Source organism: Spirillospora sp. NPDC000708 (genome assembly GCF_040299565.1).
In the GTDB taxonomy this organism is placed as follows: domain Bacteria; phylum Actinomycetota; class Actinomycetes; order Streptosporangiales; family Streptosporangiaceae; genus Spirillospora.
In genome coordinates this window covers 1-57554 of the sequence record NZ_JBEPCJ010000065.1, presented here as the reverse complement: position 1 = coordinate 57554, position 57554 = coordinate 1, and the positions used below count along the sequence as shown (strand labels likewise).

The window sequence follows — 57554 nt, the reverse complement described above, 5'->3', positions numbered from 1 at the left end:
TCCAGTGACGCGGGCACGATGTAGCCGCTGACCAGGAAGAACACGAGGACCCCGTAGGTGCCGGGATCGAACCAGTCCTGCAGCGCGATCCGCACGTCGGGCAGGTACACGTAGCTCGCGTGGTGCAGGGCCACCGCCAGTGCCGCCCACCCCCGCAGCACGTCCAGCCACCCGAGGCGCGTGGGGGTGGAAACACCTAAAGGCGGGATCATCCCGACAGGCTAGACCGATTAGGAAGAAACCCCGCCAATTTCGTCAACTTCTCCAGGAAATCCCAAGGTTCGGCGCCCCGCCCGCCGAAGTTCCCTGAGCGGAGACGCCGCCGGCCCGGCGCGAGGCGCGGCCCGTCTCGCGCCGGGCGTCCCGGCCACCTGCGCCCTCAGATCGCGAAGAGGAGGGCGGCGCTGACGAGGACGGTGGCGGCGGTGGCGAAGTGGATGCCGAACGCGGCCGCCTTCGTCCCGCCGAAGCGCAGGACGATGAGCGTGTCGCCGAGCGGGGCGAGGGCGACGACGAGCATGTACCAGCCGGCGGCGTGCGCCGTGGAGAAGGCGAGCAGGGCCAGGCCGAGGACGCCGAAGGTCGCGTCGCGCACCCCCTTGATGGCCAGGTAGGCGGCATCGCCGCCGTCCTTCGCGGGCACGCCGTAGCCGGCCGCCGCCGGGCGCGGGGAGACGAGGAAACGGACGCCGATGAACAGGACCAGGAGGCTGAGGACGGTGGCGAGCCCGTAGGCGATGGGGGTCAGCATGGCGAGGCTCCAACTTCTAGCGTTGCTAGGAACAGGGTCGACACTAACAGAGCAGAATTAGAAGTTCTAGCGCTGCTAGAAGAATTGCCGCCGCAATCGCCCGGAAACAAGGGAGATACGTTCCATATCGCCAGTGGAGACCGGTCATTTGGTCTCCCTGGGATGACCTGCATAGATTTGGATGAGCAGCATCATTGACGTGCGCTGCGCCATACTGCTAGAAACAGGGCGCGGCAACATAGGTTACGTATCCATGGACGGGAGAGGGTCGTGAGCGAGGAGTCCCCCCGGCCTCCGGCAGCGGACCGCCAGGCCGAGGCGGCCGCCGAGAACCGCCGGCTGAGCAGCCCGGACGCCCGCTACGGCGCCCGCCTGCGGCGGCAGTCCTCGGCCTCGGTGCTGCTGAACGCGGTGGTCGAGGCCGACCGCGCCAACCTGGAGCGCACCATGGCCGCGCTGCAGGCCGACGGGACGCTGGAGCAGGCCGCCGGACGGGTCGTCGCGGCCCGGCGCCGGTTCGTCCTCGGCAGCGCCAAGAGCCGCGCGCACGCGACCCTCCTGCACCTGGAGCTGTCGGCCAGCCTCGCCGGCGTCAGCCTGATCGACGAGGGCGCCGTCCGGGCCATCGACGTGCTCAGCGACGTGCGGCCCACCGACGTGCTCATCGCGTTCTCGTTCCGCCGCTACGCCCGTCCCACCATCGTCGTGGCGCGCGAGTTCGCCGCGGCAGGCGGGCACGTCGTGGCCATCACCGACGACGCGGGCAGCCCGCTCGCCGCCGCGGCGCACACCACCGTGGTGGTCGGCACCGGAAGCGCGTCGTTCGCCGACTCCCCGACCGCGATCTCCGCCGTCGTGCACGCGCTGGCCACGCTCACCGCGGCCAGCGCGAAGGGCGCGCGCCGGCGGCTGGCCAGGCGCGAGGGGCTCGCCCACGCCCTGGCCATCTACTCCGACGAATGAGGGGCGCGCACCCATGAGACACACGACGGGCGAGACGGACGATGTCGTCATCACCGGCGGCGAGGTGCTGGACGGCACCGGCACGCCGGCGCGGCGCGCCGACGTGGTGGTGCGCGAGGGCCGCGTCCAGGACGTCGTCCCGCCCGGCAAGACGCACGAGGGCCCGGAGCTGGACGCCACGGGCCTGGTGGTCGCGCCCGGCTTCATCGACCTGCACTCGCACGCCGACTTCACCCTCCAGGAGCACCCGGCCGCCGACACGGCCGTGTACCAGGGCGTGACGACGCTGCTCGGCGGCAACTGCGGGTTCTCGCCGTTCCCGGTCGCCGCGGCGGAGGAGCTGCGCGGCGCCGCCGGGTTCCTCGCGTCCGGCGTCGACTTCCAGTGGACGGACCTGGACGGCTACGCCCGCGCCGTCGACCTGGAGCGGCCCGCGATCAACCTGGCGACGCAGGTCGGGCACCAGGCGCTGCGGACGCTCGTGATGGGCCCGGACGAGCGGTCCGCCACCGATGACGAGCTGGCGGCGATGCGGTCGCTGCTGGCGGCCGCCGCCGAGCAGGGCGCGTTCGGCTTCTCCACCGGGCTGATCTACGCGCCCGGGTCGTACGCGTCGTCCGGCGAGGTCGCCGCGCTCGCCGCCGAGGCCGCGCGGCACGGGCTCCTCTACTCCACGCACATGCGCAACGAGAGCGACGAGCTGCTCGCCGCGGTCGACGAGGCGCTGGACACGGCCCGCCGGTCGGGCGTGCGGCTGGAGATCTCGCACCTGAAGGCGATGGGGCCGGCCAACCACGGGACGGTCCGCGAGGCGCTCGCGAAGATCGAGGCGGCCCGCGCCGCAGGCGTGGACGTCACCGCCGACGTGTACCCCTACACGGCGTCGTCCACGACGCTGACGTCCCGGCTGCCGGGCTGGGCGATGGACGGCGGCGCGGCCCGGCTGCTCGAACGGCTGATGGAACGCTCCACCCGGGACCGGATCGCGGCGGAGCTGCGCGCCCGCTTCGGCCGCGACATCGACCCCGCCGGCGTCGTCGTCGCGGAGCTGCCGGACGGCCCGTACTCCCGGTTCACCGGCCGCAGCCTCACCGAGATCGGCGACGAGACCGGCCTGGACCCGGCGGAGGCGGCGCTCGAACTGCTCGCCGCGCACAACGCGACCGTCTCGATCGTCAACCACGCGATGTCCGCCGCCGACGTGGCGGCCGTCCTCGCGCACCCGCTGGTCAGCGTCGCCAGCGACGGCTGGACCCTCGCCCCGTCCGGCGAGGGCCGCCCGCACCCGCGCAGCTTCGGCACGTTCGCCCGCGTCCTCGGCCGCTACGTGCGGGAGGACCGGCTGCTCACGCTGCCCGAGGCCGTCCGGAAGATGACCTCCCTCCCCGCCGCGCGGCTCGGGCTGGCCGACCGCGGCGAGCTCCGCGCGGGCCGCGTCGCCGACATCGCCGTGTTCGACCCGGCCGCGGTGGCCGACACCTCCGACTTCGCAGACCCCTGGCGGCTCGCCACGGGTGTGCGGCACGTGCTCGTGCGCGGCGTCCCCGTGCTGCGCGACGGCACGGCCACCGGCGCGCGTCCCGGACGCGTGCTGCGCCGTGCCGGCTGAGCACGTCGTTTACCGGATCCCCCCGGATCCCCGTTGAACAGGAGCGCTTTTGAGCAGCGCCATCTCGCCCCCCGGACGCTTGGACCGCAGGCAGCTCACCTCGGTGGCCTGCTTCGCGGTCTGCGTCGTCGCGGGCATCGCCCTCGCCGTCGCAGGCGGCAAGGCCGGCCTCTGGGGCCTCGTCCCCATCATCATGTACGCGGTGCTGGCCCTGCTCGGCGTGGACGTCGTGCTGGCCACCATCGGCGCCGTCATCGTCGCGGCGATCATGACCAGGACCGGGCCGGTCCCGCTCGGCACGCAGCTCGCCACCTCCATGGGGTCGCTGGTCGCGGTGATCGGCCTGATCATCCTGCTCGGCGCGGGCCTCGGCCACGTCGCGCAGGAGACCGGCGCCGCGCAGACCCTCGTCCGGACGGTGATGGGCCGCATCGGGCTCAGCACCCCCACCCGCGTCCAGCTCGGCGTCATGGTGTCGTCGCTGGTCATCGTGGGCGCCCTCGGCACCCTCGCGGGCGGCAACGCGATCATCGCGCCGATCGTCATCCCGATCGCGGCGCGGATGGGCTGGCGGCCCCCGGCCGTCGCGGCGATGTTCCACGCGTCGGGCGCGGCCGGGCTGATGCTCGGCCCGTTCACCCCGCCGGTCGTGACGATCACCGCCGCGGCGAAGCTGTCGTACGGCGACTACCTGCTGCACGCGGGCCTGCCGGTCGGCGCGATCACCATCGTGACCGGGTTCTTCATGGCCCGCTGGATCCAGAAGCACACCGACCAGGAGTACGCGCCGGAGGACGCCGCGCGCGACGACGACGCGGACGCCGCGCCGAACAGGCGGGGGCAGTGGGCCGCGCTCGCCTTCATCGGCGTGCTGGTCGCGCTGGCCGTGTACGGCGTGTGGGTCAAGGCGGGCTACTCCTACGCGCTGGTCGTCATGGTGGTCACCGCCGCCGCGACCGGCCTGGCCGGCGGGCTCGGCGCGAAGGGGACGGCGGAGGCCGTCTACGCGGGCGCGGCCCGGCTGATCTGGCTGTTCATGCTGTTCTGGCTGCTGGACCCGCTGCTGACCCTGGTGCAGAAGACCGGCGCGTTCGACACGATCTTCGAGCACCTCAAGGGCGTCATGCCCGACGTCGGCCCGTACGTGTTCCTGCTGCTGGTGGTCCTGCTCGGGTACGTGCACGCGGTGCCGGGCGCCGCGGTCGCCCAGGTCGTGCTGATCAACAAGCTGTTCGGGCCGCTGGTGACGTCGCTGGGCGTGCCGCCCGCGGCGTGGGCGGTGTCGCTGCTCGGGACGGCGCAGATCGACCAGCTCGGCCCGTACCCCACCGCGGACATGATGGGGCAGATGGGTCTCGCCCGGTCCAGCGATCTGCGGATGATGCTGTTCAACGGCTGGGCCATCATGGTCGCGAACACGGCGGGATTCCTGGTCCTGTTCGCGATCCTGCTCTAGTCCCGACGAAGCCGCCCCGGGGCCGTCCCGGGGCGGCCCTGCCCCCGGAGGTCTGACGTGCGCGACGAACTGGACGAACTGGTGCGGCGGGCGTCCCGCCTGGGCGGGACGCTCGGCGTCGTCGCGCACGACCTCGGCTCCGGCGAGCGCGCGGAGGTGAACGCGGACCACCGCTTCACCTCCGCGTCGGTGATCAAGATCGCGGTCATGGCGGCGGTGCTGGCGGAGGCCGAGTCCGGCGGCCGGTCGCTCGGCGACCGGCTGCCGGCGCCGCCGGACGCCCGCGTCCCGGGCAGCGGCGTCATCAAAGACCTCGCGGACGCGGCGGAGTTCAGCGTCCGCGACCTGCTCACGCTGATGATCATCGTCAGCGACAACACCGCGACGAACCTGCTGATCGACCTGGTCGGGATGGACGCGGTGAACGCCTGGTGCGCCCGGCACGGGCTGCGCTCCACCGTGCTGGCCCGGGTGATGATGGACGCGGCGGCCCGCGCGCGCGGCGACGAGAACGTCACGACCCCGGCGGACGTGGCGGCGCTGCTGACCGGACTGGTCAGGGGCGAGTTCCTCGGCGAGGAGGGCACCGCGTTCGCGCTCGACGCGCTGGCCCGCCAGCAGCTCAACGACCGCCTGCCCCGGCACCTCCCGCCGGGCGTGACGCTGGCCCACAAGACGGGCGAGCTGGCGTCCGTCTGCCACGACGCCGGGATCGTCCTGGCGGAGGACCGCGACCCGATCGTCCTCGTCGCCATGACGGAGGGCATCGCGTCCGAGGCCGACGCCGCCACCCTGATCGCGGACACGGGCCGAGCCGTCTACAGCGCCACCGGCCTCCTCTGAACTCCTTGAGTCGCGGCGAGGCGTCGCCATGAAGCACTGCTCATGGCGACGCCTCGCCTCGCCGCGACTCGACGGAGGTCAGGTGCGGAAGGTGTCGCTCGCCTGGGCGCGGATCAGGGACTCGTCCACCTCGTGACCCAGGCCGGGGGAGGTGGGGACGGGGACCATGCCGTCGGTCGCGCGGATGGGCGGGGCCACGATGTCGTGCGCGTAGTACTTGTCCGAGCCGGACACGTCGCTGGGCAGGTCGAAGCCGGGCAGGGACGCGATCGCGACGTTCGCGGCGCGGCCGACGCCGAACTCGTGCATGCCGCCGCACCACACCTGCCAGCCGGCCGCCACGGCCCGGTCGTGCGCCGTGCGCGCCGCCGTGAGGCCGCCCATCCGCGACACCTTGACGTTCAGGATGCTCCCGGCGCCGAGGGCGATCGCGGTGTCGAGCTGGTCCAGGTCGTCGACGGACTCGTCCAGGCAGACGGGCGTGCCGATCGTGGCGGCGAGGCGGGCGTGCGCGGCGAGCGCGCCCGGCGCGAACGGCTGCTCGATGAGCAGCAGGCCGAGGACGTCCAGCTCGCGCATGGTGGCGAGCGCCTCCAGCGTCTCGGGGTAGACGCCGTTGGCGTCGACCTGGACGGCGAGGTCCGGGTACGCCTCCCGGACGGCGCGGGTCGGCGCGACGTCCCAGCCGGGCGCGATCTTCAGCTTGATGCGCCGGTAGCCGTCCGCGACGTGCCGCTCCACCTGCGCGAGCAGGTCGTCGACGGTCGGTTCGATGCCGAGGCTGACGCCGGCGGCGATGCTCCGCCGGGTGCCGCCGAGCGCGGCGGCGAGCGAGGTGCCGGACGCGCGCGCCCACAGGTCCCAGCAGGCGATGTCGAACCCGGCCTTGGCGAAGTGGTGGCCGCGGATCCGCGCCCACGCACGCCCCGCCTCGGACGGGTGGTCCCACTCGGTGCCGACGAGCGCGGGCGCGAGGTAGCGGCGCAGCATCATCCAGCAGGTGTCGACGGTCTCGGGGCAGTAGTACGGGTCGCTCGGCGAGGCGATCTCCCCCCAGCCGGACGCGCCGGCGTCGTCCGTCACCCGGACGACGATGTGCTCCAGGTGCGACTTGCGGTGCGAGCTGGTCTGGAAGGTGTGGACGAGCGGCAGGCTCAGCCGGAACGCCTCGACGGCGGCGACGGCGGGCATCAGTGCTTCTCCTGCGGGTCGGGGACGAACCGGTAGACGGCGGTGTCGCGGCCGGCGACCTCGCACGAGACGGCGGCGCGGCCGCCTTCGATGAGGCGGCCCATGACGTCGGCGACCCGCTCGCGGAGCGCGACGGAGGCGTCCCGGTCGGCGGCGACGTGCGCCTCCCAGTCGCTGGGCAGGCCGAACAGGACGGCGTCGCCGTCGCGGGCGGTCTCGCCCCAGCCGACGGGCGGCGGCTTCGGCGCCCGGTCCCGCGCGGCGGGGAGGTCGGCGGTCAGGTCCCATTCGACGATGAGCCGGTCGGTGCGCATGCCGCGGTCGCGGCCGACGTCCTCGACGCCGAGCAGGTTCGGCTCGAACCAGCGCGCGACCGCGCCGAGGACGTCGAGGTTGAAGTGCGCGTTGCGGGTGCGGACCGGGTCGAACGACCAGCGCATCGCGGTGACGCCGGTGGCGAGCACCTGCTCGCGCTGCCCGAGTTTGAGGGCGCGGCCGACGCCGCGGCCCTGCTGGTCGTCGCGGACGGCGGCCATCTGCGAGTAGTGGTAGACGCGGCCGGCCGGGTCGACGCCGCCGAAGCCGTAGGCGAACCCGACGAGGTCGTCGCCGTCGAACGCGCCGACGACCGAGCCGCCGTTGTGCGCGAGGGAGATGAGCAGGCGGGGGCTGACCGCGGGGTCGGTCGCGCCGAGCCGGAAGACCTCGCGGTAGAGGGCCACCGCGGCGCGCATCTCCGCGGGTCCGGACAGGGGCCGCACGTGCACGGCCGGGGATCTCACAGGCATCGCATCGCTTACTGTCAGCACATGTCCTGACCTAGATATGTTGTAGATCTATGTCCTCGTTGTAGCATCACGCCTTGTCAGCGTCAAATATCGCCGCGATCATGACGGCTATACGATCCGTATGTTCGTCAATGATCTTCCAGGCCCTGGAGGGACATGACCCCGCCCGACCCCACCCCGTCCGACCCCACCCCGTCCGACCCCACCCCGTCCGACGCCACCCCGTCCGACCCCGCCGTGCTCGACCCCGACGACGCGGCCCGCATCACCGGGGCCGCCGCCGACCTGCTGGACGCCGCGCGCGCCCGCCTGCGCGAGTACGCGCTGGCCGAATCGCCCAGCGGCGACGCCGACGCGCTGGCCCGCTGCGCCGACCTGGTCGAGGCCGGGCAGGCCGCCGCCGGCGGGCGGGTGCGGCGGGTGCCGTCCCCGAGCGGCGACCACCTGGTCACCTCCTGGGGGCCGGAGGGGCCCGGGCACCTCCTCGTCGTCGGCCACTACGACACCGTCTGGCCGGTCGGGCGCTTGGCCGACATGCCCTACACCGACGACGGCACGACCATCACCGGTCCCGGCGTCTTCGACATGAAGGGCGGCCTCGTCGCGCTGGAGACGGCGTTCCAGGCGCTCGACGCCGCCGGGATCGCCGTGCCCGCGCCCGTCCGCGCGGTCGTCGTCGCCGACGAGGAGGTCGGCAGCCCCACCGGCCGCGACCTCGTCGAGGCCGAGATGGACGGCGCGGCGGCGGTCATCGGCCTGGAGTCGCCGCATCCCGACGGCGCGCTGAAGTCCGCGCGGCGCGGCAGCACCCGCGTCGCGCTGCGCGTCCGGGGCCGCGAGGCGCACGCCGCCCTGGACCCCTGGCGCGGCGTGTCCGCGATCGACGAGCTGCTCGACCAGCTCGCCGCCGTCCGCGCCGCCGTGCCGGACGACGGCACCACCCTGCTCAACATCGGCCGGATCGAGGGCGGCCGCCGCGCCAACGTGGTCGCCGGGGACGCTTGGGCGGAGATCGGCCTCCGCTTTACCGACGCCGGATCCGAGCGCCGGATGCTGGACGCGCTGCGCGGCGCCCGCCCGGTCCGGGACGGCGCGCAGGTGGAGGCCGAGGTGCTGACGTCCCGGCCGACCTGGCCCGACGACCCCGCCAACCCGCTGCTGGCGCACCTCGCGGCGGTGGGCGCCGCGCTCGGCCAGACCGTCCAGGGCCGTCCGGCGGCCGGCGCGGGCGACGCGAACCTGCCCGGCTCGCGCGGCCTGCCCACGCTCGACGGGCTCGGCCCGCGCGGGCGCGGCGCGCACGCCGCCGACGAGCACATCCAGGCCGCCGACCTGGCCCGCTGCGCCGCGCTCCTCGCCGCCCTCTTCGCCGTCCCGTACCGGCCCTGACCCGGAACCGGCGAACCGGCGGAAATCGGGTCGACGGGCCGGGGCGGGGCGAGCAGAATCACCGGCGTGAAGGTTCGGCTCGCGGGCGGCGTGGTGGCCTCGGACCTGGCCGCGTGGACGGCCGGTCCGTCCGGTCCGGAGCGCGTCACCGGCGGCCCGTCCGAGCGGCCCGGCGCGGCCGTCGCGCTGGGCCCCGCCGACGCCGCCGTCGAGGACGTCCGGCGCGCGCTCGCGGCGCTGTCCGCGCTGGTGGAGGCGGGCGGGGCGACGGCCGCCGGCGCGGGCGTCGACCTCGGCGCCGGGTTCCGGTCGGCCCGGCTGGACGGGGCGCGCGGCGACCAGCGCGACGCGGTCCTCGCCGCGCTGCGGGCGCTCGGGCCGGAGAACGCGGGACGGCTGGGGGACCGGGCCGGGTTCCTCGTCGCGCTGTTCGGCCCCTCGGTCACCCGGCGGGTGGGCGCGGCGGCGGCGAAGGCGGCCGCGGACGGGCGCTGGGCCGCGCTGCACCTGGCGTCCGCCGCGAGCGACGTCCTAGGGCCCGAGCAGCTGGAGCGCGTCCTCGGCCTGGACGGCCCCGACACCGCCGTGCCGGGCCCGCCGTCCGTGCTCGCCGGGTACCTGGGCCGGGCGTTCGAGGAGGTGCCGCGCCCGCGCCGGCTCGACCTGCTCCTCGACCTGTGGTCGCTGGTCCTCGACCAGCGGGACCGGGCCCGCCGCCGCGCCCGCCGCATGGCCACGCAGGGCCGCCGCGAGCGCCTCTCCGACCTGCGCGAACGCCGCGCCCGCCACGAGGACGACCTGGTCGTCGGCTGGATGATGCGGACGCTGGGCGCCGGCGAGCCGACGCTCGCCGACGCCGCGCGGTGGATCCCGCCCGACGGCTACTGGCGCGACCAGCTCGTCCGGGCCTTCGAGGACGCGATCGCCGCCACCGCTCTGCTCCGGACCGCCGTCGCGGTCGCCGACCACGGCTACGAGGAGGGCCTGGCGCGCTCCGCGCCCCTCCTCGCCGCCGTCGTCGAGCAGTGCCCCGCGTGGGCCGACGGCCGCCGCCGCGACGGCGGGCTGCCCTCCCGGCCCACCGTCCACGCCGGCGAGATCCACCGCAGGCTGTCCGCCGGGGGACCGGTCGACGCGCGGCTCATCGGCTTCGTCAAGCCGCGGCTGACGCGCGCGCGGGAGTTCGCCCTCCTCGTCATCGAGACCGTCGAGACGGTGATGGCGCGGATGATCGGGCACCGCGCCGACGTGCTGCGCGACTGGGGCGCGACCGCCCTCGGGGCCTGGCGCGACGCGGCCGGGTACAGCGACGCGCGCCCGCCCGCCGAGTGGGACGGCATCCCGCCGTGGACCGGCCCGCTCCTCGGCGACCGCGGGCCGCTGCGCGACCGCGAGGAGCTCGCCGGCGACCTGCTCTGGTACGTCGACCTGATCGACGCGCTCGCCCGGCTGCACGGGCACGACGCGGCGCGCTCGGTGAACGGGACCGGCGCCCCCTGGTTCGACCACGACCCGCCGCCGGAGGACCCCGAGCCGCTCACGCCCCGGCTCGGCTCGGTGACGCTCGCCGTGTCCGGCGCCGCGCAGCTCGTCGAGCTCGGCGGCGCCCCGCCGAAGGGCGCGCGCACCTGGACCGCGTTCACCGACGGGCTGGCCGCCGGAACGGCGATCCGCGCGGCGCTGACCGGCGACTTCGCGGTGCCGCCGCCCGTGGCCGCCGCCGACGGGGCGGCCGTGCCCGGGGCGGGGGTCCGGGTGCGGGTGGCCCGCAACGCGCGCGACCTGGCCGAGTGGTCGGACTACATGGGCAACTGCATCGCCGGGCCCGGGTACATCGAGGACGCCCGCGAGGGGCGCGTCGCCCTGCTCGGCCTCTACGACGGCAAGGGCGTCCTCGTCGCCAACGCGGAGGTCGGCCCGCTGCGGCCGCAGTCGCGCGGGTGGCGGGTCTCGGAGATCGCGGCGCGGTTCAACGAGGCGCCCGGCGAGGAGCTGGACCGCGCGTTCCGCGCGTGGGTGGACGCGCTTCCCGGCATCCGGCCGCCCGAGGCGCCGGTGCCGGAGGAGGTCCCGCCCGCCAGGACGGCGCGGCGGCGCGCCGCGCCGCGCCTGGTCGAGGAGGTCGGGCCGGTGCTCGGCGACCTCGCCCGCGCGGAGTGGGACGCGTCCGGCGCCGCGGCCCTGGAGGTGTTCGCCGCCGTCGCCGCGACCCCGCCGGACGCGGCGCTCGCCAGGCTGCGCCGGCTCGGTCCCGCGCAGCTCACCGCCGCGGTCCGCCGCACGCTCGACACCCGGGCCGTCCCCTTGGTCCGGCTGTGGGAGGCGACGGGGACGCGGCCGCTCGCCGCCGCGCTCGCCGGCCTGGACCCGGCGCTGCGCGAGCGCTACGACCGGCTCCCGCTGCTGCTCGGCGAGCCGCCGCTGCCGAAGACCCTGCGCAGGCTCGTCCTGCTGCCCGCGATCGCCGACCCGTACGCGCTCGACCTCGTCGCGCGGCGCGTCCGCGCGGCGATCGGGCGGCTGGCGGTGCGGGACGACCCGGCCGTCGCCCGCGCGGTCGGGCACCGGACGACCGAGCCGCTGCTGTGCGCGCTGACCGTCCTGGTCACCTGCGCCGCGCCGGAGATTCCACTCGTTGGCGTCGTTCCGCCGCGCAAGGTGCACGTGCCCGGCTACCCGGCGACGACCCTCAAGGACGAGGACGGCCCGTGGCGGCGCGCGATGCCCGACGCCGCCGAACTCGGCGCCGACACCGGCTCTTTCTGGGACGCGCTGGCCGGGCGGGGACTGCGCGTCCCCGCGTCGTGGCTCGGCGCGGGCGGCTGGACGGCCCTGTGGGCCCGCGCCCACGCGCACCACTGACGGCCGTCCCGCGGACCGGAAGCCCGCGGGACGGCCGCGCGGCACCTCCTACTTCCCGGCTTCGGCCGCCTCCAGGTCGGCCTTCGCGGCGCGCGGGCTCCACCGCCCGGCGAGCGGCAGCATCAGCGCGAAGAACAGCACCTGGGCGGCGATGCACACCCACCACCAGTGCTGCCACTGGTGCGGGGCGTCGGCCGCCGCCTGCTTGATGTCGGCGAGCTGGTGCAGCAGCCCCGCCGGCGGCGCGTGCCCCGCCTGCTGCGCCGCCTTCGCCTCCGCGAGCTTCTCGGGGGCGCTGACCAGGGTGTTCGCGCTGCTCACCACGTACTGCAGCGCGAACACCGAGCCGGCGACCGCGATCCGCGTCGTCCAGCCCCAGACGGCCAGCCCGTGCGCCATCAGCGCCGGGTTGCGCCGCTCGATCGTCTCGGTGAACGCGGCCATCCACGGCGCGTACGCGATGGCGAGGCCGACCGCCAGCAGGCTGACGATGGTCGCGAGCGCCGCGAAGCTCGTGTGCGGATGGGTCGCGCGGGTCAGGAACACGTACGTCATGACGACAGCGAGGACGGTGCCGCCGGCCATGAACGGCTTGCGCACCCGCAGCCGGTCGGACACGAGCCCGACGACCACCAGCGCGATCGCGTCCATCGCCCAGTACCAGGTGTTGATGCCGTTGGCGCGGGACGTGGTGAACCCGAACGTGGTGGTCAGGTAGATGGTGAAGAACCCGACCGCGGTGTAGTAGATGATCAGGAAGATCGAGATCCCGACCGCCGGGGCGAGGACGTCGAACTTGAGCATCTGCGCCCACGGCCGGCCGAGGTCGGCGCTCGCCTCGGCCTGCGCCGCGCGCGCCTCCACCTTCGCGCGGTCCCCGGCGCTGACCATGACCTGGCTGCGCAGGCCGGGGTTCAGCTCCCGCAGGCCGCCGAGCGCGATCGCGAACACGACCAGCCCGAACGCGCCCATGATGTAGTACTGGCTGGCCCAGCTGTTGTCGAGCCGCTCCAGCGTCCGGTTCGCGACGAAGCTGACGATGAGGCTCGCCACGACCGGGCCGAGCGTCCAGAAGCCCATCGCGGACGCGCGGCCGAGCTGCGGGGAGAAGTCCCGGACCAGGGCGGGCGTGGCCACCAGGATCACGCCCTCGACCATCCCGATGACCGTCAGCAGGATGACGAACGCCCACTTGTTCGGCATGGAGGGGAGCAGCAGCGTCAGCACCCCGGTGACGCCGAGCCCGTAGGCGACCAGGTTGGCGCGCCCCCATTTGTCGCAGAGTCCGGCGGCGAGGGCGCCGAACGCGCCGACCAGGCCCCCGATGACCAGCGCGTTGACGTAGAAGAGGAACGACATCTCGAAGTGGGCGAGCACCAGCGGCGCCACGCCGCCGGTCACGTACTGCTCGCAGTAGAGGACGATCGTGGCGAGGACGACCACCGCGAGGTACCACACGCGGGGGCCGGTGTCGGGGTAGCGGTCGAGGTCGCGCTTCCAGAGGCGGTCGATCGCGGCTCTGGGCTCGGGGGCGGCCGGGTGATCGAGGGTGGTCATGGCACCTCTTTCCGGTTGTCCCGGCGGGGGGCTTTCGGGCCCGGTGGTTCTTGAAGCGAACTCTAGGTTCGGGTCCTTAAATTTTCCAGAGCTAAGTTCTAGAATCTCGATCTAGAACTATTTCGAGGAGGGCGATGTCCACCGCCTCCAGGCCCGCGGCCTCCAAGCCCGTCCCGCGCCCCACCCCCGACACCCGGCCGTTCTGGGACGGCACCGCCGCCGGGGAGCTGCGCGTCCAGCGCTGCCGCGGCTGCGGCCGGCACTTCTTCTATGCCCGTCCGAGCTGCCCCCACTGCGGCTCCGGCGACGTCGCCTGGGTGACCGCCACCGGGCGCGCCACCCTCCACTCGTACGTGATCAACCATCGTCCGGCGCCCGGCTTCGAGGACGAGGCGCCCTACGTCATCGCCATCGTGGAACTCGAGGAGGGCGTCCGGATGATGAGCAACCTCGTCGGCGTGCCCGCCGACCCCGACCACCTGCCCCTCGACCTGCCGCTCCAGGTCGTCTTCGAGCAGCGCGGCGACGTGCGCCTCCCGCTCTTCGCCCCCGCGGAGGCCCGGTGAACATCGTCATCGCCGGAGCCGCGGAGACCGACGGGATCGGCCGGCTGCCCGACCGCTCCACCCGGCAGCTGCACCTGGAGGCCGCCCGCAACGCCCTCGCCGACGCCGGGCTCACCAAGGACGACATCGACGGCGTCGCGACCGTCGGCACCCCCGGCCCGGTGGAGATCGCGCATTCGCTCGGGATCGAGCCCGCCTGGCTCGACGGGACGCAGGTCGGCGGCTCGTCGTTCCTGTTCCACGTCCGGCACGCCGCCGCCGCGATCCGCGCCGGGATGTGCGGCACCGTCCTCGTCACGCACGGCGAGTCGGGCCGCTCGCGCGTCGGCGCGCCCCGCCACGCCCGCACCCCCGACTCGCTGAGCGGCCAGTTCGAGGCCCCGTACGGCGTGTTCGGCCCGACGTCCGCCTTCACCCTCACCGCGCTGCGGTACATGAAGGAGACCGGCCTCACGCACGAGCAGCTCGCCGAGGTGCCCGTCGCGCAGCGCCGCTGGGCGAACCTCAACCCGCGCGCGATGTACCGCGACCCGATCACCGTCGAGGACGTCCTCGCGTCCCGGATGGTCGCCTACCCGTTCCACCTGCTGGAGTGCTGCCTGGTGACCGACGGCGGCGGCGCGCTCGTCGTCACGTCCGAGGACCGCGCCCGCGCGCTCGGCACCCGCCGCCCGCTCGTCCACCTGCTGGGCGCGGGGGAGTCCGCCGAGTCGCCGGTCATCTCCCAGATGGCCGACCTGACCAGCTCGGCCGCGTTCCGGCGGGCGTCGCGCGCCGCGTTCGCCGAGGCGGGCGTCGGGCACGGCGACGTCGACCACCTGATGATCTACGACGCGTTCGCGCACCTGCCGATCTACGGGCTGGAGGACATGGGCTTCGTCGGGCGCGGCGAGGCGGGCGCGTTCATCGCCGAAGGCCACACCTCGCCCGGCGGCCGCCTCCCGCTGAACACCAACGGCGGCGGCCTGTCCTACACCCACACCGGCATGTACGGGATGTTCGCGATCCAGGAGGCCGTCCGCCAGCTCCGCAAGGAGGCCGCCGCGCAGGTCCCGGACGCGGAGGTCAGCGCGGTGCTCGGCAACGGCGGCATGTTCATGTCCGCCGCCGTCCTCGTCCTGGCCTCCCACCGCTGAGCCGCGGCGTGCCGTCCCTCGGCCGGCCGTCATCGGGGCGGCACGCCGCAGATCCGCGTCTCAGGTCCAGGTGACGAGGGCGTCGAGGATCTCGACCTCGGCGCCGTCGACGCGGAGCGGGTTGATCTCCAGCGATTCGAGGCGGTCGCCGAGGGACGCGGCGAGCGCGGCGACGCGGGCGACGACGCCGGCGACGGCGTCGAGGTCGGCGGGCTTCGTGCCGCGCGCGCCGTCGAGCAGCGCGGCGCCGCGCAGCTCGCCGAGCGCCTCCCGGACGTCCCGCGCGTCCACCGGCAGCAGGCGCAGCGCGGAGTCGCGCAGCGCCTCCACCCACACGCCGCCGAGGCCGACCGCGAGGGTGAGGCCCCAGGCCGGGTCGCGGACGATCCCGGCGAGCAGTTCCACGCCGCCGGGCCGCTGCGGCTGGACGAGCGCGCCGGCGCCGTCGCGGCCGGCGAGCGCGGCCATCACCTCGCGGTACGCGGCGCGGACGGCGTCCGGCCCGGCGAGGCCGAGGCGGACGCCGCCGATGTCGCTCTTGTGCGCGAGGCCGTCCGCCGCGGCCTTGAGGACGACCGGGTAGCCGAACCGGTCCGCCGCCGCGACCGCCGCGTCCTCCCCGTCGACCAGCGCGGACGGCACCACGGGCAGCCCCGCGCCGGCGAGGAGGGCCGCGGCGCGGTGCTCGGCCCACACGCCGGTCGCGCCGGCGGCGCCGTCCACGGCGACGGGTTCGCCGGCCTCGGGACGTCGCGCGAGCGCGCGCTCCCGTCCGGCCGACCAGCGGACGGCCGCGCCGATCGCCTGCATGCCGTGCTCGATCCCGCCGACGACGTGCGGGAACCCGGTCCTCTCCTGCACGGAGCGCCCGAACTCCGACACGTCGGTGAGCGTGTTCCCGACCACCACGACCGGACGCGGCGACGCGGCGATCCGCCGGGCGTGCGCCGCGAACGTCGCCATCGGCACCGACGGGTCAGGCGGAGCGAACCGGGGCAGGTCGGTCAGCAGCATCACCGCGTCGATGCCGGGATCGGCGGCGACGACGTCCAGCGCGCGGCCGAGGAGCGTCCGGTCGATCAGCACGTACCCGGTGACGTCGAGGGGGTTCTGCACGGTCGCGAACGGCGGCAGGATCTCCGCGAGCGCCTCCACCGTCGAGGGCGCGAATGGCGGAAGGTCGAGGCCTTCGTCCTCGGCCCGGTCCGCGATGATCTCCGACGCGCCGCCGGACGGGGTGACCACGCCGATCCGGGGCCCCGGCAGCGGCCCGGCGGACGCGAGCAGCCCGGCGGTGACGATCAGGTCCTCCAGCGACCGGACCCGGACGACGCCGAGCCGCCGGAACGCCGCGCCCACCACCGCGTCGTCGCCGACGAGCGCGCCGGTGTGGGCCCGCGCGGTGCGCGACGCCAGCCGGCTGCGCCCGATCTTCAGCGCGACGACGGGCTTGCCCGCCTCCAGGGCCCGCCGCGCCGCGCGCGCGAACGCGTCCGGGTCCCGCACCGACTCCAGGAACAGCGCGATGACCCTCGTCGCGGGGTCGTCCACCAGGTAGTCGATCACGTCGGGGACGGTGACCAGCGACTCGTTGCCCATCGACGTGAGCAGGCTGAGCCCGATGTTGCGGGCCTGGGAGAACGCCAGCACCGAACTGGCCAGCGCGCCGCTCTGCAGCACCACGCCCACCGGGCCGCGCAGCAGCGGCGGCGGGATCGGCAGGCCGTAGGGGGTGATGCCGGCGGCGGCGTTGATGTAGCCGTTGCCGTTCGGGCCGAGGACGGTCAGCCCCGCCTCCCGCGCGAACGCGACGACCTCCGCCTCCAGCCGCGCGCCGTCCGCGCCCGCCTCGCCGAACCCGGCGGTCAGCACGACGTAGTTCCGGATCCCGGCCGCGGCGCCGTCCCGCAGCACCGGCAGCACAGCGGGGGTCGGCACCATCACGTACGCCAGGTCGACCGGGCCGGGCAGCTCCGCCAGGCTCGGGTGCGCGGGGTGGCCGTGGACGAGCCCGCCGCGCGGGTTGACCAGGTGCACCGGCCCGCCGAACCCGTGCGCCCGCAGGTTCCCGAACGTGCTCGCCGACCAGCCGGACTTGTCGCTCGCGCCGACCAGCGCGATCGACCCCGGGTTGAACAGCGCGCGGACCCCCGCCCGCGGATCGCGAGAGCCCATCTCACTCCCCGACGAGGCCGAGGCGGACGTGGCCCTTGAGCAGGTTGCGGGCGATGGTCCGGCGCTGGATCTCGTCGGTGCCCTCGAAGATCCGCAGCAGCCGCAGCTCCCGGTACCAGCGCTCGATCGGCAGCTCCTTGGTGTACCCCATGCCGCCGTGGATCTGGAGCACCCGGTCCACGACGCGGTTCGCCATCGTCGCGCCGTTCAGCTTGGCGATGGACGAGGCGTGCCGCGCGTCCAGGCCCTCCCGCACCCGCCACGCCGCGTACAGCGTCAGCCACTTCGCCGCCTCGATCTCCACCTGCGAGTCCGCGATCATCCACTGGATGGCCTGGTAGTCGGCGATGGGATGGCCCATGGACACCCGGACCTTGGCGTAGTCGACCGCCATCTGCAGCATCCGCTCCGCCGCGCCGATCGCCCGCGCCGGGATCATGTAGCGGCCCTGCCCGATCCACCGCATCGCCAGCTCGAAGCCCTTGCCGACCTCGCCGAGGACGTTGGCACCGGGAACCCGGACGTCCTCGAACACCAGCGACGCCGGCCCCCACTCGCCCATGGTCGGGATCGGCTCGGACTTCCAGCCCATGTCCCGGTCGACGAGGAAGCAGGTCACGCCGCCGTCGGCGCCGAGATCGGGGTCGGTGACGGCGAACACCATGACGAAGTCGGCCTCGTTGCCGCCGGTGATGAACGTCTTCTCGCCGTTGATGACCCAGTCGTCGCCGTCGCGTACGGCGCGGGTGCGGATGCTGCGCGCGTCCGACCCGGCGCCCGGCTCGGTGATGGCGAAGCAGGACCGCCGCTCGCCCTCGATCGTCGGGATCAGGTAGGCGCGCTTCTGCGCCTCGTCGCAGGCGTACAGGATGTTGTCGGCGGTGCCGCCGAAGCCGAACGGGACGAACGTCCGGCCCGTCTCCATCGCGACGATGGCCGACATCAGCGGGCCGAGCGCGGCGCCGCCGTACTCCTCGGGCGTGTTGATCCCCCAGAACCCCGACCGGCGGGCCTTGTCGCGCAGGTCGCGCAGCACCCGGGGGTCGAGCCCGGGGCGCCCGGCGCGCTCGTTGCGCAGCACCTCGGGTTCGAGCGGCATGACCTCCTTCTCGACGAAGGAGCGGACGGTGTCGCGGATCTGACGTTCCTCGGCGCTCAGCGAGAAGTCCATGGACCGGTCCTCCGATCAATCCTAGAATCTATTTCTAGGAATCGGTTCTAGGCTGCGCACGGGGCGGTCCCGGCGTCAAGACGTCCCGCGCGCTTTCTAGAATCTGTTTCAACGACGGCCGGACGGCGGCCGCCGCACCGGACGGGGGACCGATGGCCCGCAAGCCGAGCGGCAGGGGCGGATGGGAATGGAGCCGCACCGCCCAGACGCGCCGCACCATGCTCGAGGCCGCGCGCGAGGTGTTCTGCGCGCACGGGTTCGCCGACGCCGCGATCTCCGAGGTCGTCGAGCGCGCCGGGTCCAGCGTCGGCAGCCTCTACCACCACTTCGGCGGCAAGACCGAGCTGTTCCTCGCCCTGTGGGAGGAGCACGAGGCCGCGCACGAGAAGTCCGCGACCGCGAGCGTCGCCGAGGCCAAGGCCGCCGGCGTCGAGGACCCGGTCGAGCTGTTCATCGCGGGCGCCCGCGCGTTCCTCGCCGGCTCGTGGGAGCGCCGCGACCTCGCCCGGCTGTTCATGGACGGCGACGGCCCGCCCGGCTTCGACCTGATGCGCCGCACCCGCCGCCGCGACTGGGTCCGGCAGAACGCCGTGCTGCTCGCGCTCGGCGGCGAGCCCATCGACCGCCTCACCGTCGCCGTCCTCACCACCGTCATCGGCGAGGCCGGACGCGAGGTCGCCACCAGTGAGGACGAGGCCGAGGCCCAGGAGGTCATCGACGCGGCGATCGAGCTGATCCGCCGCTTCGACCGCGCCGCCGCGGCCACCTGACCGCCGCCCGCCGATTACGGACATCTCTTTTCCGAGAAAAGCGAAGTCGAGTTTCCGGTGCCATGGCGAACGCCTTGCGTTGCTTTTGCAGATCGTGCCGCACGCCTTTATAGTCACCGATGTCGATCGCTCGTGACGAGTGGAAAGCGCTGCCGGGCCCCGTGGGCTCGCGTGAAGGTGAAGGCGGGAAATTCGTGAGGGTATTTCGTGGTGCCGTCCGGCGCGGGCGGTCCGGGGCCGGAGCTGCCATGGTCGCAGGTGCGGGCCTGGTCGCGACCATGACCGCGACCATGGGGGCCGCCTCGCCGGTGGACGCGCCCGCGGCGCCGGCCGCCCCGGCCACCTTCCCGTCCGTCCCGGCGAAATATTACGGGAATGCGGGCGATATTCCGAAATGCCGCCCCGGTCATGTGTGCGCCACCGTCGCTTATGGCGGTAAATATCATGTCTTCGACTTCTACCGGTACGGCACCTATGGGCTGAGCAATTGGCATGGCCGGGGAAGGGTCGTCAACGAGCAGGCGGGCGGCGCCGCCGCCAGGGTCTACGACCGGTCCGGCGCCGAGACCTCGTGCGTCGCGGCGGGCACCGCGATCGCCGGCGCGGACTGGGACCGGGCCGGGAAGATCAAGCTGACGACGGCCCGCTGCTGACCCCGGCTGCCACGTCGTGCTGGCCCGCTGCGTCGTGCTGGCCCGCCGTGTCGGGCTGGGGCGCCGCGTCGGGCTGGGGCGCCGCGTCGGGCTGGCGTGCGTCGGGCTGGGCGGCGACGAGGGCCTCGCCCGCCTCCGTCCGGTAGTACAGGACCGAGCGCCCGGCGCGGCGCCGCTCGACGAGCCGCGCGTCCAGCAGGATCTTCAGATGCCGGCCGACCGAGCCGAGGCCCCGGCCGGTCAGCGCGACCAGCTGCGTGGTGCTCTTCGGCGCGTCCAGCAGGAGCAGGACGGACGCGCGCACCGGGCCGAGCAGCGCGCCCAGCGCGCCCGGCGGCGGGACGGCGCCCGCGCCGGCCAGCACCCCCGAGCACGGGTAGACGATGGCGTACCGGGACCGCGCCCGGTTCCAGGAGGACCAGGTCTCGCCGACCGTGACCGGCACGAACACCAGCCGTTCCCCCGACAGGGCGCGGGGCGGGTTGTCGTGGGCGTTGATCTGCAGCCGGTTAGCGCCGAGCCAGCGCAGGCCCGGGCGCATGTCGGCGAGTGCGGCGGTCCACCCGCCCCGGCTCAGGTGCGCGGCGCGGGCCACGATGTCGGCCTCGAAGATCCGGCGGCGCCGGGGCCAGTCAGGCCGGACCGTCTCCGCCCACACCCACGCGATCAGGTCGGCGGCGCGGTCCGGCAGGTCGTCGCGGTCGAGCGCGGCGGGGAGGCGGCCGCCCAGCGCCACGGCGAGGTCCTCGCGGGCGACGTCGGGCGGCGTGGACCGCATCCGCTCCAGCTCCGCGTCGAAGGACGCCTCGGCCCCGCCGGCCGGCGTGGTCGTGACGAAGTCGGCGTTCCACGTGGGGGCGAACATGGCCCGGACGAGCAGCGCCGCGACGGGATCGGCGGCCGTCCGGGCGCGGTAGGCGGGCAGGTGGGCGGCCAGCCAGGCGCGCTCGGCCGGGTTCGCGGGCCGCTCCCAGCGCAGCGCCTTGAGGCAGGCGGTGGCCTCCGCGAGCGGCGAGACGGCGAACCGGCTCCCGGCGAGGGTGTCCGCGTTGATCTCCCACCAGCCCAAGGGTTTCGCCTCCCTGCGAAAGAGTAACCGGCGCGGCGGAGCGCCCCGGAGACTCCGATCATGCGCACCTACCGGGAACTGTTCCGCACGCCCGAGTTCGCACCGCTGTTCCTGGCGTCGGCGGGCAACGTCGCGGCGCAGACGGTGAGCGGCCTCGCGCTCGGCACGCTCGTCTACGCCCGGACCGGCTCGCCGCTGCTGTCGTCGCTGGCGATGTTCGGCCCGGCGCTCGCCCAGCTGGCGGGCGCGCTGGCGCTGCTGTCGGCGGCCGACCGGCTGCCGCCGCGCGCCGCGCTCACCGGCCTGTCGCTGCTGTTCGCCGCCGGTACCGCCGCCCAGGCCGTCCCGGGGCTGCCCGTCTGGGGCGTGTTCGCGATCGTCCTCGTGCTCGGGGCGGCGAGCGCGGTCGGCGGCGGGGTGCGGTACGGCCTGCTGAACGAGATCCTCGACCGGGAGGGCTACGTGCTCGGCCGGTCGGTGCTCAACATGTCGGTCGGCCTGATGCAGATCGCGGGGTTCGCGGCCGGCGGCGTCATGGTCGCCGCGCTGTCGCCGCGCGGGACGCTGCTGGCCGGGGCGGCGCTGTACCTCGCCGCGGCGGCCGCCGGCCGGTTCGGGCTGAGCGCCCGTCGACCGCGCGCCACGGGGCGGGCGACGGCGGGCGAGACGTGGCGCAACAACGTCCGGCTGTTCTCGTCGCCGCGGCGCCGGGCCGTCTACCTCGCGCTGTGGGTCCCGAACGGGCTGATCGTCGGCTGCGAGTCGCTGTTCGTCCCGTACGCGCCGGGGCACGCGGGGCTGCTGCTGGCGGCCGGCGCGGCCGGGATGCTCGCCGGGGACACGCTGGCCGGACGGTTCGTCCCGGCGGGCTGGCGCCGGCGCCTGGACGCGCCGATGCGGCTGGTGCTCGCCGCCCCCTACCTGGTCTTCGCGCTGCGCCCGCCGCTGCCCGTCGCGGTCGCCGCGATCACCGTGGCGAGCGTCGGGTACTGCGCGACCCTGCTGCTCCAGGAGCGGCTGCTGGAGCTCACCCCGGACGATCTGAGCGGCCACGCCCTCGGCCTGCACTCGTCCGGGATGCTCGGCATGCAGGGCATCGGCGCCACGCTCGCCGGCGGGGCCGCCCAGCTCACCTCGCCCGCGACGGGGATGGCGCTGATGGCGGCGGCGTCGGTCGCGGTGACGGTGGCCCTGGCGCCCGCGCTGCGGGCGCGCCCCGCGCCGCCTTCCGGTGAGGCGTCCGGCGACGCGTCGGGCGATGGGTCGGGCGAGGCGTCCGGTGAGGCGAGTGCGCAGCGGGTTTAGCGGGCGGGACCGGAGGCAGGCTGAGGGACATGCGTGCCGTCACCTACGACTCCTATGCCCCCGACAACTCCCGCCTCACCGTCGGCGAGGCCCCCGACCCCAAGCTCGGCCCGAGCGAGGTGCTGATCGAGGTGCGGGCGGCGGGCGTCAACCCGGTCGACTGGAAGGTCATGGCCGGCGGCCTCGACGGGATGATGGACGCCGTGTTCCCGGTGATCCCCGGCTGGGACGTCGCCGGGGTCGTCCGGAGGCTCGGGCCGGACACCCCGGAGTTCGCGCCGGGCGACGAGGTCATGGCCTACGCCCGCAAGAACGTCGTGCACGCCGGGACGTTCGCGCAGTACGTCGCGGTTCCGGCCGTGCACTGCGCGCGCAGGCCCGCCGCGCTCGGCTGGGAGCAGGCGGGCGGGCTGCCGCTCGCCGGGATGACCGCGCAGCGCGCGCTCGACCGCCTGGAGGCCGGCAAGGGCGACGTGCTGCTGGTGCACGCGGCGTCCGGGGGAGTGGGGAGCCTCGCGGTGCAGATCGGCGTCGACCGGGGCGCCCGCGTCATCGGCACCGCCTCCGAGGCGAACCACGACTACCTGCGCGAGCTCGGCGCCGAACCGGTCTCCTACGGGGACGGGCTGGTGGAGCGGATCCGCGACCTCGCGCCGGACGGCGTCACGGCGGTCGCCGACTTCGTGGGCGGGCAGTTGGACGTGACGCTCGCCGTCCTCGCGGAGGGCGGGCGGCACGTGTCCGTCGCCGACAGCGGCGTGGAGCAGCACGGCGGCCACTGGATCTGGGTGCGCCCGGACGGCGCCAAGCTCGCCGACCTCGCCGCCATGGCCGACCGCGGCGCGCTGCGCGTCGACGTCGCCGGGACGTTCTCCCTCGACGAGGTCGGCGCCGCGTTCGACGAGAGCCGCGGCGGCCACACGCGCGGGAAGCTCGTCATCACGCCGTGACCGGGACGGGCCGGGCCGCCCGCGGCGGCCCGGCCTCCCGCGTCAGCAGCCGGAATCGGCGATGACGTAGTAGTTCGCGGACATCTCCTTCAGCGTGTGCGTCACGAACACGTTGTAGAGGCCCATGTTCTGGTTCGAGCCGTTCGCGTACGTGTAGCCGCCGCTGGTGTGCGCCCGTCCCGCCACGACCTGCGCGTAGTTCGTCGCGGTGAAGCACTGGGGCGTCCCGCCGCCCGGGTCACCGGGATCGCCCGGGTCGCCGGGGTCGGTCCCGGTCGAGCCGTCGAGGCCCCAGAACTTCGCCGTGTACGACGTGGAGCAGATGGTGTCGAGGAAGTACGCGCCCGTGCTGCCGCACTGGTCGGCGCCCGTCCCCGGGTCGACGGCGAGGCCGTGGCCCATCCCGGAGATGGAGTACACCTCGACGGCCGGTTTCCCGTTCGCGTCGTTGTAGACGCTCTGCGTCGTGCCGCCCGGCAGGCTCTGCGTGCTCGACGGCGTCTGCGAGATGCCCCAGACGTTCGTCCACTGGTCGCGCAGTTCCGTGGCGTTCACCGGATAGACCGTGTAGTCGGAGGTGCCCTGCCAGACGGCGACGCGCGGCCACGGGCCGGTGTATCCCGGATAGGAGTTCCGGACCTTGTCGCCCCATTGCGCGGGCGTCAGGTTCTGGTTGTTCATCTGGCAGCCGGAGGCGGCGACGAGGCTCGTGGCGCACTGCGCGGGGAGGCCCGAGTCGACCGCGCCGCCGGCGAACACGTCCGGGTAGGCGGCGAGCAGGTCCGCCGTCATCCCGCCGCCCGCGGACAGGCCGGTCACGAACACCCGGTGCGGGTCCGAGCCGTGCCGCTGCTCGGCGCTGGACACCATCTGGACGATCGACGCCGCCTCGGTGCCGCCGCGCGCGTCCTTCGCGGGATCGAACCACTGGAAGCACTTCTGGATGTTGTTGGACGTGGTGGTCTGCGGGAACACCACGGCGAACTTCCACAGGTCGGCGTACTTGGGCCAGCCGGAATGGTTGTAGTAGTCGTCGGCGCTCTGCGTGCAGCCGTGCAGGGCCACCACGAGCGGGGCGCCGGACGGCAGTCCGGCCGGCACGTACTCGTACATCTGCAGGTTCCCGGGATTCGACCCGAAGCCGGTGACCTGCTGGTAGGTGCCGCTGTCGGCGTGAGCGGGCGCGGCGGTGGCGGCCAGCCCGGCCACGCCGGCCATGCCGGACGCGGCGGCGAGGAGCGCGAAGGCGGCGGACGACGCGAGCCGTCTCGTGAGGCGCCGCAGGACGCGCGGGGATCGTCGATGCATGAAGGGCTCTCCCGGATCGGTGGAACGGGGTGGGGATCGGGAAGGAGGGGCGCCCATCCGGAAGTCAAACCGATCCAGGCCGGCCGGGAAATGTGCCGGGCGCCCATGCCCGCCCGTCCCGGTTATGGCTCCGTACCCCATGCGTCACGGGATGTGAGCGGGGAAGACCGTCCGTATGCGCCGACGGTCGTGGGGCTGGTACGTCCTGGCGGTCGCGGTCATGGCGGGCGTCACGGCGGACGTGCTCGCGGACGGCCCGCTCCGCCGCCTCGACTGGAGGGTCCACACCTTCTGCGACGCGAACGTCCGAGGCGGGTGGATGTCGGCGGTCCACGTGTTCACCCAGCTCGGGCAGCGGGGCGTCATCGCGGGGTTCGTCCTCGTCCCGCTGGCGGTCCTCGGGGCGGTCCGGGCGCGGTCGCTGCGTCCCGTGCTGGTGCCGATCGTGGTGGTGCTCCTGCTGTCGCTGCTCCAGGAGGGCGCGAAGTCGGTGATCCCGCGGACGTACCCGGCCGGCGGCACCGACGTGCTGTGGAAGCACGGCGACGCGTACCCGTCGGGGCACACGCTGAACGGGTTCCTGCTGGTCTGGGTCGGGACCGAGCTGCTGATCGTCGTGGTCCCGGTCCTCGACCGGTGGGTGACGGCGCGCGGCCGGCGCGACTTCGCGCTGGTCGCCGGGTTCCTGACCGGGGCGGCGCTGACCGCCGCCGACGAGCACTGGCTGACCGACGTGCTGTTCAGCCTCGCGCTCGGGCCGGTGCTGCTGGCCGGGCTGGTGGCGGCGGAGCCGTTCACCCGCCCGCTGTGGCCGGGCGAGCCGGTCCGCGGCCGCTACCCGCGGATATAGGGGATCACCATCGGACACCCGCCCGCTGTGACGTCGGCGAGTCGCCGTCGTGAGGCCGCTCATGACGACGACTCGCCGCACGTCAACGGGTCACTCGGTGCGCAGGGCGGTGGCGGTGCGGGCCTTCGCGGCCCAGCCCGCCGGGAGGAGCGCGCCCAGGACCGCGATGGCGATGCCGCCGAGCGCGAGCGGGGCCAGCAGCGGGACGCGGTACACCGCGACCATGTGCGCGGTCAGCCGGGTGCCCGCCGCGTCCCCCATCAGCGGCATCACCAGGTGGTGCAGGGCGACGCCCACCGGCAGGCCCGCGAGCCCGCCGACCGCGCCCAGGCCCGCGACGGAGGCGAGCACCATCGCGACGGTCTGCCGCGGCGACATCCCGATCGCCTTGCAGACGCCGAGGTCGTGCACGCGCTCCCGGGTGTCCAGGACGACCGCGTTGAGCACGCCGAGCCCCGCGACGGTGACCAGCATCAGCGTGAGCAGCCCCGCCAGCGAGTCCAGCACGACGATCACGCTGCTGACGTCGTCGGCGGCCGCCGTCCCCTGCGCCCCGAGCGGCTTGAGCGCGCGGTTCAGCCCGCTGAGGTAGGACGCCGTCGAGACCCCCGGCTTCAGCCGGACGAGGTACTCGTCGGCCGCGTCCCGGCCCTTGACCCCGGTGAACGAGGAGGCGGCGGCGTGCACGCGCATCCCGTTGTTCTGCAGGTCGAACGCCTCGCCCACGATCCGCAGGCGCACCGCGGCGCCCTGGTCCAGCACGGTGATCGTGTCGCCGACGCGGTGGCCGGTCACGTCGAGGAAGTGCGTCGGCACCACGGCCTGGCCGGGACCGCTGATCCAGTGCCCCGCGATGATCTCGTACGCCGCCGCCCGGAGATCGTCCTGGTAGAGCCGCAGCTCGACCGCTCCGACGACGCCCGTCACGGTCGCCTGCGCCCCGCGCACTCCGTAGAACGACGCCGTGCCGGGCTGGGCGGAGATCGCGGCCCCCACCTTCGCGCCGTCCAACGAAGGCGGCCCCTCCCCGAGTCCCGGCGCCTGGGGCCGCCCGGGGGGCGGTGCCTGCCCGGGCGCCGGTCCCGGTCCCTGCGGAGCGGGTCCTCCGCCCATCACGCTGACGGCGGCGGACCCGGCGGGGTCGCGGGCGGCGCCGATGGCGTTCAGCGACGCCGCGAGGCCGATCGCGAACGTCGCGGCGGCGGTCCCGAACAGCACGGCCGCGAGCATCGACGCCGACCGGACGGGACGCGCGAACGGGGTCCCCAGCCCGAGCGTCACCGCGCGCGGCAGCGGCAGCCGCCCGGCGATCCGCTGCGCCCGCCGGCCGCGTCCCGTGCCCGGCGCGCGGCCGACCGCGATCGCCTCGACGGTCCGCAGCCGTCCCGCCCGCAGCGCCGGGACGAGGGCGGCGGCCGCCACGACCAGCAGGGCGCCCGCCGCGACGGCGGCGTCCACCCACCAGGCGACCGCGAGGTCGGTCGTCCCGTACACCTGCTGGACGTCCCCGAGCAGCGGGTACGCGATGAGGTTGCCGAGCACCACGCCCAGCAGGGTGCCTGCGGCGGCCGGGACGAGCGCCTGCGCGACATAGGCGCGGACGACCTCCGCGGGCGTGCAGCCGATGGCCTTCAGGATCCCGATCCGGCGCAGGTTCGCCCCGACCATGCCGCCGACCACGCCGGCGACGACGATGACCGCCATCCCCAGGCCGAGCGCGCCGAACGCCATCAGGAACGGCACGAACGTGGCCGCCTCCCGGTCGGCGACGTACTTGGCGTCCAGGTACGACTGGGTCCCGGCGAGCGCGCCCTTCGGCAGGGACGCCGCCACCTTCGCGCGGTGGGCGGCCAGCGCCGGCTTCGCGGGCGACCCCGAGAACCGGTACAGCATCTGCGTCGTCGCGGGCGCCTTCCCCGTGCGGAGCGCGGCCGCGCCGGCCGGGGTCGTCCACGCGTCGGCCGAGCCGGTGACCGAGCGGGCCTGCCCGACGACCTTCAGGGTCCGCCCGTCGGGCGCCGTCAGCGTCGACCCGACGCCCGCGTCCGGCGGGACCTGCGGCGGCATCATGATCTCGTCCGGGCCGGACGGCCACCGGCCCGCCGTGACCTCCAGCCGGTCCACCGGGCCGCCGGGGGAGGAGCGCCCGGCCACGGTCAGCTCGGGCAGGTGCCCCCCGCCCCGCGCCGTGAGCGAGACGACCGCGACCGGGAACGGCCCGGCGCTCGCCGTGACGCCCGGCAGCCGCGCGGTCGCCGCCGCCTGCGCCGCCGTGGCCTTCCCGGCGTCGATCTGCGCGGTCAGGTGCGCGCCGCGGTCCCGCGCGAACGCGTGGTCGAACGGCGCCGACGAGGCGACGACCAGCGAGCCGGCGACGACCGCCGACGCCACCGACATCAGCGTGGCGAGCGCGACCACCAGCGTCTGGACGCGCCGCCGCCCGACGCCCGACCGCACCACCCGGCCGAGCGCCGACCCGATGAGGCGCGCGCTCATCGGGCCGCCCCCGCCCGCTCGTCGGCCGCGATCGCGCCGTCGACCAGCGTGACCGTCCGGCTCGCGAGCGACCGGGCCAGCGCCATGTCATGGGTGACGAGCACGATCGTCTGCCCGCCCCGGTGCACCTCGGCGAGCAGCTCGCGCACGTCGTGGCCGGACGCGGTGTCCAGCGCGCCCGTCGGCTCGTCGGCCAGCAGCAGCGCCGGACGGTTCACCAGCGCGCGCGCCACCGCGACGCGCTGCCGCTCCCCGCCCGACAGCCGTCCCGGGTAGGCGCCCGCGTGCCCGGCCACGCCGAGGATCTCCAGCAGCTCGGCGGCGCGGTCCGCGGCCTTCCGGCGCGGCATCCCCGCCAGCTGCGCGGGCAGCCGGACGTTGTCGGCCACGGTGAGGTCGTCGAGCAGGTTGAAGAACTGGAACACGAACCCGATCCGCTCCCGCCGGAACCGGGCGAGCGCCGCCTCGCCGAGCCGGTCGACGCGCCGCCCGTCCACCGTCACCGCCCCGGCGGTCGGCCGGTCCAGCCCGGCGACCAGGTTCAGCAGCGTGGACTTCCCGCTGCCCGACGGCCCGACGACCGCGAGCGCCTCGCCCTCCGCCACGTCCAGCGACAGCGGCCCGAGCGCCGGCGCGCCCGCGCCGTCGTAGGCCTTCGCCGCGCCGTCCAGCTCGATCACATGTCCCATGAGGCTCCCGCCCTCCGCGTGCGGGCGGCGTGCGGGCCGCCCGGTGTCAGCGGACGTGAAGCTATGCGCGGCGGGGCGTCCGGGGCGTCCGCCGCCGCACCGACATTCCGTACTCCGTGCGGCCGATCCCGCCGGGCGTCATCCTCGCGATGTACGCCGCGAGGCCGAGCGTCCCGCCCGCGAAGCCGATACCGGGTTCGCGCGGAGGGGGACACAATGTGGACATGCACGCGGGAACGGCGCGCGAACGGCGCGGGTGGCTGCGCGGCCTGCTCCGGCCCGAGCCGGCGGGAGAGCCCCCGTCGCGCCGCGCCCTCGCCGCGGACGCGCTGCTCGCCCTCGCCATGACGGCCGTGGCGCTGCTCGTGGTGGCGAACACGGGCGGCGGGGACGAGCCCGAGCGGACGGACTTCGGCGGGCCGATCGCGCCCGTCGCCCCCGTCCCGCCGCCCGGGTTCGGGGAGCACCCGGCGCCCGTCCACCCCTCCTGGACGCTGACCGTCCTCACGACCCTGCCCCTGGCGTTCCGGCGCCGGTACCCGCTCGCCGCGTTCTGGGTGGTGCTGACGGCGGCGTGGGCGCTGCGCTACGGGATGACCTGGGTGACGGTGCTGGCCTGCGTGGTCGCCGGGTTCGGCGCCATCGCCCACAGCCGCTACCGCGTGCAGGCCGTCGCGAGCCTGGGCGCCGCGGCCGTGCTCGCCGGCTTCGTCTACCGGGGCACCGCCGCCTCCCTGCCGAACTGGTCGGCGCCGTTCTTCGTGCTGCTCGCCGCCGGGGTGCTCGCGATGGCGGTGCGGTTCTGGCGCGGCCGGCTGGCCGAGATCGAGCGGGAGCAGCGGGAGGCGACGCGCCGCGCGGTCGAGGTGGAGCGGGCCAGGATCGCGGCGGAACTGCACGACGTGGTGACCCACAACGTGAGCGTCATGGTGATCCAGACGGGCGCCGCCCGCAAGGTCGTGGACGCCGACCCCGAGCTGTCGAAGAAGGCGATGCTGGACGTCGAGGCCAGCGGGCGCGCCGCGATGGCGGAGCTGCGGCACGTCATGGGCCTGCTGGCGCCCTCCGGGGACGGCGACGGGGAGGCGGACGGCGGCGTGCCGGTGCCGCAGCCGGGCCTGGACCGGCTCGCCCCGCTCATCGACCGGGTCCGCGCCACCGGCCTGCGCGTCACGGCCGACCTCGACCCGCCGCCGGGGCCGCTGCCGCCCGGCGTCGACCTCACCGCCTACCGGGTCGTCCAGGAGGCGCTGACCAACACGATGAAGCACGCGCCCGGCGCGTCCGCCGCGGTGTCCGTCCGGTGCGCGGGGGACGACCTGCGGATCGAGGTCACCGACACCGGCGGCGCGCCCGGCGGCGGCACGGGCGTGGGCGCGGGCGGAGGCACGGGCGGCGCGGCGGGCGCGCGGACCGGCACCGGCCGCGGCCTGATCAACCTCCGCGAGCGGCTCGCGGTCTACGACGGGACGCTGGAGTCCGGCCGCACCCTCGCCGGCGGGTTCCGCGTCACCGCCACGATTCCCTGGAGGACGCCGTGACGGCGGAGGACGGCCCGGCCCTGCGGGTGGTGATCGCCGACGACCAGGCGCTGGTCCGCACCGGCTTCGGGATGATCCTCGCGGCCGACGGCATCGACGTGGTCGCCGAGGCGGCGGACGGCTTCGAGGCGGTCGCCGCCGTCCGCCGCACCCGCCCCGACGTCGTGCTGATGGACGTCCGGATGCCGGAGATGAACGGCATCGAGGCGACCCGGGAGATCACCGCGGCCGGCGGCGGCGCCCGCGTGCTCATCCTCACCACCTACGACCTGGACCACTACGTCTACGCCGCGCTCACCGCGGGTGCGAGCGGGTTCCTGCTCAAGGACGTGACGCCCGAGCGGCTGACCGCGTCGGTCCGGCTCGTCCGGACCGGGGACGCGCTGCTCGCGCCCGCCATCACCCGCCGGCTCATCGAGCGCTTCGCGCCGCGTGACGAGGCCGGCGGCGGGGCGCGGCCCGTGCACCGGGACCTGTCCCGGCTGACGCCCCGGGAGCTGGAGGTGCTCGGGCTGCTCGCCACCGGGCTGTCGAACGCCGAGCTCGCCGACCGCCTCACGCTCAGCGCCGCGACGGTCAAGACGCACGTGGCGCGCATCCTGTCGAAGCTGGGGCTGCGCGACCGGGTGCAGGCCGTCGTGCTCGCCTACGAGACGGGGCTGGTGTCCGCGGGGCGCGGGCCGTCGGGAAGCGGCGATTCGGGGCGCTGAACCGCGCGTTCCGAAGATCGCTTTTCCGGCGCGGCGAATTCAGCGGGCGCCGGTGCCGGGCGGCGGGATTCGGCGGCCCGCCCGGCGTTCTCGCTCCATTTCCGGAAAACGCGGCCCGGTGCCGATCATCCGCAGGGCCCGAGCGCCAGTTCGCTCGCCATCTGCGCCCACGCGTCGAGCGCGTCGTAGGAGGTGTCGTAGCAGTGCGCGAGATGGAATCCGGAGGCCGACCGGACCGCGAGGTGGGCGCGGCCGTCCGGCGGGCCCTCCAGGACGACGGCGGCCCGGGTGCTGTTGACGCGCATGTCCGCGAGGTGGTCGCCGGCGTCCTGGATGGCCAGCGTGACCACGTCCCAGAACACCCGCTCGGCGGCGGTGCAGTCGACGAAGCTGCCGAGCCGCAGGATGCCGTTGGCGCTCACGCACAGCAGGGCCGGCGCGGTGGCGCTGGTGAGCATGTACCGCCAGGCCCGCCATGTGTATTCCAGGTGGACGGCGTGATCGGTGAAGTCGTCCTCGTCAATGTCGGTCATCGCGCGCTCTTCTGGACGATGCTCTCGGCATGGCGGCCTCGCGTGCCGACGGACACGGAGGTGGTGTGGTACGGGACGGTACCACGGCGCGGTACGGCCGCCTACCGTGCCGGAGAAGGGAAATTCGGCGGTGCCGCGACCGGAAGCCGAAAGGTCAGTTCCGGGGATCCGGAAAACCGCCGAGGTAACGCGCGGACGGTGTGCCGCCGCGGTTTTCCGGTACCGGCCGGAACAGCGCGATCGTCGCCTCGACGGCGACCTCGGTGATGTCGCGGACGTCCGCGCCGTCCTCCACCAGGGTCGCGGTGAGCTCGCGGAGCCCGCCGATCAGCATCAGCGCGAACGGGCGGGTGATCGGGTGGGTCCCGGCCCGGACCATCTCCGCGTTCCCGGTCACGTCCCGCAGCAGCCGGAACAGCGTGTCGACGGCCTCGCGCTGCATCCGCCGGGCGGTGCCGGCGCCGAGCGCCTGCAGCTCCCGGATCCAGCTCAGCGTGATCTCGGGCTCGGAGGCGACCATGTCGACGTACGCCTCGACGCCCTGCCGGATCTGGGTCTCCCACGGCGCGGCGGGGTCGATCGCCTCGGCGACGCGCCGGCGCAGCATCCGGTTCGTCACCTGGAGCAGCTCGACGAAGCAGGCGTCCTTGGTCGGGAACTCCTCGTAGAAGGTGCGCCGGGACGTGCGGGCGTGCCGGACGATGTCGGAGATCGTGGTCTCGCGGTAGCCGCGCTCGCGGATCGAGTCGGCGAGGCCCGCGAGCAGCCGCCCGCGGAAGGACACCGCCGCCTCCGTGCCCTCGGCGGGCACGCCGTCGTCCCGGCCGGGCCCCCGCGCCCCGCCGACGGACACTCCAGCGTTTTCCACTGTTGGAAAGCTATCCCATCGGCCCTTCGCGGCGCCGGTGTCCCGTTCATCCGGATCCGGCTGCGGATCCGCCGTTGCCGCCCCATTGACATCGCGGTGGGCGCGTCGCATCGTTTTGAAAGCTAATTCTAGAAATGGCTTCTAGCTCACGGCGGCGGCCGGGCACCCGGCCCGCCCGGGACGGAGGGAGCGACCATGACCGCGATCGCCGACGGACGGGTGGTCATCGTGACCGGGGCGGCCCGGGGCATCGGCCGCGAGCACGCGCTGGAGTTCGCCCGGCACGGCGCCCGGGTCGTCGTCAACGACCTGGGCGCGCAGGTCGACGGGACCGGTTCGTCCACCGGGCCGGCCGGCGAGGTGGTGGACGAGATCCGCGCGATGGGGGGCGAGGCCGTCGCCGACGGCACCGACGTGTCCGACTTCGAGGGCGCCCGCCGGCTCGTGGCGTCCACGGTCGAGCGGTTCGGGGACGTGCACGTCCTGGTGAACAACGCGGGCATCCTCCGCGACCGGATGCTGGTCAACATGAGCGCGGAGGAGTGGGACGCGGTGATCGCCGTCCACCTGCGTGGGACGTTCGCGCCGCTGCGGCACGCCGCCGCGTACTGGCGGGAGCGGCACAAGGCCGGCCACGAGGTCGACGCGCGCGTCATCAACACCAGCTCGTCGTCGGGCATCTACGGCAACGCCGGGCAGGGCAACTACGGCGCGGCCAAGGCCGGGATCGCCGCGCTGACCGTGATCGCGGCGCGCGAGCTGGGCCGGTACGGCGTGACCGTGAACGCGGTGGCGCCCGCCGCGCTGACCCGGATGACCGAGAACCTGGTGCCGGGCCGCGAGCGCCCGGGCGAGGGCTTCGACCCGGCGGACCCGTCCAACATCGCGCCGCTGGTGGTGTGGCTGGCGAGCCCGGGGGCGCGCGGGATCACCGGCCGCGTGTTCAACGTGCGCGGCGGGCGGATCAGCGTCGCCGAGGGCTGGCGCGCCGGGCCGGTCGTCGACAAGGGCGCCCGCTGGGACCCGCACGAGCTGGACGACGTGATCCCCGCGCTGGTGGAGAAGGCCCGCCCGAACGTCCTGCCCGACGGCGTCACGCCCGACCCCATGGGATGATCCGGAAGGCCCGCCCGCCCAGGTGACGGCCCGGTCCGGGCGGGGAAGGAAACACCGGCATCGCCGTCGCGGCAGGGAGGACCCGGATGACACCGCAGGAACGGTACGGACCGCAGTACGGTCCCGACATCACCTTCCTCGGAGTGCCGCGCTGCACCTGGTCGGACCCGGCGACCTACGCCGACGCCGACGTGGTCGTCCTCGGCGCCCCGTTCGACGGCGGGACGTCCCACCGGCCCGGCACCCGGTTCGGCCCGCAGTACATCCGGCAGACCTGCTACCTGCCGCAGAACGGGTCGCGGCCGTCGCTGGCGCTGCGCGTGGACGGGCTCCAGGGCGACCTCACCGTGCGCGACGCCGGGGACGTCGAGATGTACTCCGGCGACGCCGAGCGCTCCGTCCGCGACCTGCAGGAGGCGGTGTACGCCATCGCGAGCAACGGCGCGATCCCGCTGGTCCTCGGCGGCGACCACACCATCGCGTGGCCCGACGCCGCCGGGGTGGCGCGGCACCTCGGGCAGGGCCGCGTCTCGATGATCCACTTCGACGCGCACGCCGACACCGGCGACATCGAGTTCGGCTCGCTGGTCGGGCACGGCACCCCGATGCGCCGGCTGCTGGAGTCCGGGGCCGTCCGCGGCGACCGGTTCCTGCAGCTCGGCCTGCGCGGCTACTGGCCGGGCCCCGAGACCCTCGCGTGGATGGCCGCGCAGGGCATGCGCTCCTACGAGATGACCGAGATCGCCGCGCGCGGGCTGGAGGAGTGCCTGACCGAGGCGTTCGCCATCGCCACCGACGAGTGCGACGGGGTGTTCCTGTCCGTCGACATCGACGTGTGCGACCCCGGCCACGCCCCCGGCACCGGTACCCCCGAGCCCGGCGGCCTCACCGCCCGCCAGCTGCTGGACGCGGTGCGCCGGATCGCCTACGAGCTGCCGGTCGCGGGCGTCGACGTGGTCGAGGTGTCACCGCCCTACGACCACGCCGACATCACCTCGGCGCTGGCGAACCGCGTCGTCCTGGAGGTCCTGTCGGGCATCGCGCGGCGCCGCCGCGACGACCGCGACGGCACGTCCTGGGACCCGCGGCGGCCCCTCCTCGACGGCCGCTAGGGGGTCACGGCTTGCGGGCGACGCCGCAGAGGGTGGACGTCTTCGGCGCGTCGTTGAACGGGTTGGGCTCGGGCCGCCAGTCCTCGCACGGCACCACGCCGGGCTCGACCACCTCGAGGCCGTCGAAGTAGCCGATGATCTGCTCGGGCGGGCGGAGCCGGTACGGGACGGCGCCCGTGTCGTCGTACTGCTGCTGCGCCTCGTTGTGCGCCTCGTCGGTGTCGGTGTCGTCGTACAGGGCGAGGTAGCTGCCGGAGCGGAGGGCGCCCGTCAGCGTGCGGATGATGTTCAGGACGTCGTCGTAGTCCTGGACATGGCCGAGCACGCCCATGAGCATCACCGCGATCGGCCGGTCGAAGTCGAGCTTGTCGCGCGCCGCGCGCAGCACCTGCTCCGGGTCGAGCATGTCGGCCTGGATGTAGCTGGTCTCGCCCTCGGGGCGGCTGGTGAGCAGGGCGTGGGCATGCGACAGGACGAGGGGGTCGTTGTCGACGTAGACGATGTGCGACTCGGGCGCGACCCGCTGCGCGACCTCGTGGGTGTTGTCGACGGTCGGCAGCCCCGTGCCGACGTCGAGGAACTGCCGGATCCCCTGCTCGCCCGCCAGGTAGCGGACGGCGCGGGCGAGGAAGTTGCGGCCGGCCCGCGCGATGTCCACGATTCCCGGATACACCTGCAGATACTGGTCGCCGGCCGCGCGGTCGACGGGGTAGTTGTCCTTGCCTCCGAGCCAGTAGTTCCAGATACGCGCGGAATGCGGCACGGACGTGTCGATGATGCTGCCCGGCTCCTCGGTCACGGCATACTCCCCAATTCGCGGTTCGCCCTTCGGGGACAAAGTAGCAGCCCGATCTTCGGCCGCAGGGGCGCCCGGACGCCGGGTGCCGGCGGTCCGCGCCGCCCGCAGGCCCGCCCGTGGACGAGATGCTCCCGGCTCCGCGCGTCCACGGGAATTGTTCATGCAGAACAGGCGTGCGGGCGGCACGGAATTCGGTGAGCGGGGCCAAAAGTCCCGCGTCTCCGATCGGCCCCATAAAGGGTGAACCGCGGGTCCCGGTTTCGGATGACCGACTGAACGTGGTCCGTCCCCGGGTGGGGGCGACTGGCCTATTGGGTTCCGTTCATGACGAAATGGCGCCGGCGCCGTTCGCACTCGGCGACCGGCGTGAACCGGCCGCGCACCTGGAATCGCGACCCCCGGCTGCGAGGCCCTCCCGTACGTCAAGTACACGCTGCTGGGCACGCTGGGCACGCTGGGCGGTGAGGGATGGCCCCCTGGAGAGCCCGAAGCGCAGGTGAGAAGGGGGACCGATGTATGTTGAGGTGGAGATGAGCCGAGAGCGACCCGGGCGGCGACTGGGGGAGACGCCATGGTCGATGACCGGCAGGAGGGGGACGGCGGCATCGCGCCCGAGGCGTTCGACGCCGCGCCCGTCACCGTCGCCGTCATCAGGGGGCCGGAGCGGCGCCTGGCGTACACGAACCTCGCCTTCCGCGCGACCTTCGGCGAGCGGCCGATCGGCGAACCCGTCCGCCACGCGTTCCGGGACCTCGTGCAGCACGACTACTTCGACCTCCTCGACCGCGTGCTGGCCGACGGGGAGCCGGTCACCCTCGCCGAGGCCCCGGTCAGCCTGTTCTTCCCCGACACCGGCTACGAGCAGCGCTTCTTCTCCTTCAGCCTGACCCGGCTGCCCGGGGACGAGCCGGCCGTGCTGGCGGTCGGCGTGGACGTCAGCGGGAGCGTCGACACGGCCCGGCGGGCCGACGCCGCCGACGAGCAGCGCCGCGCCCTGCGCAGATTCCAGAGCCTCATCCGGGTGAGCGCCGAGATCGTGTGGGTGACGGACCCCGCGGGGGATCCCGTCGAACCGAGCCCGGGCTGGGAGCGGGTGACCGGCCAGTCCTGGGAGAGGTTCCGCGGCAGGGGCTGGCAGCAGGCGCTGCACCCAGAGGACCGCGAGGAGACCGCGCGGTCGTGGGAGCGGGCGCTCGCGCAGGCCCGCCCCTGGCGGTACGTCTACCGGCTCCGGACGGTCGAGGGCGACTACCGGCACTTCCAGGTCAACGCCGCGCCGGTGTACGAGAACGGCGTCGTGGTGGAGTGGGTGGGGACCTGCACCGACATCGAGCAGGAGTGGCGGCGCGAGCACCGCAGGCGGCTGCTCGACGGCGCCGCCGCTGCGACCGCCGAGCGCACCGGGCTGCGGGAGATGCTCGGGGCGCTGGCGGACGTGCTCGTCCCGGCGCTCGCCGACGGCTGCGGCGTCCACCTGCTGCCCGACTACATCGACCGGCCGGCGGGTGCGCCGCTCCTCACCGAGCGCGTCGCCACCGCCGCGCGGCCGGACCTGCCGCGGCAGCCGCCGTTCGGACGGGAGTGGTACGCCGCCGACAGCGGGTTCACCCGGGCCGTGCAGCGGAGCCGCCCGCTGCACCACACCTTCCCGCCCGGACGCCCTCCGGCGGGCATGCTGCCCCAGGGCACGACCGAGTGGCTGGCCGCGGCGAACGCCAACAGCGTGGTGCTGATGCCGGTGACCGTCGACGGGACCGTGGCGGCCGTGGTGACCGCCGCCGTCTGCGGGGAGCGCGAGCCGCTGAGCCGCGAGGACGTCGACCTGATGCGGCAGATGTTCGACCACGCCCACGACGCGCTGAGCAGCGCGATCGAGTACCACCGCACCCAGCGGGTGGCGCTGGCGCTGCAGCACAGCCTGCTCGCCGAGCCGCCCGTGGTGCCCGGCCTGGAGATCGCCGCGCGGTACCGGGCCAGCCCGGCGACCGCCGAGGTGGGCGGCGACTGGTACGACTCGTTCGTGCTGCCGGACGGCGCCGCCGTGCTGGCCATCGGCGACGCCACCGGGCACGACCTGGCCGCGACGGTGGCGATGAGCCAGCTGCGGAACATCCTGCGGAGCCTGATCGTCGACCGCCAGGAGTGCCCCGGGGACGTCCTGCGCCGGCTGAACATCGCGATGGAGACGCTGATCCCGGAGGGCTCGGCCACCTGCGCGCTGGCCCGGGTCGCCGACGGCGGGCCGGACGGGATGCGGCTCGACTACGCGGTGGCCGGGCACCCGCCGCCCGTCCTGGTCTGCCCGGACGGCTCCGTCGACCTGCTGGAGGACGCCGCCAACCCGCTCCTCGGCCTCGGGCCGCTGTTCGACGAGCCGTACCACAGCGCGCAGGTCCGCCTGCCGCCCGGCTGCACGATGCTCCTCTACACCGACGGCCTGGTCGAGCGGCCGGGCGAGCATCTGGACAAGGGGCTGGAGCGGCTGTGCGAGCAGGCCGGCCGGTTCGCCCGCCGGCCGCTGCCGGCGTTCTGCGACGGGCTGCTCACGCGCCTGCCGACCGCCGGCATCGACGACCTCGCCATGATCGCCTTGCGCGTGCCGCCGGCCGGCGGCGAGGCGATCGGCGCCGCCCGGCCCTGAGAGGCCCGCCGGCACCCGGCGGCGGTCCGGCTTTTGCACGTTTCCCACAACTCGGGCCGCGCAGCATGCGATGTCAGCGACATGGAGCTACCGGCGGGTAACCGGAAGGGTGGGCACAGCCGAGAGCCGTCGTTCCCGGCGGACATCGTGGTCTACAGGAGGGCTCGGTCGCGTGTTCAGTCGTGTCGCCATCGTCAACCGTGGAGAGGCCGCCATGCGGCTCATCCACGCCGTACGGGACATCGCCGCGGAGACCGGGACACGGATCGAGACCGTCGCCCTGTACACCGACGTCGACCGGACCGCCACCTTCGTGCGCGAGGCGGACCTGTCCTACGACCTCGGCCCCGCGTCCGCGCGCCCGTACCTCGACCTGAAGGCGCTCGAACGCGCGCTGGTCGAGACCGGCGCCGACGCCGCCTGGGTCGGCTGGGGCTTCGTCGCGGAGGACCCGGCGTTCGCCGAGGTGTGCGAGAAGGCCGGCGTCACGTTCGTCGGGCCGAGCCCCGAGGCGATGCGCCGGCTCGGCGACAAGATCGGCGCCAAGCTGATCGCCGAGGAGGTCGGGGTGCCCGTCGCGCCGTGGAGCCGCGGCGCCGTCGAGACCCTCGACGCCGCCCGCGCCGCCGCGGCCGAGATCGGCTACCCGCTGATGCTGAAGGCGACCGCCGGCGGCGGCGGGCGCGGCATCCGCGTGATCACCAGCGAGGCCGAGCTCGACGACGCCTACGAGCGCACCAGCCAGGAGGCCGCGCGCGCCTTCGGCAGCGGCGTCGTCTTCCTGGAGCGCCTGGTCACCGGCGCCCGGCACGTCGAGGTCCAGGTGATCGCCGACGGCGAGACCGCGTGGGCGCTCGGCGTCCGCGACTGCTCGGTGCAGCGCCGCAACCAGAAGGTCATCGAGGAGTCGGCGTCGCCGGTGCTGCCGCCCGCGCGGGCCGCCGAGCTCAAGGCGTCCGCCGAGCGGCTCGCGGTCGCGGTCGGCTACCGCGGCGCGGCGACCGTCGAGTTCCTCTACCACCCCGGCGAGGACCTGCTGGCGTTCCTGGAGGTCAACACCCGCCTCCAGGTCGAGCACCCGATCACCGAGTCCACCACCGGGTTCGACCTGGTCAAGGCGCAGCTGCACGTGGCGTCCGGCGGGCGGCTGGAGGGCGCGCCGCCGGTGGAGCGCGGGCACGCCGTCGAGGCCCGGCTGAACGCCGAGGACCCCGACCGCGACTTCGCCCCGTCCCCGGGCCGCATCGCCCGCCTGGACCTGCCCGCCGGCCCCGGCGTCCGGGTGGACACCGGCGTCGCCGAGGGCGACACCATCCCCGCCGACTTCGACTCGATGATCGCCAAGATCATCGCCTACGGCCGGGACCGCGAGGAGGCGCTCGGCCGGCTGCGCCGGGCGATGGCGCAGACCACCGTCATCATCGAGGGCGGCGCGACCAACAAGAGCTTCGTGCTCGACCTGCTCGACCGGCCCGAGGTGATCGACGGCAGCGCCGACACCGGCTGGATCGACCGCGTCCGCGGCGAGGGCGGCCTCGTCTCGCACCGGCACTCCGGCGTCGCGCTGGCGGCCGCCGCCATCGAGGCGTACGAGGCGGAGGAGGAGGCCGAGCGGCGCCGGCTGCTGTCGACGGCGTCCGGCGGCCGCCCCCAGATCCGGCACGAGAGCGGCCGGCCCCTCGACCTCAAGCTGCGCGGCGCCGGCTACCGCGTGCGCGTCGCGCGGATCGGGGCGCAGCGGTTCCGCGTCGGCATCGAGGCGGGCGGCGACGGCGTCCGCACCGCCACCGTCGAGCTCGACCGCTTCGACCGGCACACCGGGCAGATCGCCGTCAACGGCACGCGGTACCGCATCGTCACCGGCACGCACGGGCCGATCCACCTCGTCGAAGTGGACGGCGTGACGCACCGGGTCAGCCGGGACGAGGGCGGCGTCGTCCGCTCGCCCGCGCCCGCGCTGGTGGTCGCGACGCCGCTGGAGGTCGGCGCCGAGGTCGAGGCGGGCGCGCCCGTGCTGGTGCTGGAGAGCATGAAGATGGAGACGGTGCTGCGCGCGCCGTTCCGGGCGCGGCTGAAGGAGTGCGTCGTCTCCGTCGGCGGCCAGGTGGAGACCGGCGCGCCGCTGCTGCGGCTGGAGCCGCTCGCCGACGGCACCGAGGAGGAGGACGCCGCGGCCGCCGGGACCGTCGAGCTCGACCTGCCCGCCGAGCCCGCCGAGATCCCCGCGCGCGAGCGCGCCGCGCACGGCCTGGAGGAGCTGCGCAGCCTGCTGCTGGGCTTCGACGCCGACCCGCACGACGAGCGCCGGGCGCTCGACGGCTACCTCGCCGCGCGCGGGGCGGCCGCGGCGGACGGCCACCGGCCCGCGGAGGAGGAGCTCGCCCTCATCGACGTGTTCGCCGACCTCGCCGAGCTGACCCGCAACACCCCGGCCGACGGCGCCGACGGCGGCGACGGGGCCGGCACCGGCCACGTGCACAGCGCCCGCGAGCACTTCCACACCTACCTGCAGAGCCTCGACGTCGAGCGGGCCGGCCTGCCGGAGGAGTTCCGGGCGAGGCTCGCCAAGGCGCTCGGCCACTACGGCGTCACCGACCTGGAGCGCTCGCCGGAGCTCGAGGCGGCGGTGTTCCGGATCTTCCTGGCCCAGCAGCGCGCGGCCACGGACGCGGCGGTCGTCACGGCGCTGCTGCGCGCGTGGCTGCTGGAGCCGCCGCCGGCGGAGGCGCTGCGCGAGCCCGTCGGCCTCGCGCTGGAGCGCCTCGTCGCCGCGACGCAGGTGCGCTTCCCGGTCGTCTACGACCTCGCCTGCGGCGTGGTGTTCGCCTGGTTCGCGCAGCCGCTGCTGCGCCGCAACCGCGCCCGCGTCTACGCCGCCGTCCGCCGGCACCTGCGCCACCTGGACGCGCACCCGGACGCCCCGAACCGCGCCGAGCGCATCGCCGAGATGGTGCGCAGCACCGAGCCGCTCGTCCGGCTGCTCGGGCAGCGGCTCGTCCGCCACGACCGGGACAACTCGGTCATGCTGGAGGTGCTGACCCGGCGCTACTACGGCAACAAGGGCCTCACCGACGTCCGCACCGTGCTTACCCCCGACCAACACGACCCCGACCGACCTCCCGTCGTCACCCCCGACCAGGGGGCCGGCGACGGCGCGGGCTGCGCGTTCGTGGTCGCCGAGCGCGAGGGCTCGTCGGTCGTGTCCGCCGCGGTCCGCTTCGAGGAGCTGGGCGGCGCGCTGCGCGGCCTCGCCGAGCTGGCCGGCGGCGCGGACGCCATCGACGCCGACATCTACCTGGCCTGGGAGAACCAGCCCGAGGACTTCGACGCGATGGCGGCCGCGCTGCACGAGGTCATCGCCGCGCATCCGCTGCCGCCGCGCGTCCGCCGGCTCACCGCCACCGTCGCGGGCAGCGCCGGCGCGGTGATGCACCACCACTTCACGTTCCGCCCGACCACCGCCGGGATGGCGGAGGAGCGGCTGATCCGCGGCCTGCACCCGTACATCGCGCAGCGGATGCAGCTGGAGCGGCTGAACCGGTTCGACCTCACCCGGCTGCCGTCGGCGGACGAGGAGGTCTACCTGTTCCAGTGCGTGGCGCGCGACAACCCGTCCGACGACCGCCTCGTCGCGTTCGCGCAGGTCCGCGACCTGACCGAGCTGCGCGACCACGAGGGCCGGCTCGCCACGCTGCCGATGGCGGAGTACTCCATCGCGACCTGCGTCGACTCGATCCGCCGCGCCCGGTCGCGGCGCCCCTCGAAGAACCGGTTCAACACCAACCGGATCGTGCTGTACGTGTGGCCGCCGATCGACCTCACCCGCGCCGAGCTGGAGATGATCGTCGGGCGGGTGCTGCCGACGACCGCGGGCGCAGGGCTGGAGGAGATCCTGCTCATCGGCCGGCAGCGCGACCGGAGCACCGGCGAGCTGACCAAGATCGCGGTGCGGCTGGCCTTCGACGCCGCGGGCGGCGTCGAGCTGACCGTCGGCGAGCCGTCCGACGAGCCGATCGAGCCAGTCGACGGCTACCGGCAGAAGGTGCTGCGGGCGAGCGGCCGCAACACCGTCTACCCGTACGAGCTGACCGGGATGCTCGGCGACTTCACCGAGCACGACCTCGAGGTCGACGAGGCGGGGAACCACGTGCTCGTCCCGGTCGACCGGCCGAAGGGGCGCAACACCGCGGCGATGGTCGCGGGCGTCGTCACCACGCCGACCGCCCGGCACCCGGAGGGCGTCACCCGCGTCGTGCTGCTCGGCGACCCGACGAAGGCGCTCGGCGCGCTGTCGGAGCCGGAGTGCCGCCGCGTGATCGCCGCGCTCGACCTCGCCGAGCGGATGCGGGTGCCGCTGGAGTGGTACGCGCTGTCCGCGGGCGCCCGGATCTCCATGGAGTCCGGCACCGAGAACATGGACTGGGTGGCCGCCGCGCTCAAGCGGATCGTCGAGTTCACCCAGGACGGCGGCGAGATCAACATCGTCGTCGCGGGCATCAACGTCGGCGCCCAGCCGTACTGGAACGCCGAGGCGACGATGCTGATGCACACCAAGGGCGTCCTCGTGATGACCCCGGACTCGGCGATGGTGCTGACCGGCAAGCAGTCGCTCGACTTCTCCGGCGGCGTGTCGGCCGAGGACAACTTCGGCATCGGCGGCTACGACCGGGTGATGGGCCCGAACGGGCAGGCGCAGTACTGGGCGCCGAACCTGACCGCCGCGCGGGACATCCTCATGGCGCACTACGACCACACCTACGTCGTCCCGGGGGAGCGGGGGCCGCGCCGGGCCGTGACGTCCGACCCCGCCGACCGCGACGTCTCCGCCTTCCCGCACGTCGTGGAGGGCAGCGACTTCGCCACCGTCGGCGAGATCTTCTCCGCCGAGGCCAACCCGGACCGCAAGAAGCCGTTCGACATCCGCACCGTGATGCGGGCGCTGTCCGACCAGGACCACCCGGTGCTGGAGCGCTGGGCGGGCATGGCCGACGCGGACACCGCGGTCGTCCAGGACGTGCATCTCGGCGGCGTCCCGGTGTGCCTGCTCGGCATCGAGTCGCGGGCGGTGCCGCGGCGCGGCTTCCCGCCCACCGACGGCCCGGACTCCTACACCGCGGGCACGCTGTTCCCGCGCTCGTCGAAGAAGGCCGCGCGGGCGATCAACGCCGCGAGCGGCAACCGCCCGCTGGTGGTGCTGGCGAACCTGTCGGGCTTCGACGGCTCGCCGGAGTCGATGCGCAAGCTCCAGCTGGAGTACGGCGCGGAGATCGGCCGCGCGATCGTCAACTTCCGCGGACCCATCGTGTTCTGCGTGATCTCGCGGTACCACGGCGGCGCGTTCGTGGTGTTCTCCAAGGCGCTCAACCCGAACATGACGGTGTTCGCGCTGGAGGGCTCGTTCGCCTCGGTGCTCGGCGGGGCCCCCGCCGCCGCCGTGGTGTTCGCCCGCGACGTCGACGCCCGCACGGCCGCCGACCCCCGCGTCCGGGACCTGGAGGCCCGCGTCGCGGCCGCCACCGGCCCGGGCCGCGCGACGGTGATCGCGGAGCTCGACGAGCTGCGGTCGTCGGTCCGCGCGGAGAAGCTCGGCGAGGTGGCGGCGGAGTTCGACCGCGTGCACGACATCCGGCGCGCGGTCGAGGTCGGCTCCGTCGACGCGGTCATCGGCGCCGCGGAGCTGCGTCCCCGGATCATCGAGGCGATCGAGGCCGGGCTCGCCCGGGGCTGACGCGGGCCCGGGGACCCTCGCCGGAGGCTTGTCCCCTGGTCAGCGGGGTACCGCTGGGATGTGACGGCGCGCGTGCCGGAGGGCGGGAGCCCGGGCGCGCGCGCCGGCGCGGCCTGGACGGACATCGGCCACGGGGGAGCGCGATGAGCAGGGGATCCGGCAGGAAGGGCGCCGAGGCGGACATGGCGCGCCGCGTCGAGCGCGTCGGCACGGGCGCGAGCGGCGAGCGCGGGACGCTCGGCAACGGCACGGAGACCGGCGGCGGCAAGGACGTCGAGCGGCGCGTCAAGCACATGGGGACCGGCGGGCACGAGGACACCGGCGACGTGCCGCCGGACGCCGGCCCCCGGACGAAGGGCGCCCAGGCGGACGTGCGGCGGCGCGTCAAGCACATCGGGACCGGCTCCAGCACCGAAGCCGGGACCCTCGAGACGGGCGCGGCGCCCGGTACCGACGGCGCCCGCAAGGACGTCGAGCGGCGCGTCCGCCGCATCGGGACCGGCGCGTCCGGCACCGCGGGCGAGGTCGTGAAGGGCTAGCCCGCGCGGCGCTCGGCCCGCGCGGCGCCGGAGGCGGGGGAGCGGGCTCAGACCCGCCGGATGTCGGCGAGCCAGGCGGCGACGCCGTCGGCGTCGAAGCTCGTCACCAGCCGGTCCGGGGCGATGGCCAGGACCTCCCAGCCGTGCGTCGGATCGAAGGACGCCCGGAGCTCGTCCCGGGTGACGCGGCGCGGGCCCCAGTCGCCCGGCTCGGCGTCGCTGAAGCAGAGCAGGTGGAGGCGGCCTCCGGAGGCGGTCACGGAGGCGAGGCTCTCGACGTACTCGCGCCGCTCGCCGTCGTCGAAGGTGTGGAACAGGCCGCAGTCGAGGACGGTCTCGAAGGTCCGGCCGAGACGGGCGAGCTGGAACGCGTCGGCGAGGGCGAACTCCGCGTCGAGGCCGCGCTCCCGCGCCTTCTCCCGCGCCATCGACAGCGCCGTCCCGGCGATGTCGACGCCGAGGACCCGCGCTCCCGTGGCGGCGATCTCGAGGGCGTTCTCGCCGGTGCCGCATCCCGCGTCGAGGACGGGGCCGGTGAAGGCGCCCTCGCCGGCGAGGCGCACCACCGCCGGCTGCGGCCGGCCCACGTCCCAGGGCGCCGGCTCCTCGCCGCGGTAGGAGTCGTCCCAGGGCCGCTCGTTCGTCCGCTCGTGGCTGGTCGGGTGGCGCCCGCCGTACCCGTCGCCGTCTCCCTCGGACACCTCGCGCCTCCTCACGCCGTCGCGGCACGGACGGCCACATCGTCGCACGGGCGTCCCGCGGCCCGCCTGCGAACGGGGACGGTCCGACCCCGCCGGACCGCCGGGTTTCCCGGTTCGTAGGGGAGGCGTTACACCGCCTTTAGGGCGCGCCGACCAAGGGCCGCGCAACGGTGCCGCCTAATAGATGGAGGGGACAGGCCGGCGGTGATCGGGGGTGACGGAAGGGTGCGTCCGCGTCTCGCGCCGACCTCGATCCGCGCGCGCTTCACCCTGGTCATGACCGGCGTCTCCCTGCTGGTCTACGCGATCATCGGCGTCGGCGTGGACACCGCCGTCCACAACCGCATCGAGCGGGACGGCTTCCGCGACACCGAGCGGGCGGCCGCCGAATGGATCGGCTCGATGCGCTCGCCCACCCCGCCGCAGCCGATCACCAGCACCCGCGTCCCCTACCTGCAGCTCGTCGACGCCACCGGGAGCGTGGTGTCGGCCAGCAAGGCGGCGAGCGGGCTGCCCGCGCTGAGCACGCTGCGGCCGCCGAACGACGGGCGGACCCAGAACCGCGTCCAGTGCGCCAACGGGCGGTGCCTGCTGCTCACCGCCGCCGGCGTCCCCCCGCAGAAGACCGCCCGGCTGTGGGCCGGGCAGAGCCACACCGTCTACGCGGCGATGCCGCAGCCCGTGCTACTCGGCACCCAGCGGCTGGACGCCCTCGTCGCCGCCGGCGTGCTGGCGGCCTCGCTGCTCACCGGCTGGGCCACCTGGGCCCTGGTCGGTCGCACCCTGCGTCCCGTCGAGGCGATGCGGGCGCAGATCGCCGAGATCACCATCAGCGACCTCAGCCTGCGCGTCCCGCAGCCGTCCGGCGACGACGAGATCGCCCGGCTGGCGCGCACCGCCAACCAGACCCTCGCCCGGCTGGAGGACGCGATGGAGCGCCAGCGCCGGTTCGGCTCGATGGTCTCCCACGAGCTGCGCCGGCCGCTGACGGGCCTGCGCACGCAGCTGGAGGAGGTGCTGCTGTTCCCCGAGGCCGACGCGCGCGGCGGCGTCCGCGACGCGCTCGCGACGGCCGAGCGGCTCCAGGCGATCATCGAAGAGATGCTGATGCTCGCCCGCGTCAGCACCGGGCCGCGGATCGTCGAGCCGGTGGGCCTGGCCGCCCTGGCCCGCGAGGAGGCCGCTCGCCGCGGCGACGGGCCGCCCGTGGAGGTCAGCGCCCCGGAGGAGCTCACCGTCACGGGCAACCGGGTGCAGCTCGCCGGCGTGCTGGCCAACCTGCTCGTCAACGCGCAGCGCCATGCCCGCACGCGCGTGCAGGTCACGGTGCGGCGCTCGGACGGCGGCGCGGCGGTCGTGGTCGAGGACGACGGGGAGGGGATCGCCCCGGGCGACCGGGAGCGCGTCTTCGAGCCCTTCACCCGGCTGAGCGAGGGCCTCCGCCGCGATCCCGGCGGGAGCGGTCTCGGCCTGGCGATCTCCCGGGCCGTCGCGGAGGCCCACAACGGCACCCTGCGGATCGAGGACTCGCCGCGCGGCGCGCGCTTCGTCCTACGCCTCCCCCTGGCCCCGCCCCACACCTGACCCCTGCCGGTCCCCGTGCCCGGCTGGCTGCTACTTGCAGTGGAAGCCGAAGAGTTCGCGGATGTACGCGCCGGACGGGTCGGCGGGCAGGTCCGGGTCCGGCTTGCAGGTGACCGTCACGGGCTTCGCCTTCTCAGGGACGTAGCCGCGGATCGTGAAGGTGCCGTGGATGTCGCCGGCGGCGCGGGAGCCGCCCTTGTCCGGCCGGCAGCCGCGGATCCCGCGCGCGAGACCGCTGGTGGACAGGACCAGCTTCGAGCAGCTGAAGTCGGCGGTGGGCCGGCCCGGCCGCTCGGCGGCGGAGGCGGCCATCGCGGTGATCGGCCCGGTCGTCGCGGCGGCCAGCGAGGCGGCCGTGAGGATGCGCAGGCAGGAGAGCATGGAAGACGTCCTAACTGCCGGGGCCGGCGGGCCTGGGCCGCACCGGCCTGACCTTGAGACTTCTGTGTCATGCCGTCAGCGGGACGCCCTACCCGGCTTCCGGCGGCTCTCACTGATTTCCACACGAACCTTGAGAATCGTGTGAAACACCCATAACGGGCGGCGCATCGCCCGCCCCGGCGGGCCGTTCGCTGCGGAACGCGACCTTGGCGAAGCCGAGGACGTCGAAGGCGTGCGCGAGCATGAGGCGCTTGGCCTCGGCGTTGGCGCCCGTCCCCCACCAGGGGCGCGGGTAGGGGAGGTGGGCGAAGACCTGGTCGTCGTCGGCGGCGAGCAGCCCGGCCGCGTGCCCGGCGGTGCGCGGGTCCGGGGGCGGCGCCGGCGGGTTGGGGCCTGCGCCGCGGGGAATGTCGGCGCAGGTGGGGAAGGGAGAGAGCGGGTGAGCGTGGCGGCGGGGGTCGACCACGCGGCGCTGTTCGCCGCGATGCCGAGCCCGTCGCTGGTGATGGGCCCCGACCTGGTGATCGCGGACGTCAACCGCGCGTTCGTGGACGCCACCGGGCGGACCCGCGAGGACCTGGTCGGCCTGCACGTGCGCCAGGCGTTCCCCGACGAGGCGGACGCCGAGGGCATGCGCAACCTGGAGGCTTCCCTGAACCGGGTCCTCGCCACGGGCGAGCCCGACACGATGCCCCTCCAGAAACATCGCATCCCGGGGCCGGAAGGCGTCGATGAGCGCTGGTGGGCACTGGTGAACGTGCCGGTGCCCGGGGCGGACGGACGCATCGAGTGGATCGTCCACCAGGCCGAGGACGTCACCCCCTATGTGACGTCCGGCCAGAAGGCCGTGCCCGGCGACCGTCCCGGCGTCTGGAAGGGCGCGCACCTGGAGACGGCGCAGACGCTGGAGGCCAAGCTGTACGCGCGGGCGCGCGAACTGCAGCGGCTGAACGCGGAGCTGCGCCGGGCGCACGCGCGCGAGCGGCAGGTCGCGCTCACGCTGCAGCGGGCCATGCTGACGACCCCAGACCTGGACCTACACGGCGAGGTGGCGGTCCGGTACCTGCCCGCCACGCGGGGGCTGAGCGTCGGGGGCGACTGGTACGACGTCGTCCACCTGCCGCCCGACCGGTTCGCGCTGGCGGTCGGCGACGTGGTCGGGCACGGGCTGGAGGCGGCCGCGGCGATGGGCATGCTGCGCAGCGCGCTGAGCGCGGCCGTGCGCGCCGTCGGGCGTCCCGCGCCGGCGCTGGAGGTGCTCGGGCTGTACGCGGGGTCGCTGGAGGCGGCGCTGAACACGACCGTCGTCCAGGCGGTCGTCGACACCGGCAACCAGGTGATCACCTACAGCAGCGCCGGGCACCCTCCGCCGGTGCTCGCGCGCGCCGACGGCCGCCGCGACCTGCTGGACAGGGCGACCGATCCGCCGCTCGGTGTCCAGGCCGTGCCGCGCCCGCAGGCCAACGCCTCCTACGAGTCCGGCGACACGCTGGTGCTGTACACCGACGGGCTCATCGAGCGCCACGGCGAGGACATCGACGTCGGTCTCGCCCGCCTCACCGGGGCGCTCGCCGACGCGGCCCGGTACGACGCCGCGCAACTCGCCGACACCGTGCTGGCGCGGCTCGGCGTCGCCGGCGGCGGCCCGGACGACATCGCCCTGGTCATCGCCCGGCTCTGACGTCCTGCGGGGGGCGGTTCAGAGCCGGATGCGGCCGCTGAGCCAGTCCGCGATGAAGTGCTCCAGGGACGGCGCGATGCAGCGCCGGTTGTCGGTCCGGTGGTCCCAGACGAAGATGTCGGGCCGCCCCTCGGGGACGAGGACGTAGCCGAACAGGTTGCCGTCGCCGGGGGCGTCGGAGAAGAACAGCAGCTGGTCGAACGCCATGTAGAGCCGCTTCAGGGCGGGGTAGGTGCGCATCTCCAGGTTGCCCTGGAGCAGCTGTTCGGCGGAGAAGACCAGGTTGTAGCCGTTGGCGTCGACGACGCCGTCGGTCTCGCCGAGCAGCTTGGCCAGGTCGTCGGGGAGCAGGTGCCCGAGGCTCTCCTCGACCCGCTGGAGCTCCTGCTCGGTGGCCGGCGGGGCGAAGCGGGCCTGGCGGGTGTGTTCGTCGATCAGCTCACGCCACATTCGCGAATCATGACGAAAGCGAACCCGTGCCGTCCAGCCGACGGGCCCGGGGCCCTTGACGCACCCTCTCCTCAATCATACATTCACTCATAATCTGTATGAATGGAGGGCGGCGGGATGGGACGCAGGACGGCCGTGGTGCTCGGCGGGAGCGTGGCGGGGCTGTGCGCCGCGGGGGTGCTCGCACGCCGCTTCGACGAGGTGATCGTCCTGGAACGGGACCTGCTCCCGCCGGACGCGGAGCACCGGCGGGGCGTGCCGCAGAGCAAGCACCCGCACTTCCTGCTCAACTCCGGCCGCCGCGCGATCGGCGCGATCTTCCCCGGGTTCGAGGAGGCGCTGATCGCCGCGGGCGGGATGCACCTGATGCCGTCCATGGACGCCGCGTACTGCGAGAACGACGGCTGGGCGCCGCGCAAGTCCGGGTCGATGACGATGGTCTACAGCTCGCGGGTGCTCATCGAGCGGGTGCTGCGCGACAAGGTCCGCGAGCTGCCCGCCATCGAGATCCGCGAGGGCGCGACCGTCACCGGGCTCCGCTCCACCGGGGGCGGCACGGCGCGCGGGCGCGTCGAGGGCGTCGAGTACCGCACCGCCGACGGCGGCGACGCGCACCTCGCCGCCGACCTGGTCGTGGACGCGCTCGGCCGCGGCTCCTCGGTCACCGACTGGCTGAGCGCGGCCGGCTGGACCGCGCCGCCCGAGAAGACCCTCGACGCCAAGGTCACCTACACCTCGCGGTGGTACGCCCTGCCGCCCGCCGACCGGCGCCCCGAGACGTGGTGGTGGAAGCACCTGGTCGTCACCCCGACGCAGGACACCGGCGACCACCCCGCCGAGCACGAGTTCCTCAGCAACTTCTTCCCGATCGAGGGCGACCGCGCCATCGTGTGCATGGGGTCGTGGGGCATCGAGATGCCCCGCAGGCCCGAGGCGTTCGAGGCCGCGGTGGACCGGGTGCGGGCCACGCTGTTCGGCCGGGCGACCCACGCCTGCACCCCGACCTCGGAGGTGCACCTGACCCGCTCCACCGGCAACAAGTGGCGGCGCTTCGACCTGCTGGACGTGCCGCCGGCCGGGCTGGTGTGCGTCGGCGACTCGATCTGCGCCTTCAACCCGTTCTACGCGCAGGGGATGAGCTCGGCGGCCCGGTCCGCGCTCATCCTCGGCGAGATGCTGGGCGCCCGCGACGACCTGGGCCTCGCGTTCGTCCGGGAGTTCCTCGCCCGGCAGAAGAAGTCCCTCGACGTGCCGTGGATGCTCGCGATGGCCCGCGACCAGGCCTACGATTTCGCGACCGGGACGGAGGTCGCCCCGCGCTGGCGGCGCCGGCTCGCCGCGCGCTTCAGCTGGCCGGTCTTCAACGCGATCAACGCCGCGAGCCGCGAGGACGCCTACGTCGAGCGGACGTTCGCCGAGGTGTTCAACCTCGACCGGTCGCTGAAGGAGATGGCGCGGGACCCGCGCTTCTGGTTCGGCATCGCGCGGTACAAGGTGCGGCAGCGGCTCGGCCGGACGGTCGTGCCCGGCGGGTTCGACGCCCGGCAGGACCCGCCCGGCACCGACTTCACCGGCTACACCGGGACCGCGTCGCCCGGGACCGCGCGGCGCGGCGACGACCTCGTCGGCGCCTGACGGGCGGAGGAGACATGGGGTACACCTGCGATCCGGTCGCCGAGGGCGTCGCCGAGAAGCTCGGCTTCTCCTGCCACCACGCCCGTCCCTTCGTGACGTTCCGCGACCCGTTCGACCTCGCGAACGGCACCATGCCCGTCCTGGAACTGCTGATCGTCGGCGGGGCGGTGTTCGCCCTCGTCCACGCCTGGCGGCGGTGGCGGCGCGACGGCGACCCGGTCAACATCTCGCTGTGGTTCGCCTCGGTCGTCTACCTGGCGGTGATCGAGCCGCCGCTGTACTTCCCCGGCTGGTTCGGCCTGGAGAAGCAGGTCGGGTTCATCTTCTCGCACAACGTGTTCACCGTGCAGTTCATGTACGACCGGCTGCCGCTCTACATCGTGGCGTTCTATCCCGCGATCTCGCAGCTCGCCTACGAGCTGGTCAGGGCGCTGGGCGTGTTCGCCCGGCGCGGGCCGCTGGCCGGCGCGGTCACGGTCGCGTTCGCCTGCCAGGTCTTCTACGAGATCTTCGACCAGCTCGGCCCGCAGCTGAAGTGGTGGGCGTGGAACCCCGGCAACACGATGATCAACCGGCCGGCGCTCGCCTCGGTGCCGATGAACAGCATGCTGCTGTTCGCCTCGGTCTCGTTCGGCGCGATGGCGTACCTCGTCGTCCGGCTGGTCGGGGCTCGGCCGGGCCGGGGCGCGCTGCCGGGCTGGAGCGTCTCCTGGCGCACCGTCGTCGCGGGCGCCGTGACACCGCTCGCGATGATCATCGTGAGCGCGCCGAGCGGCGCGTTCCGCGGCGACGACCGGATCGGGATCCAGCGGGGCATCCTCTCCGCCGAGCTGGCCGCCGTCTGGATCGCCGGGCTCTACCTGCTCGTGGACGCCTACCGCGCGGCGCGGGCGGGCGACACGGCGCCGGTACCGTCGCCGGTGTTCGCGCGGGTCTACCCGGCGGTGTACCTCGCCGTCCTCGTCGTCCTGTGGCTGGTCGCGCTGCCCGCGTACTTCGCCGCGACCGGCGGCGTCACCGAGCAGGGCACCCCGGTCGGCAGCCTCTGGTACTCCGCGCTGTGCGCCGTCGCCGCGGCGGCCCTCATCCTGGCCGTACCGCGCGTGAAGGCGTCCCGGCCGGCCGCGGAGGCTGTGCGATCCTAGGGCCATGGCGCACCACGGCTGGGGAGGCCGGCCCCCCGCATCGGATGCCGAGGCGCGGCAGCGCATCGTCGACGCGACCGCCCGCTGCATCGACCGGCACGGCGTCGCGAAGACGACCCTCTCCGACGTCGCGAGCGAGCTCGGCGTCACGCGCCAGACCGTCTACCGCCACTTCGCCCGGATCAGCGACATCGTCGGCGAGGTGGCGGCGCAGGGCGCCGAGTCGTTCGTGGACCGGCTCGTCGCCCACCTCCAGGGCGTCGGCGATCCCGCCGAGGCCGTGGTCGAGGGCATGATGTTCTGCGTCCGGACCATCCCGACCGAGCCGCGCCTGAGTCTGCTGCTCCAGCTCAAGGACTCCAGCGCCTTCGGCCGCGGGGCCACCACCGCGGACGCCATCGGCTACGGCGCCCGCATGCTGCGGCGCTTCCCCGTCGACTGGGCCGCCGCCGGGGTCGGCGAGGACGACCTGACCGGCCTCGCCGAGATCATCATGCGGCTGCTGACGTCGCTGCTGCAGAACCCCAGCGAGCCGCCGCACGACGACGCCCGGCTCCGCGCCATGCTCGACCGCTGGCTCGCGCCCGCGCTGCGGCGGCCGGCGCCCCTGCACCGCGTCCACTGAGCCCGGCTACTCGTCCACGTGGGCGCGGCGTCGAGCGCAGCAGCGGCGCGTCGGCCTCGTGGATCACGACCTGCGCGCGCCTGCCGGTGAGCTCCCACAAGGCGTGCGCCCCGCCGACGTGGTCGATGTGGCCGTGGGTGAGCAGGATCCAGCGGAGATGCTCTGGAGCTCACCGGTCCTGCGCCGGACGGGGTCACTCCCGTAGGTCGCGCTCCAGTGCGTCGGCCACGGTGCGCAGAGTGCCGGCGAGCGCGGGCAGCCGCTCCTTCTCGTACCGCGCGCTCGGCATCGACACCGAGAGCCCGGCCACGACCTCGCCCTGCGGGTCGTGTACGGGGACGCCGACCGCGACGACGCCCCGCTCGGAGCGGCCCTGGTTGAGCGCGAACCCGTTGCGGCGCACCCGTGCCAGGTCGGCGCGCAGGGCGTCCAGGTCCGGACGGTCGCCGGGGCGCTCGGTGTAGCGGTCGGCCGCGTACAGCGCCTCCAGCCGGTCGGGCGGCAGCTCGGCGAGCAGCAGCAGGCCCGCGGTGGTGCGGTGGGCGGGGAAGACCATGCCCTCGCGCGAGCCGACCCGCAGCGCCTGCCGCGACTCGACGCTGGCGATGAAGCGCACCGTGTCGCCGGTGCGGACGGTGAGGTTGGCGGACTCGTCGAGATGCTCGACCAGGCGGTGCAGGTGCGGCAGCGCGGCGGCGCGCAGCCGGGCCGCCGCCGACTGCGAGTGGGCGGCGAGCTCCAGGACGGGCCCGACGCGGTAGGTGCGGTCGGAGTCGCGGACCGCGAAGTCGCGGTAGACGAGCATGGCGAGCAGCCGGTGCGCGGTCGAGTTCGCGACGCCGATCCGCCGCGCGACCTCGGTGACCGTGAGCGGGCCCTCCAGCTGCAGCATCGTCGCGATGCGCAGCGCGTTGTCGACGCTCGCGACGGCGTACGGCGGCGGTGCTTTGAACGGCTGGTCCACCCGGGCTCGATTCTGTAGAACAGAATTTCCTATTCTTCACAGCGTACAGGCCTCACGATGGCGGTCATGACCAGCACTCCTGCCGCGGCCTCGCCGGTGCGGCTGCGGGCCGTCGACGCGCCCGGCCAGCCGGAGGTCACCCCCGAGCTCGAGGACCTCTACCGCGGCTTCGAGGCCGAACTCCTCGTCCCGCTGTGGACCGAGATCGGCGGCCTCATGCCGCCCCACCCGCGCTCCAGCGCCGTCCCGCACGTGTGGAAGTGGGACCGCCTGGTCCGCCTCGCCGACCGGGCGGGGCGGATCGTCCCGGTCGGCCGCGGCGGCGAGCGCCGCGCGATCGCCCTCGCCAACCCGGGGCTGGGCGGCCGCCCGTTCGCCTCCCCGACCCTGTGGGCGGCGATCCAGTACCTGATGCCCGGCGAGGACGCGCCCGAGCACCGCCACACCCAGCACGCCTTCCGCTTCGTCGTCGAGGGCTCCGGGGTGTGGACGGTCGTCGGCGGCGACCCCGTGCCGATGAACCGCGGCGACTTCCTGCCGCAGGCCGGCTGGAACTGGCACGCCCACCACAACGCCACCGACCGGCCGATGGCCTGGATCGACGGCCTCGACATCCCGTTCCAGTACCTGACCGAGGCGCAGTTCTTCGAGTTCGGGCGCGACGAGATCTCCGACGCCGAGCGCATCACGCCCGAGCGGTCCCGCTCCGAGCGGCTCTGGGGCCACCCCGGGCTGCGCCCCGTCGGCGTCGGCCACGCCGCGCCCGGGTCGCCGCTGCTCTCCTACAAGTGGGAGCACACCGACCGCGCGCTCGCCGACCAGCTCGCGCTGGAGAAGGAGGGCCACGCCGCCACGGTGGAGCCCGGCCACGCCGCCGTCCGCTACACCAACCCCGCCGACGGCACCGACGTGCTCCCCACCCTGCGCGCCGAGTTCCACCGGGTGGCCCGGGGCGCCGAGACGGCCCCGGTCCGCGAGACCGGCTCCAGCGTCTACCAGGTCTTCGACGGCTCCGGCACGGTCTCCGTCGGCGACCGGACCTGGTCGGTGACGCGCGGGGACCTTTTCGTCGTCCCCTCGTGGGAACCGTTCTCGGTGCGGTCCGAGGCCGGGCCGTCCGACTCCGACTCCGGGGCCCTGGACCTGTTCCGCTTCGGCGACGCGCCCGTCTTCGAGGCCCTCAGGCTCCACCGCACCGCCACCGACCGCACCGCCACCCACCGAACCGCCGAGGACGACGCCTGATGAAGCTCTCCACCATCCGCACCGCCGCCGGGACCCGCGCCGTCCGCCTCGACGGCGGCGGCCTCGTCGACCTCGGGTACCCCGACCTGGGGGCCCTCCTCGCCGAGCCGGACTGGCGGGCGAAGGCGGCGGGCGCCTCCGGCGCGGTCCACGACGCCGAGGGCGCCGACTTCGCGCCCGTCGTGCCGAGCCCGTCGAAGGTGATCTGCGTCGGCCACAACTACTCCAATCACATCAAGGAGATGGGGCGGGAGCTCCCGGCGTACCCGACGCTGTTCCCCAAGTTCGCCGACAGCCTGATCGGCGCCCGCGACGACATCGCCAAGCCCGCCGAGACCGACGCTCTGGACTGGGAGGTGGAGCTCGCCGTCGTCATCGGCGCGGAGGTCCGCCGCGCCGACGACGCCCAGGCGGAGGCCGCGATCGCCGGGTTCACCGTCATGAACGACGTGTCCGTGCGCGACTGGCAGTTCCGCACCATCGAGTGGACGCAGGGCAAGATCTGGGACTCCTCCACCCCCGTCGGCCCGTACCTGGTGACCCCCGACGAGGTCGGCGGCGTCCGCCCCGCGCTGCGGGTGCGGACGCTGGTCGACGGCGCGGAGATGCAGTCCGACGACACCGGGACGCTGCTGTTCGACCCGGTCTTCCTGGTCAAGTACGTCTCCACGATCGTGCGGCTGCGGCCCGGCGACCTGATCGCCACCGGCACCCCCGCGGGCGTGGGCCACGCCCGCGACCCGAAGGTCTACCTGACCGGCGGCGAGACGGTCGTGACCGAGATCGACGGCCTCGGCGCCTGCGTCAACCGCGTCGTCAAGGACGCCTGATGGCCCGCACGTTCGCCGACGCCGTCCGCTGGGCGCGGGAGGGCACGGACCTGTTCCTCGACGCCGCCGGCGGCCTGACCGAGGCGGAGTACGACGCCCCGTGCCTGCTGCCCGGCTGGTCCCGCCGGCACCTCGTCGCGCACGTCGCGGCGAACGCCGACGCGCTCGGGAACCTGGTGCGCTGGGCCGCCACCGGCGAGGAGACCCCCATGTACGCCTCGCCGGAAGAGCGCGCGGCCGGGATCGAGCGCGGCGCCCGGATGACCGGTCCCGAGCTGGCCGGATGGCTGGCCCGCTCCAGCGCGGAGCTGCGGACGGCGATGGACGCGCTCACCGAGCGCCAGTGGCGGGCCGAGGTCGTCACGGCGCAGGGCCGCACCGTCCCCGCGACCGAGGTGCCCTGGATGCGGTCGCGGGAGACGTTCGTCCACGCCGTCGACCTGGACCGGGGAGCGTCCTTCGCGGACCTGCCGGGCGACTTCCTGGACGCCCTCGTCACCGACATCGCCGCCAAGCGGGGCCTGGACGCCGCGTCCCCGGCCGAGCGGGCGCTCCCGGACGGGCCGCTGCCCGAGGTCGCCGCCTGGCTGGCCGGCCGGCCGCACGCCCTCGCCGACGCCCCGCCCCTCGGCCCCTGGCTCTGAGGCGCTCGAGAAGGAAGAGACCATGACCGACCCTGATGTGATCGTCGTCGGCGGCGGGATCGGCGGGCTGGGCGCCGCCTACGCGCTGAGCCGCCGCGGCCTCGCGGTCCGCGTGCTCGAACGGGCCGCCGCCTTCGGCGAGGTCGGCGCGGGCATCCAGCTCGCCCCGAACTGCACGCGCATCCTCGACGACTACGGCCTGCTGGACGAGGCCAAGAGCCTCGGCGTCCTGCCCGAAGCGATGATCATGCGCGACGCCGTCGACGGCACCGAGCTGACCCGCCTGGACCTGCGCGACCTGGAGCGCCGCTACGGCTTCCCGTACCTGGTCATCCACCGCAGCGACCTGCACGCCATGCTGCTGCGCGCGTGCGAGCGCGCCGGCGTCGACCTGCGCACGTCGCAGCAGGTGACCGCCTGCGCGAACACCGCCGGCGGCGCGAGCGTGACGCTCGCCGACGGCCGCGTGGAGGAGGCGCGGGTCGTCATCGCGGCCGACGGGCTGCACTCGGTGGCGCGGAAGCTGATCGTGGACGACGAGCCGGTGTCGTCGGCGTACGTCGCCTACCGGGGCACCACCCCGACGGCGAGCGGCCGTGCCGCGGAGGTCGACCTCTCCGAGGTCGTCGTCTACGTCGGCCCGCGCTGCCACTTCGTCCACTACGGCCTGCGCGGCGGCGAGCTGCTCAACCAGGTCGCCGTCTTCGAGTCGCCCAGAGCCCGCGCCGGCGAGGAGGACTGGGGGACGCCCGACGAGCTGGACGCGGCGTTCGCGGGGACCTGCGACTTCGTCCGCGGCGGGCTGCCCGACATGTGGCGCGACCGGTGGTGGCGGATGTACGACCGCGACCCGGTAATGACGTGGGTGGACGGGAGCATCGCGCTGCTCGGCGACGCCGCGCACCCGCCGCTGCAGTACATCGCGCAGGGCGCGATCATGGCGATCGAGGACGGGTGGGTGCTCGGCGAGCAGGTCGCCCGGCACCTCGCGGGCGACGGGTCGGTGGACTGGCCGGCCGTCCTCGCCGCCTACCAGGCCGTCCGGCCCGAGCACTGCCGCCGCGTCGTGAGCACGTCGCGCGCCTGGGGCGAGCTGTGGCATCTCGACGGGCTCGCGCGGCGGCAGCGGAACGTCCTCCTGCGGGAGCGCGACACCTACGACTACGGGTTCGTGGACTGGCTCTACGGGCCGACCGCGCTGGACCCGTCCGAGGAGCCGCCGATGTTCACGCCGATCCCGCTGTCGTCCGCGCGGCCGGACGCGCTCACCGGGACCGGCGGCTGAGTCCGGTGCCGGGCCGGCGGGCGAGCCGCCCCGGCACCGCACCACCTGGAGAACGGGACGGCCCGGGGGGCGCGGGGCGCGGTGGTGCCCGGGCCCCGGGGCGCGGCGGGGTGAGGGGGGCGTGTGGGGGGGCGGCCCCCCCGCCCCGGGGGCGGCGGCCCCGGCACAAGGGCGGGGGGGGGCCTTCAGCAGCCCCCGACGCCGCGGGGCACCCCCAAGGGGGGGGGCGGGGTGGCGGCCACCGGGACGG

At 74.6% G+C, this 57554-nt stretch carries 48 protein-coding genes (1 of these 48 running past the window's edge); 29 read left to right on the top strand and 19 right to left on the bottom strand.

Annotation, left to right across the window (positions count from 1 at the left end):
• Both ABT299_RS35595 and ABT299_RS35590 read right to left on the bottom strand, forming a co-directional pair.
• Positions 1-212 carry the start of an acyltransferase family protein gene (locus ABT299_RS35595; protein ID WP_500253410.1) on the bottom strand. The gene continues 1033 nt to the left of window position 1, outside the view, so the window shows 212 of its 1245 coding nt (coding positions 1-212); it begins with the start codon at positions 210-212; its stop codon lies off the left edge, out of view.
• 167 nt (positions 213-379) lie between these two features.
• Positions 380-751: a DUF4267 domain-containing protein gene (locus ABT299_RS35590; RefSeq protein WP_387029253.1), complete on the bottom strand. Its 372-nt coding sequence runs from the start codon at positions 749-751 to the stop codon at positions 380-382.
• Between the two features lie 270 nt (positions 752-1021).
• Between ABT299_RS35590 and ABT299_RS35585 the strand changes: the two genes are divergently transcribed.
• From ABT299_RS35585 to ABT299_RS35570, 4 genes are read left to right on the top strand one after another with little or no spacing between them, the layout of a single operon-like run.
• Positions 1022-1714 (top strand): MurR/RpiR family transcriptional regulator, encoded by a 693-nt coding sequence (locus ABT299_RS35585; RefSeq protein WP_433149471.1) that lies wholly within the window; start codon positions 1022-1024, stop codon positions 1712-1714.
• 13 nt (positions 1715-1727) lie between these two features.
• A complete protein-coding gene (locus tag ABT299_RS35580; RefSeq protein WP_500253409.1) occupies positions 1728-3323 on the top strand; it encodes an N-acyl-D-amino-acid deacylase family protein in 1596 nt (531 codons plus the stop codon).
• Between the two features lie 49 nt (positions 3324-3372).
• Positions 3373-4779, top strand: coding sequence for an SLC13 family permease (locus tag ABT299_RS35575; protein WP_500253408.1), 1407 nt, complete (start codon positions 3373-3375; stop codon positions 4777-4779).
• A 57-nt stretch (positions 4780-4836) separates the two neighbouring features.
• Entirely contained in the window at positions 4837-5622 is a 786-nt protein-coding gene (locus tag ABT299_RS35570; protein WP_190868795.1) for a serine hydrolase, read from the top strand.
• 78 nt (positions 5623-5700) lie between these two features.
• Here the strand turns inward: ABT299_RS35570 and menC are convergent, their stop codons facing one another.
• Both menC and ABT299_RS35560 read right to left on the bottom strand, forming a co-directional pair.
• A complete protein-coding gene (menC, locus tag ABT299_RS35565) occupies positions 5701-6813 on the bottom strand; it encodes an o-succinylbenzoate synthase (protein ID WP_500253407.1) in 1113 nt (370 codons plus the stop codon).
• Positions 6813-7601: a hypothetical protein gene (locus ABT299_RS35560; RefSeq protein WP_500253406.1), complete on the bottom strand. Its 789-nt coding sequence runs from the start codon at positions 7599-7601 to the stop codon at positions 6813-6815. Before ABT299_RS35560 ends, menC begins: the two co-directional genes overlap by 1 nt.
• A gap of 156 nt (positions 7602-7757) precedes the next feature.
• On the opposite strand from ABT299_RS35560, the gene ABT299_RS35555 reads away from it, so the two are divergent.
• On the top strand, positions 7758-8990 hold the full coding sequence (locus tag ABT299_RS35555; RefSeq protein WP_500253405.1) for a M20/M25/M40 family metallo-hydrolase: 1233 nt from the start codon (positions 7758-7760) through the stop codon (positions 8988-8990).
• A 66-nt stretch (positions 8991-9056) separates the two neighbouring features.
• Entirely contained in the window at positions 9057-11852 is a 2796-nt protein-coding gene (locus ABT299_RS35550) for a hypothetical protein (protein ID WP_500253404.1), read from the top strand.
• Positions 11853-11900: 48 nt separating this feature from the next.
• Here the strand turns inward: ABT299_RS35550 and ABT299_RS35545 are convergent, their stop codons facing one another.
• A complete protein-coding gene (locus ABT299_RS35545) occupies positions 11901-13409 on the bottom strand; it encodes an MFS transporter (RefSeq protein ID WP_387029241.1) in 1509 nt (502 codons plus the stop codon).
• Positions 13410-13543: 134 nt separating this feature from the next.
• Here ABT299_RS35545 and ABT299_RS35540 point away from each other — a divergent pair, with 134 nt between their 5' ends.
• Together ABT299_RS35540 and ABT299_RS35535 are read left to right on the top strand one after the other, a co-directional pair.
• Entirely contained in the window at positions 13544-13975 is a 432-nt protein-coding gene (locus tag ABT299_RS35540) for a Zn-ribbon domain-containing OB-fold protein (protein WP_500253403.1), read from the top strand.
• Positions 13972-15111 carry a thiolase C-terminal domain-containing protein gene (locus tag ABT299_RS35535; protein WP_500253402.1) on the top strand — a complete coding sequence of 380 codons (1140 nt, stop codon included), beginning with the start codon at positions 13972-13974 and terminating at the stop codon, positions 15109-15111. Before ABT299_RS35540 ends, ABT299_RS35535 begins: the two co-directional genes overlap by 4 nt.
• A 60-nt stretch (positions 15112-15171) precedes the next feature.
• Here the strand turns inward: ABT299_RS35535 and ABT299_RS35530 are convergent, their stop codons facing one another.
• Positions 15172-17286 carry an acetate--CoA ligase family protein gene (locus tag ABT299_RS35530; RefSeq protein WP_500253401.1) on the bottom strand — a complete coding sequence of 705 codons (2115 nt, stop codon included), beginning with the start codon at positions 17284-17286 and terminating at the stop codon, positions 15172-15174.
• Position 17287: 1 nt separating this feature from the next.
• On the bottom strand, positions 17288-18457 hold the full coding sequence (locus ABT299_RS35525; protein WP_500253400.1) for an acyl-CoA dehydrogenase family protein: 1170 nt from the start codon (positions 18455-18457) through the stop codon (positions 17288-17290).
• A gap of 152 nt (positions 18458-18609) precedes the next feature.
• Between ABT299_RS35525 and ABT299_RS35520 the strand changes: the two genes are divergently transcribed.
• Entirely contained in the window at positions 18610-19227 is a 618-nt protein-coding gene (locus ABT299_RS35520; RefSeq protein ID WP_500253399.1) for a TetR/AcrR family transcriptional regulator, read from the top strand.
• A gap of 248 nt (positions 19228-19475) precedes the next feature.
• Entirely contained in the window at positions 19476-19880 is a 405-nt protein-coding gene (locus ABT299_RS35515) for a hypothetical protein (protein WP_500253398.1), read from the top strand.
• Here the strand turns inward: ABT299_RS35515 and ABT299_RS35510 are convergent.
• Positions 19855-20949 (bottom strand): winged helix-turn-helix domain-containing protein, encoded by a 1095-nt coding sequence (locus tag ABT299_RS35510; RefSeq protein ID WP_500253397.1) that lies wholly within the window; start codon positions 20947-20949, stop codon positions 19855-19857. The two genes, ABT299_RS35515 and ABT299_RS35510, sit on opposite strands and share 26 nt — an antisense overlap.
• Before the next feature lie 60 nt (positions 20950-21009).
• Between ABT299_RS35510 and ABT299_RS35505 the strand changes: the two genes are divergently transcribed.
• Together ABT299_RS35505 and ABT299_RS35500 are read left to right on the top strand one after the other, a co-directional pair.
• Positions 21010-22254 (top strand): MFS transporter, encoded by a 1245-nt coding sequence (locus ABT299_RS35505; RefSeq protein ID WP_500253396.1) that lies wholly within the window; start codon positions 21010-21012, stop codon positions 22252-22254.
• Between the two features lie 29 nt (positions 22255-22283).
• A complete protein-coding gene (locus tag ABT299_RS35500) occupies positions 22284-23204 on the top strand; it encodes an NADP-dependent oxidoreductase (RefSeq protein ID WP_500253395.1) in 921 nt (306 codons plus the stop codon).
• Between the two features lie 42 nt (positions 23205-23246).
• Here the strand turns inward: ABT299_RS35500 and ABT299_RS35495 are convergent, their stop codons facing one another.
• Positions 23247-24512 (bottom strand): extracellular catalytic domain type 1 short-chain-length polyhydroxyalkanoate depolymerase, encoded by a 1266-nt coding sequence (locus ABT299_RS35495; RefSeq protein WP_500253394.1) that lies wholly within the window; start codon positions 24510-24512, stop codon positions 23247-23249.
• 175 nt (positions 24513-24687) lie between these two features.
• Here ABT299_RS35495 and ABT299_RS35490 point away from each other — a divergent pair, with 175 nt between their 5' ends.
• Positions 24688-25362 carry a phosphatase PAP2 family protein gene (locus ABT299_RS35490; RefSeq protein WP_500253393.1) on the top strand — a complete coding sequence of 225 codons (675 nt, stop codon included), beginning with the start codon at positions 24688-24690 and terminating at the stop codon, positions 25360-25362.
• A 90-nt stretch (positions 25363-25452) separates the two neighbouring features.
• Here ABT299_RS35490 and ABT299_RS35485 read toward each other — a convergent pair whose 3' ends face one another.
• Together ABT299_RS35485 and ABT299_RS35480 are read right to left on the bottom strand one after the other, a co-directional pair.
• Positions 25453-27858, bottom strand: a complete 2406-nt coding sequence (locus ABT299_RS35485; RefSeq protein WP_500253392.1) for an FtsX-like permease family protein — start codon at positions 27856-27858, stop codon at positions 25453-25455.
• Complete coding sequence (locus tag ABT299_RS35480; RefSeq protein WP_190862547.1) at positions 27855-28547, bottom strand: ABC transporter ATP-binding protein; 693 nt, start codon at positions 28545-28547, stop codon at positions 27855-27857. Before ABT299_RS35480 ends, ABT299_RS35485 begins: the two co-directional genes overlap by 4 nt.
• A gap of 224 nt (positions 28548-28771) precedes the next feature.
• Here ABT299_RS35480 and ABT299_RS35475 point away from each other — a divergent pair, with 224 nt between their 5' ends.
• Both ABT299_RS35475 and ABT299_RS35470 read left to right on the top strand, forming a co-directional pair.
• Positions 28772-30088 (top strand): sensor histidine kinase, encoded by a 1317-nt coding sequence (locus ABT299_RS35475; RefSeq protein ID WP_500253391.1) that lies wholly within the window; start codon positions 28772-28774, stop codon positions 30086-30088.
• Positions 30085-30798: a response regulator gene (locus ABT299_RS35470; RefSeq protein WP_500253390.1), complete on the top strand. Its 714-nt coding sequence runs from the start codon at positions 30085-30087 to the stop codon at positions 30796-30798. The genes ABT299_RS35475 and ABT299_RS35470 overlap by 4 nt, the downstream gene beginning before the upstream one ends.
• A 125-nt stretch (positions 30799-30923) precedes the next feature.
• Here ABT299_RS35470 and ABT299_RS35465 read toward each other — a convergent pair whose 3' ends face one another.
• A complete protein-coding gene (locus tag ABT299_RS35465; RefSeq protein WP_190862541.1) occupies positions 30924-31331 on the bottom strand; it encodes a hypothetical protein in 408 nt (135 codons plus the stop codon).
• A gap of 154 nt (positions 31332-31485) precedes the next feature.
• Complete coding sequence (locus ABT299_RS35460) at positions 31486-32199, bottom strand: TetR/AcrR family transcriptional regulator (RefSeq protein WP_500253389.1); 714 nt, start codon at positions 32197-32199, stop codon at positions 31486-31488.
• A gap of 195 nt (positions 32200-32394) precedes the next feature.
• Between ABT299_RS35460 and ABT299_RS35455 the strand changes: the two genes are divergently transcribed.
• Both ABT299_RS35455 and speB read left to right on the top strand, forming a co-directional pair.
• The gene (locus ABT299_RS35455; protein ID WP_500253388.1) at positions 32395-33315 is read left to right on the top strand and encodes an SDR family oxidoreductase; all 921 of its coding nucleotides are present in this window, start codon (positions 32395-32397) and stop codon (positions 33313-33315) included.
• Positions 33316-33401: 86 nt separating this feature from the next.
• Entirely contained in the window at positions 33402-34427 is a 1026-nt protein-coding gene (speB, locus tag ABT299_RS35450; RefSeq protein ID WP_500253387.1) for an agmatinase, read from the top strand.
• 4 nt (positions 34428-34431) lie between these two features.
• On the opposite strand, the gene ABT299_RS35445 is transcribed toward speB, so the two are convergent.
• On the bottom strand, positions 34432-35226 hold the full coding sequence (locus ABT299_RS35445) for an SAM-dependent methyltransferase (protein WP_347256932.1): 795 nt from the start codon (positions 35224-35226) through the stop codon (positions 34432-34434).
• Between the two features lie 571 nt (positions 35227-35797).
• Between ABT299_RS35445 and ABT299_RS35440 the strand changes: the two genes are divergently transcribed.
• The 3 genes from ABT299_RS35440 (at position 35798) to ABT299_RS35430 (ending at position 44134) form a co-directional block, all read left to right on the top strand.
• On the top strand, positions 35798-37867 hold the full coding sequence (locus tag ABT299_RS35440; RefSeq protein WP_500253386.1) for a SpoIIE family protein phosphatase: 2070 nt from the start codon (positions 35798-35800) through the stop codon (positions 37865-37867).
• A gap of 172 nt (positions 37868-38039) precedes the next feature.
• Entirely contained in the window at positions 38040-43595 is a 5556-nt protein-coding gene (locus ABT299_RS35435) for an ATP-binding protein (RefSeq protein ID WP_500253385.1), read from the top strand.
• A gap of 143 nt (positions 43596-43738) precedes the next feature.
• Positions 43739-44134 (top strand): hypothetical protein, encoded by a 396-nt coding sequence (locus ABT299_RS35430; RefSeq protein ID WP_500253384.1) that lies wholly within the window; start codon positions 43739-43741, stop codon positions 44132-44134.
• A 47-nt stretch (positions 44135-44181) separates the two neighbouring features.
• Here the strand turns inward: ABT299_RS35430 and ABT299_RS35425 are convergent, their stop codons facing one another.
• Entirely contained in the window at positions 44182-44835 is a 654-nt protein-coding gene (locus ABT299_RS35425) for a methyltransferase domain-containing protein (protein ID WP_190862528.1), read from the bottom strand.
• Positions 44836-45060: 225 nt separating this feature from the next.
• Here ABT299_RS35425 and ABT299_RS35420 point away from each other — a divergent pair, with 225 nt between their 5' ends.
• Complete coding sequence (locus ABT299_RS35420) at positions 45061-46419, top strand: sensor histidine kinase (protein ID WP_500253383.1); 1359 nt, start codon at positions 45061-45063, stop codon at positions 46417-46419.
• Positions 46420-46449: 30 nt separating this feature from the next.
• On the opposite strand, the gene ABT299_RS35415 is transcribed toward ABT299_RS35420, so the two are convergent.
• Entirely contained in the window at positions 46450-46800 is a 351-nt protein-coding gene (locus ABT299_RS35415) for a hypothetical protein (RefSeq protein ID WP_500253382.1), read from the bottom strand.
• A 109-nt stretch (positions 46801-46909) separates the two neighbouring features.
• Positions 46910-47266 (bottom strand): hypothetical protein, encoded by a 357-nt coding sequence (locus ABT299_RS35410; RefSeq protein WP_500253381.1) that lies wholly within the window; start codon positions 47264-47266, stop codon positions 46910-46912.
• Here ABT299_RS35410 and ABT299_RS35405 point away from each other — a divergent pair.
• Positions 47240-48481 (top strand): PP2C family protein-serine/threonine phosphatase, encoded by a 1242-nt coding sequence (locus tag ABT299_RS35405; RefSeq protein ID WP_500253380.1) that lies wholly within the window; start codon positions 47240-47242, stop codon positions 48479-48481. The two genes, ABT299_RS35410 and ABT299_RS35405, sit on opposite strands and share 27 nt — an antisense overlap.
• A gap of 18 nt (positions 48482-48499) precedes the next feature.
• On the opposite strand, the gene ABT299_RS35400 is transcribed toward ABT299_RS35405, so the two are convergent.
• Positions 48500-48931 (bottom strand): SMI1/KNR4 family protein, encoded by a 432-nt coding sequence (locus ABT299_RS35400; protein ID WP_190862519.1) that lies wholly within the window; start codon positions 48929-48931, stop codon positions 48500-48502.
• A gap of 117 nt (positions 48932-49048) precedes the next feature.
• Between ABT299_RS35400 and ABT299_RS35395 the strand changes: the two genes are divergently transcribed.
• From ABT299_RS35395 to ABT299_RS35385, 3 genes are read left to right on the top strand one after another with little or no spacing between them, the layout of a single operon-like run.
• Positions 49049-50566 carry an FAD-dependent oxidoreductase gene (locus ABT299_RS35395; RefSeq protein ID WP_500253379.1) on the top strand — a complete coding sequence of 506 codons (1518 nt, stop codon included), beginning with the start codon at positions 49049-49051 and terminating at the stop codon, positions 50564-50566.
• A gap of 14 nt (positions 50567-50580) precedes the next feature.
• Positions 50581-51711, top strand: a complete 1131-nt coding sequence (locus ABT299_RS35390) for a hypothetical protein (RefSeq protein WP_500253378.1) — start codon at positions 50581-50583, stop codon at positions 51709-51711.
• 4 nt (positions 51712-51715) lie between these two features.
• A complete protein-coding gene (locus ABT299_RS35385) occupies positions 51716-52336 on the top strand; it encodes a TetR/AcrR family transcriptional regulator (protein ID WP_190862513.1) in 621 nt (206 codons plus the stop codon).
• Between the two features lie 193 nt (positions 52337-52529).
• Here ABT299_RS35385 and ABT299_RS35380 read toward each other — a convergent pair whose 3' ends face one another.
• A complete protein-coding gene (locus tag ABT299_RS35380) occupies positions 52530-53300 on the bottom strand; it encodes an IclR family transcriptional regulator (protein WP_500253377.1) in 771 nt (256 codons plus the stop codon).
• A gap of 66 nt (positions 53301-53366) precedes the next feature.
• Here ABT299_RS35380 and ABT299_RS35375 point away from each other — a divergent pair, with 66 nt between their 5' ends.
• Genes ABT299_RS35375 through ABT299_RS35360 form a run of 4 tightly spaced genes read left to right on the top strand, consistent with a single transcriptional unit; the run spans position 53367 to position 57304 of the window.
• A complete protein-coding gene (locus ABT299_RS35375; RefSeq protein WP_500253376.1) occupies positions 53367-54545 on the top strand; it encodes a cupin domain-containing protein in 1179 nt (392 codons plus the stop codon).
• Positions 54545-55375, top strand: coding sequence for a fumarylacetoacetate hydrolase family protein (locus tag ABT299_RS35370; protein WP_500253375.1), 831 nt, complete (start codon positions 54545-54547; stop codon positions 55373-55375). The genes ABT299_RS35375 and ABT299_RS35370 overlap by 1 nt, the downstream gene beginning before the upstream one ends.
• Positions 55375-56019, top strand: coding sequence for a maleylpyruvate isomerase family mycothiol-dependent enzyme (locus ABT299_RS35365; RefSeq protein ID WP_500253374.1), 645 nt, complete (start codon positions 55375-55377; stop codon positions 56017-56019). The genes ABT299_RS35370 and ABT299_RS35365 overlap by 1 nt, the downstream gene beginning before the upstream one ends.
• Positions 56020-56041: 22 nt before the next feature.
• Complete coding sequence (locus ABT299_RS35360) at positions 56042-57304, top strand: FAD-dependent monooxygenase (protein WP_500253373.1); 1263 nt, start codon at positions 56042-56044, stop codon at positions 57302-57304.
• Positions 57305-57554: the final 250 nt, after the last annotated feature.

Coding starts and splice junctions, on each gene's coding strand:
- ABT299_RS35590 (WP_387029253.1), bottom strand. CDS start 751: ATGCTGACCCCCATCGCCTACGGGCTCGCCACCGTCCTCAGCCTCCTG.
- ABT299_RS35580 (WP_500253409.1), top strand. CDS start 1,728: ATGAGACACACGACGGGCGAGACGGACGATGTCGTCATCACCGGCGGC.
- menC (WP_500253407.1), bottom strand. CDS start 6,813: ATGCCCGCCGTCGCCGCCGTCGAGGCGTTCCGGCTGAGCCTGCCGCTC.
- ABT299_RS35560 (WP_500253406.1), bottom strand. CDS start 7,601: ATGCCTGTGAGATCCCCGGCCGTGCACGTGCGGCCCCTGTCCGGACCC.
- ABT299_RS35555 (WP_500253405.1), top strand. CDS start 7,758: ATGACCCCGCCCGACCCCACCCCGTCCGACCCCACCCCGTCCGACCCC.
- ABT299_RS35545 (WP_387029241.1), bottom strand. CDS start 13,409: ATGACCACCCTCGATCACCCGGCCGCCCCCGAGCCCAGAGCCGCGATC.
- ABT299_RS35540 (WP_500253403.1), top strand. CDS start 13,544: ATGTCCACCGCCTCCAGGCCCGCGGCCTCCAAGCCCGTCCCGCGCCCC.
- ABT299_RS35530 (WP_500253401.1), bottom strand. CDS start 17,286: ATGGGCTCTCGCGATCCGCGGGCGGGGGTCCGCGCGCTGTTCAACCCG.
- ABT299_RS35525 (WP_500253400.1), bottom strand. CDS start 18,457: ATGGACTTCTCGCTGAGCGCCGAGGAACGTCAGATCCGCGACACCGTC.
- ABT299_RS35520 (WP_500253399.1), top strand. CDS start 18,610: ATGGCCCGCAAGCCGAGCGGCAGGGGCGGATGGGAATGGAGCCGCACC.
- ABT299_RS35515 (WP_500253398.1), top strand. CDS start 19,476: ATGGTCGCAGGTGCGGGCCTGGTCGCGACCATGACCGCGACCATGGGG.
- ABT299_RS35505 (WP_500253396.1), top strand. CDS start 21,010: ATGCGCACCTACCGGGAACTGTTCCGCACGCCCGAGTTCGCACCGCTG.
- ABT299_RS35500 (WP_500253395.1), top strand. CDS start 22,284: ATGCGTGCCGTCACCTACGACTCCTATGCCCCCGACAACTCCCGCCTC.
- ABT299_RS35495 (WP_500253394.1), bottom strand. CDS start 24,512: ATGCATCGACGATCCCCGCGCGTCCTGCGGCGCCTCACGAGACGGCTC.
- ABT299_RS35490 (WP_500253393.1), top strand. CDS start 24,688: ATGCGCCGACGGTCGTGGGGCTGGTACGTCCTGGCGGTCGCGGTCATG.
- ABT299_RS35485 (WP_500253392.1), bottom strand. CDS start 27,858: ATGAGCGCGCGCCTCATCGGGTCGGCGCTCGGCCGGGTGGTGCGGTCG.
- ABT299_RS35480 (WP_190862547.1), bottom strand. CDS start 28,547: ATGGGACATGTGATCGAGCTGGACGGCGCGGCGAAGGCCTACGACGGC.
- ABT299_RS35475 (WP_500253391.1), top strand. CDS start 28,772: ATGCACGCGGGAACGGCGCGCGAACGGCGCGGGTGGCTGCGCGGCCTG.
- ABT299_RS35465 (WP_190862541.1), bottom strand. CDS start 31,331: ATGACCGACATTGACGAGGACGACTTCACCGATCACGCCGTCCACCTG.
- ABT299_RS35455 (WP_500253388.1), top strand. CDS start 32,395: ATGACCGCGATCGCCGACGGACGGGTGGTCATCGTGACCGGGGCGGCC.
- speB (WP_500253387.1), top strand. CDS start 33,402: ATGACACCGCAGGAACGGTACGGACCGCAGTACGGTCCCGACATCACC.
- ABT299_RS35440 (WP_500253386.1), top strand. CDS start 35,798: ATGGTCGATGACCGGCAGGAGGGGGACGGCGGCATCGCGCCCGAGGCG.
- ABT299_RS35430 (WP_500253384.1), top strand. CDS start 43,739: ATGAGCAGGGGATCCGGCAGGAAGGGCGCCGAGGCGGACATGGCGCGC.
- ABT299_RS35415 (WP_500253382.1), bottom strand. CDS start 46,800: ATGCTCTCCTGCCTGCGCATCCTCACGGCCGCCTCGCTGGCCGCCGCG.
- ABT299_RS35400 (WP_190862519.1), bottom strand. CDS start 48,931: ATGTGGCGTGAGCTGATCGACGAACACACCCGCCAGGCCCGCTTCGCC.
- ABT299_RS35395 (WP_500253379.1), top strand. CDS start 49,049: ATGGGACGCAGGACGGCCGTGGTGCTCGGCGGGAGCGTGGCGGGGCTG.
- ABT299_RS35390 (WP_500253378.1), top strand. CDS start 50,581: ATGGGGTACACCTGCGATCCGGTCGCCGAGGGCGTCGCCGAGAAGCTC.
- ABT299_RS35385 (WP_190862513.1), top strand. CDS start 51,716: ATGGCGCACCACGGCTGGGGAGGCCGGCCCCCCGCATCGGATGCCGAG.
- ABT299_RS35375 (WP_500253376.1), top strand. CDS start 53,367: ATGACCAGCACTCCTGCCGCGGCCTCGCCGGTGCGGCTGCGGGCCGTC.
- ABT299_RS35370 (WP_500253375.1), top strand. CDS start 54,545: ATGAAGCTCTCCACCATCCGCACCGCCGCCGGGACCCGCGCCGTCCGC.
- ABT299_RS35365 (WP_500253374.1), top strand. CDS start 55,375: ATGGCCCGCACGTTCGCCGACGCCGTCCGCTGGGCGCGGGAGGGCACG.
- ABT299_RS35360 (WP_500253373.1), top strand. CDS start 56,042: ATGACCGACCCTGATGTGATCGTCGTCGGCGGCGGGATCGGCGGGCTG.